General features: G+C 49.4%; 48 protein-coding genes, 6 tRNA genes and 2 pseudogenes (1 of these 56 cut by a window edge). 28 read left to right on the top strand and 28 right to left on the bottom strand.

The genetic code is table 11. The features are described 5' to 3' along the window. The 11 genes from pdxJ to nadC all read left to right on the top strand — a co-directional run. On the top strand, positions 1 to 180 hold the end of the coding sequence (pdxJ, locus tag LPB67_RS09125; protein WP_262836808.1) for a pyridoxine 5'-phosphate synthase. It extends 579 nt beyond the left edge of the window; only the last 180 of its 759 coding nucleotides appear in the window; its start codon lies beyond the left edge, outside the window; it ends in the stop codon at positions 178 to 180. A 10-nt stretch (positions 181 to 190) separates the two neighbouring features. Continuing rightward, positions 191 to 595, top strand: coding sequence for a holo-ACP synthase (gene acpS, locus LPB67_RS09120; protein WP_262836807.1), 405 nt, complete (start codon positions 191 to 193; stop codon positions 593 to 595). After that, the gene (uvrC, locus tag LPB67_RS09115) at positions 588 to 2465 is read left to right on the top strand and encodes an excinuclease ABC subunit UvrC (protein WP_262836806.1); all 1878 of its coding nucleotides are present in this window, start codon (positions 588 to 590) and stop codon (positions 2463 to 2465) included. Before acpS ends, uvrC begins: the two co-directional genes overlap by 8 nt. Positions 2466 to 2515: 50 nt before the next feature. Next, positions 2516 to 3100, top strand: a complete 585-nt coding sequence (gene pgsA, locus LPB67_RS09110) for a CDP-diacylglycerol--glycerol-3-phosphate 3-phosphatidyltransferase (RefSeq protein WP_262836805.1) — start codon at positions 2516 to 2518, stop codon at positions 3098 to 3100. A gap of 41 nt (positions 3101 to 3141) precedes the next feature. Further along, a tRNA-Gly gene (locus LPB67_RS09105) sits at positions 3142 to 3217 on the top strand. Between the two features lie 30 nt (positions 3218 to 3247). Further along, positions 3248 to 3323: transfer RNA gene (locus LPB67_RS09100), tRNA-Gly, on the top strand. 32 nt (positions 3324 to 3355) lie between these two features. Beyond that, a tRNA-Gly gene (locus LPB67_RS09095) sits at positions 3356 to 3431 on the top strand. Between the two features lie 127 nt (positions 3432 to 3558). Then, a tRNA-Cys gene (locus LPB67_RS09090) sits at positions 3559 to 3632 on the top strand. A gap of 68 nt (positions 3633 to 3700) precedes the next feature. After that, positions 3701 to 3793: transfer RNA gene (locus LPB67_RS09085), tRNA-Leu, on the top strand. Between the two features lie 93 nt (positions 3794 to 3886). After that, a complete protein-coding gene (gene nadA / locus LPB67_RS09080) occupies positions 3887 to 5026 on the top strand; it encodes a quinolinate synthase NadA (protein WP_262836804.1) in 1140 nt (379 codons plus the stop codon). Continuing rightward, the gene (gene nadC, locus LPB67_RS09075) at positions 5023 to 5886 is read left to right on the top strand and encodes a carboxylating nicotinate-nucleotide diphosphorylase (RefSeq protein ID WP_262836803.1); all 864 of its coding nucleotides are present in this window, start codon (positions 5023 to 5025) and stop codon (positions 5884 to 5886) included. Before nadA ends, nadC begins: the two co-directional genes overlap by 4 nt. Before the next feature lie 82 nt (positions 5887 to 5968). On the opposite strand, the gene LPB67_RS09070 is transcribed toward nadC, so the two are convergent. The 4 genes from LPB67_RS09070 to LPB67_RS09055 are packed head-to-tail and all read right to left on the bottom strand — an operon-like array spanning position 5969 to position 9221. After that, positions 5969 to 6691 carry an arginyltransferase gene (locus LPB67_RS09070; protein WP_262836802.1) on the bottom strand — a complete coding sequence of 241 codons (723 nt, stop codon included), beginning with the start codon at positions 6689 to 6691 and terminating at the stop codon, positions 5969 to 5971. Continuing rightward, positions 6688 to 7407, bottom strand: coding sequence for a leucyl/phenylalanyl-tRNA--protein transferase (gene aat / locus LPB67_RS09065; RefSeq protein WP_262836801.1), 720 nt, complete (start codon positions 7405 to 7407; stop codon positions 6688 to 6690). Before aat ends, LPB67_RS09070 begins: the two co-directional genes overlap by 4 nt. Next, complete coding sequence (locus LPB67_RS09060; protein WP_262836800.1) at positions 7404 to 8609, bottom strand: YbfB/YjiJ family MFS transporter; 1206 nt, start codon at positions 8607 to 8609, stop codon at positions 7404 to 7406. Before LPB67_RS09060 ends, aat begins: the two co-directional genes overlap by 4 nt. 45 nt (positions 8610 to 8654) lie before the next feature. Further along, positions 8655 to 9221 carry an NUDIX hydrolase gene (locus LPB67_RS09055; RefSeq protein ID WP_262836799.1) on the bottom strand — a complete coding sequence of 189 codons (567 nt, stop codon included), beginning with the start codon at positions 9219 to 9221 and terminating at the stop codon, positions 8655 to 8657. Positions 9222 to 9462: 241 nt separating this feature from the next. On the opposite strand from LPB67_RS09055, the gene LPB67_RS09050 reads away from it, so the two are divergent. The 8 genes and pseudogenes from LPB67_RS09050 to tnpC all read left to right on the top strand — a co-directional run. Beyond that, positions 9463 to 9539, top strand: a tRNA-Met gene (locus LPB67_RS09050). Positions 9540 to 9900: 361 nt separating this feature from the next. Then, positions 9901 to 10740 (top strand): SMC-Scp complex subunit ScpB, encoded by an 840-nt coding sequence (gene scpB, locus LPB67_RS09045; protein WP_262836798.1) that lies wholly within the window; start codon positions 9901 to 9903, stop codon positions 10738 to 10740. Next, positions 10727 to 12319 carry a pseudouridine synthase gene (locus LPB67_RS09040; RefSeq protein WP_262836797.1) on the top strand — a complete coding sequence of 531 codons (1593 nt, stop codon included), beginning with the start codon at positions 10727 to 10729 and terminating at the stop codon, positions 12317 to 12319. The genes scpB and LPB67_RS09040 overlap by 14 nt, the downstream gene beginning before the upstream one ends. Positions 12320 to 12761: 442 nt before the next feature. Continuing rightward, positions 12762 to 14225, top strand: coding sequence for a hypothetical protein (locus LPB67_RS09035; protein ID WP_262836796.1), 1464 nt, complete (start codon positions 12762 to 12764; stop codon positions 14223 to 14225). A 4-nt stretch (positions 14226 to 14229) separates the two neighbouring features. Beyond that, positions 14230 to 14985 (top strand): isoprenyl transferase, encoded by a 756-nt coding sequence (locus LPB67_RS09030; protein WP_262836795.1) that lies wholly within the window; start codon positions 14230 to 14232, stop codon positions 14983 to 14985. Positions 14986 to 15442: 457 nt separating this feature from the next. Further along, positions 15443 to 15790, top strand: a complete 348-nt coding sequence (locus LPB67_RS09025) for a transposase (protein ID WP_262836793.1) — start codon at positions 15443 to 15445, stop codon at positions 15788 to 15790. A gap of 63 nt (positions 15791 to 15853) precedes the next feature. Next, a pseudogene (gene tnpB, locus LPB67_RS19190) lies at positions 15854 to 16072 on the top strand (IS66 family insertion sequence element accessory protein TnpB); the annotation flags it as partial. A gap of 156 nt (positions 16073 to 16228) precedes the next feature. Beyond that, a pseudogene (tnpC, locus tag LPB67_RS09020) lies at positions 16229 to 17641 on the top strand (IS66 family transposase); the annotation flags it as partial. 488 nt (positions 17642 to 18129) lie between these two features. On the opposite strand, the gene wecC reads toward tnpC, so the two are convergent. The 23 genes from wecC to LPB67_RS08905 form a co-directional block, all read right to left on the bottom strand. Beyond that, complete coding sequence (gene wecC, locus LPB67_RS09015) at positions 18130 to 19356, bottom strand: UDP-N-acetyl-D-mannosamine dehydrogenase (protein ID WP_262836792.1); 1227 nt, start codon at positions 19354 to 19356, stop codon at positions 18130 to 18132. Continuing rightward, positions 19357 to 20502 carry a non-hydrolyzing UDP-N-acetylglucosamine 2-epimerase gene (gene wecB, locus LPB67_RS09010; RefSeq protein WP_262836791.1) on the bottom strand — a complete coding sequence of 382 codons (1146 nt, stop codon included), beginning with the start codon at positions 20500 to 20502 and terminating at the stop codon, positions 19357 to 19359. It lies immediately after the preceding gene. Next, a complete protein-coding gene (locus LPB67_RS09005; protein WP_262836790.1) occupies positions 20499 to 21728 on the bottom strand; it encodes a glycosyltransferase family 4 protein in 1230 nt (409 codons plus the stop codon). The genes wecB and LPB67_RS09005 overlap by 4 nt, the downstream gene beginning before the upstream one ends. Position 21729: 1 nt before the next feature. Further along, positions 21730 to 23385, bottom strand: coding sequence for a heparinase II/III family protein (locus LPB67_RS09000; RefSeq protein ID WP_262836789.1), 1656 nt, complete (start codon positions 23383 to 23385; stop codon positions 21730 to 21732). Further along, positions 23382 to 25514, bottom strand: coding sequence for a bi-domain-containing oxidoreductase (locus tag LPB67_RS08995; protein WP_262836788.1), 2133 nt, complete (start codon positions 25512 to 25514; stop codon positions 23382 to 23384). Before LPB67_RS08995 ends, LPB67_RS09000 begins: the two co-directional genes overlap by 4 nt. Next, positions 25511 to 26293, bottom strand: a complete 783-nt coding sequence (locus tag LPB67_RS08990) for an AglZ/HisF2 family acetamidino modification protein (protein WP_262836787.1) — start codon at positions 26291 to 26293, stop codon at positions 25511 to 25513. Before LPB67_RS08990 ends, LPB67_RS08995 begins: the two co-directional genes overlap by 4 nt. A 1-nt stretch (position 26294) precedes the next feature. Then, positions 26295 to 26909 carry an imidazole glycerol phosphate synthase subunit HisH gene (gene hisH / locus LPB67_RS08985; protein WP_262836786.1) on the bottom strand — a complete coding sequence of 205 codons (615 nt, stop codon included), beginning with the start codon at positions 26907 to 26909 and terminating at the stop codon, positions 26295 to 26297. Then, the gene (locus LPB67_RS08980) at positions 26906 to 28036 is read right to left on the bottom strand and encodes an N-acetyl sugar amidotransferase (RefSeq protein WP_262836785.1); all 1131 of its coding nucleotides are present in this window, start codon (positions 28034 to 28036) and stop codon (positions 26906 to 26908) included. Before LPB67_RS08980 ends, hisH begins: the two co-directional genes overlap by 4 nt. After that, positions 28033 to 28533 (bottom strand): DapH/DapD/GlmU-related protein, encoded by a 501-nt coding sequence (locus LPB67_RS19105; protein WP_316685166.1) that lies wholly within the window; start codon positions 28531 to 28533, stop codon positions 28033 to 28035. Before LPB67_RS19105 ends, LPB67_RS08980 begins: the two co-directional genes overlap by 4 nt. Positions 28534 to 28655: 122 nt before the next feature. Then, positions 28656 to 29825, bottom strand: a complete 1170-nt coding sequence (locus LPB67_RS08970) for a hypothetical protein (RefSeq protein WP_262836784.1) — start codon at positions 29823 to 29825, stop codon at positions 28656 to 28658. Then, positions 29825 to 31183, bottom strand: coding sequence for a hypothetical protein (locus LPB67_RS08965; RefSeq protein ID WP_262836783.1), 1359 nt, complete (start codon positions 31181 to 31183; stop codon positions 29825 to 29827). The genes LPB67_RS08970 and LPB67_RS08965 overlap by 1 nt, the downstream gene beginning before the upstream one ends. A gap of 1 nt (position 31184) precedes the next feature. Beyond that, the gene (locus tag LPB67_RS08960; protein ID WP_262836782.1) at positions 31185 to 32441 is read right to left on the bottom strand and encodes a lipopolysaccharide biosynthesis protein; all 1257 of its coding nucleotides are present in this window, start codon (positions 32439 to 32441) and stop codon (positions 31185 to 31187) included. Between the two features lie 78 nt (positions 32442 to 32519). Beyond that, positions 32520 to 33293 carry an oxidoreductase gene (locus tag LPB67_RS08955; protein WP_262836781.1) on the bottom strand — a complete coding sequence of 258 codons (774 nt, stop codon included), beginning with the start codon at positions 33291 to 33293 and terminating at the stop codon, positions 32520 to 32522. Between the two features lie 58 nt (positions 33294 to 33351). Continuing rightward, complete coding sequence (locus LPB67_RS08950; RefSeq protein WP_262836780.1) at positions 33352 to 34716, bottom strand: glutamate-1-semialdehyde 2,1-aminomutase; 1365 nt, start codon at positions 34714 to 34716, stop codon at positions 33352 to 33354. 14 nt (positions 34717 to 34730) lie between these two features. Then, a complete protein-coding gene (locus tag LPB67_RS08945) occupies positions 34731 to 35477 on the bottom strand; it encodes a cytidylyltransferase domain-containing protein (RefSeq protein WP_262836779.1) in 747 nt (248 codons plus the stop codon). Continuing rightward, positions 35464 to 36522, bottom strand: coding sequence for a nucleotidyltransferase family protein (locus LPB67_RS08940; protein ID WP_262836778.1), 1059 nt, complete (start codon positions 36520 to 36522; stop codon positions 35464 to 35466). Before LPB67_RS08940 ends, LPB67_RS08945 begins: the two co-directional genes overlap by 14 nt. Before the next feature lie 197 nt (positions 36523 to 36719). After that, complete coding sequence (locus LPB67_RS08935; RefSeq protein WP_262836777.1) at positions 36720 to 37382, bottom strand: acetyltransferase; 663 nt, start codon at positions 37380 to 37382, stop codon at positions 36720 to 36722. After that, the gene (gene neuB, locus LPB67_RS08930; protein ID WP_262836776.1) at positions 37379 to 38458 is read right to left on the bottom strand and encodes an N-acetylneuraminate synthase; all 1080 of its coding nucleotides are present in this window, start codon (positions 38456 to 38458) and stop codon (positions 37379 to 37381) included. Before neuB ends, LPB67_RS08935 begins: the two co-directional genes overlap by 4 nt. Then, complete coding sequence (locus LPB67_RS08925) at positions 38455 to 39141, bottom strand: PIG-L deacetylase family protein (protein ID WP_262836775.1); 687 nt, start codon at positions 39139 to 39141, stop codon at positions 38455 to 38457. Before LPB67_RS08925 ends, neuB begins: the two co-directional genes overlap by 4 nt. Beyond that, positions 39128 to 40297, bottom strand: coding sequence for a UDP-N-acetylglucosamine 2-epimerase (neuC, locus tag LPB67_RS08920; protein WP_262836774.1), 1170 nt, complete (start codon positions 40295 to 40297; stop codon positions 39128 to 39130). Before neuC ends, LPB67_RS08925 begins: the two co-directional genes overlap by 14 nt. Before the next feature lie 2 nt (positions 40298 to 40299). After that, positions 40300 to 41100, bottom strand: a complete 801-nt coding sequence (locus LPB67_RS08915; RefSeq protein ID WP_262836773.1) for a GNAT family N-acetyltransferase — start codon at positions 41098 to 41100, stop codon at positions 40300 to 40302. A gap of 10 nt (positions 41101 to 41110) precedes the next feature. Continuing rightward, the gene (locus tag LPB67_RS08910; RefSeq protein ID WP_262836772.1) at positions 41111 to 42274 is read right to left on the bottom strand and encodes a LegC family aminotransferase; all 1164 of its coding nucleotides are present in this window, start codon (positions 42272 to 42274) and stop codon (positions 41111 to 41113) included. A gap of 7 nt (positions 42275 to 42281) precedes the next feature. Further along, the gene (locus LPB67_RS08905) at positions 42282 to 43379 is read right to left on the bottom strand and encodes an NAD-dependent 4,6-dehydratase LegB (protein WP_316685163.1); all 1098 of its coding nucleotides are present in this window, start codon (positions 43377 to 43379) and stop codon (positions 42282 to 42284) included. A 616-nt stretch (positions 43380 to 43995) separates the two neighbouring features. On the opposite strand from LPB67_RS08905, the gene LPB67_RS08900 reads away from it, so the two are divergent. The 3 genes from LPB67_RS08900 to LPB67_RS08890 all read left to right on the top strand — a co-directional run bounded on the left by LPB67_RS08900 (position 43996) and on the right by LPB67_RS08890 (position 48792). Further along, positions 43996 to 45129: an MraY family glycosyltransferase gene (locus LPB67_RS08900; RefSeq protein WP_262836771.1), complete on the top strand. Its 1134-nt coding sequence runs from the start codon at positions 43996 to 43998 to the stop codon at positions 45127 to 45129. 190 nt (positions 45130 to 45319) lie between these two features. Then, positions 45320 to 47593 (top strand): polysaccharide biosynthesis/export family protein, encoded by a 2274-nt coding sequence (locus LPB67_RS08895; RefSeq protein WP_262836769.1) that lies wholly within the window; start codon positions 45320 to 45322, stop codon positions 47591 to 47593. Next, positions 47593 to 48792, top strand: a complete 1200-nt coding sequence (locus tag LPB67_RS08890) for a GumC family protein (RefSeq protein ID WP_262836768.1) — start codon at positions 47593 to 47595, stop codon at positions 48790 to 48792. Before LPB67_RS08895 ends, LPB67_RS08890 begins: the two co-directional genes overlap by 1 nt. Here LPB67_RS08890 and LPB67_RS08885 read toward each other — a convergent pair. Further along, positions 48731 to 49042, bottom strand: a complete 312-nt coding sequence (locus LPB67_RS08885) for a hypothetical protein (protein ID WP_262836767.1) — start codon at positions 49040 to 49042, stop codon at positions 48731 to 48733. The genes LPB67_RS08890 and LPB67_RS08885 overlap by 62 nt on opposite strands. A gap of 36 nt (positions 49043 to 49078) precedes the next feature. Here LPB67_RS08885 and rimP point away from each other — a divergent pair, with 36 nt between their 5' ends. From rimP to typA, 6 genes are all read left to right on the top strand, one after another. After that, a complete protein-coding gene (gene rimP / locus LPB67_RS08880) occupies positions 49079 to 49564 on the top strand; it encodes a ribosome maturation factor RimP (RefSeq protein ID WP_262836766.1) in 486 nt (161 codons plus the stop codon). After that, entirely contained in the window at positions 49561 to 51120 is a 1560-nt protein-coding gene (nusA, locus tag LPB67_RS08875; RefSeq protein ID WP_262836765.1) for a transcription termination factor NusA, read from the top strand. The genes rimP and nusA overlap by 4 nt, the downstream gene beginning before the upstream one ends. Positions 51121 to 51178: 58 nt before the next feature. Then, positions 51179 to 54031: a translation initiation factor IF-2 gene (gene infB, locus LPB67_RS08870; RefSeq protein ID WP_262836764.1), complete on the top strand. Its 2853-nt coding sequence runs from the start codon at positions 51179 to 51181 to the stop codon at positions 54029 to 54031. 136 nt (positions 54032 to 54167) lie between these two features. Beyond that, positions 54168 to 54557, top strand: a complete 390-nt coding sequence (rbfA, locus tag LPB67_RS08865) for a 30S ribosome-binding factor RbfA (RefSeq protein WP_262836763.1) — start codon at positions 54168 to 54170, stop codon at positions 54555 to 54557. A gap of 72 nt (positions 54558 to 54629) precedes the next feature. Continuing rightward, positions 54630 to 55568, top strand: coding sequence for a tRNA pseudouridine(55) synthase TruB (gene truB, locus LPB67_RS08860; protein ID WP_262836762.1), 939 nt, complete (start codon positions 54630 to 54632; stop codon positions 55566 to 55568). 172 nt (positions 55569 to 55740) lie between these two features. Beyond that, positions 55741 to 57579: a translational GTPase TypA gene (gene typA / locus LPB67_RS08855; RefSeq protein WP_262836761.1), complete on the top strand. Its 1839-nt coding sequence runs from the start codon at positions 55741 to 55743 to the stop codon at positions 57577 to 57579. Positions 57580 to 57671: the final 92 nt, after the last annotated feature.

The raw sequence follows: 57671 nt of genomic DNA, 5'->3' as shown, positions 1-57671 counted from the left end.
AAAGTCAATGCAGGACATGGTTTGCATTACACCAATGTCCAGGCAATTGCTGCGATCCCTGACATCACGGAACTCAATATTGGACATGCCATTGTCGCGCAGGCAGTTTTCGTAGGTTGGAAAAAGGCAGTCAGTGACATGAAGGCGATCATGACGCAGGCCAGGCTGCATCCTCTTTGATCGGGTAAAAATGATTTACGGTATCGGTACCGATATTCTCCAAATTTCACGTGTTGAAGCTGCATTGCTAAGACATGGCGATCGCTTTGCCGAAAAAATTCTCGGTCCTGAAGAGCTGAATAAATATCTCACCCGTAAAGCAAAAGTAGAAGTGCGGGGATTGCGCTTTTTGGCGACTCGTTTTGCCGCAAAAGAAGCGTTTTCCAAAGCGATCGGCCTTGGCATGCGTATGCCGATGAGCTGGCGGGCTGCACAAATACTGAATGCGTCTGGCGGTCAGCCTGTGGTAGTGCCCAATGGGGTATTGGCAGAATGGATGAACGCACAAGGATTAACAGCGCGAGTCTCGATTACGGATGAAGCCGATTATGCTGTTGCTTTCGTGATCGTCGAAAAAAATATCCAGCATGTCTGATCAGACGCCGCAATCGCCGGAAATTCCGCATGCCGACACACGTAGTATTGTGCTCGATACTGTTGCAAAACTTCCCAATCTTCCCGGCGTTTATCGCTATTTTGACGTACAGGACCAGGTGCTGTACGTGGGTAAGGCGCGCGACCTCAAAAAGCGCGTCTCCAGCTATTTTCAAAAGACCTTAAGCAGTCCGCGCATTGCCATGATGGTCGAGAAAATCGCCAGATTGGAAACTACAGTAACGCGCAGCGAAGCAGAAGCCTTGATCCTGGAAAATAACCTGATCAAGACATTGCGTCCGCGTTACAACATTTTGTTTCGCGACGATAAATCTTATCCGTATCTAAAAATCACGAATCAAACATCGCCGCGCATGGCCTATTACCGTGGCGCAGTCGATAAGAAACATCAGTATTTTGGACCGTTTCCTTCGGGGTGGGCAGTCAAGGAATCGATGCAGATTTTGCAGAAAGTGTTCTTGCTGCGCAGTTGTGAGGACAGTGTTTTTGCGAACCGTACACGCCCCTGTTTGCTGCATCAGATCCATCGCTGTAGCGCACCTTGTGTCGGTATCATTTCGCATGAAGACTATATGGCGGACGTGGAAAATGCCTCCAAATTCTTACGCGGACGTCAATCCGAAGTGATGCAAACGCTGGAGGCAAAGATGCTGGCTTACGCGCAAGATTTAAAATTTGAACAAGCTGCCTCGGTGCGCAATCAAATGTCCGCTTTGTCAAAAGTCTTGCATCAGCAAAGCATGGAGACAACCGGCGATGCGGATATCGACATCATTGCCGTGATCGTCGAAGGCGGACGCGCTTGCGTGAACCTGGCGATGGTGCGCGGCGGCCGGCATCTTGGCGACCGGGCTTATTTTCCTACGCATGTCGATGATGCGCAACTGGCGATGGAAGACTCGATCGAGGTGGAAGTGCTGTCGGCATTTTTAGCGCAGCATTATGTTGATCAGTTTATTCCTGCTACTTTAATTTTAAATGTTGAATTGAATGCCCCGGATTTGATGTTGGCACTGGCGGCACAATGCGGACATCGCATACATTTGTCGTTTCAGCCGCAGGAGCAGCGTCGTGCCTGGCTGGAAATGGCGATCAAAGGCGCGCAATTGGCATTGGCTCGTATGTTGTCTGAACAGGGTTCGCAGCAAGCCAGAACCCGGGCTTTGGTGAATGTGCTTGAATTAGAAGTCGAAGACATCGAGACCCTGCGTATTGAATGTTTCGATATCAGTCATACCCAAGGTGAGGCGACCCAAGCTTCCTGTGTCGTCTTTCATCATCATGCGATGCAGAACGGCGAATACCGTCGCTACAATATCAACGACATTACGCCGGGCGACGACTACGCCGCGATGCGTCAGGTACTGATGCGACGTTACGAGAAAGTCGCGAATGGCGATGGCGTGATGCCGGACGTCGTATTAATTGACGGCGGTAAAGGGCAGGTCGAAATGGCGCGTCAGGTTTTCGTTGAACTGGCGCTTGATATCAGCTTAATTGTCGGTGTCGCCAAAGGCGAGGGGCGCAAGGTGGGTTTGGAAACCTTGGTCTTCGTCGATGGCAGAACAGAAAAAGAACTGGGCAAAGAATCTGCCGCTCTGATGCTGATCGCGCAAATCCGCGATGAAGCGCATCGTTTTGCGATTACCGGGATGCGTGCCAAACGGGCGAAAGCAAGGCAAACCTCGCAACTGGAAGAAATCGAAGGCGTAGGGCCAAAGCGTCGCCAGCGTTTGCTGGTGCGATTTGGCGGGCTCAAGGGTGTTGCCGATGCGAGTGTGGAAGATTTGGCTAGCGTCGAAGGCATTTCCCGCCAATTGGCAGAAGAAATTTACAAGCGATTGCGTTAGGCCAATATAATACAAAAATTAATAGGTAAAACACCTTACGCAAATCACACATGCCCTTTAACATTCCCATCTTGCTTACCTGGTTGCGCGTGGCACTTATCCCGCTCGTGGTCGGCGTGTTTTATTTACCTGATTCATGGCTAAGTTCTTTTGACCGGGGTCTGGCGTCAACCCTGGTGTTCATCGTCGCCGCCGTCACCGACTGGTTTGATGGCTTCCTGGCGCGTCGCTGGAACCAAACTTCGGCCTTCGGTGCATTCCTTGATCCGGTTGCGGATAAATTGATGGTTGCGGGAGCATTATTGGTACTGGTGCAGCTGGACAGAGTCAATGCCGTAATTGCCTTTGTGATCATTGGCCGTGAAATTACGATCTCTGCATTGCGCGAATGGATGGCACAAATCGGCGCGTCAAAATCCGTCGCAGTGAGCTCTTTAGGCAAGATCAAAACGACGGCGCAAATGGTCGCCATACCGATGCTGCTTTATTACGATATGTTATTTGGCGTTATTGATACTGCTTATTGGGGTGCTTGGTTGCTGCTAATTGCAGCGGTTCTGACCGTGTGGTCTATGTTCTATTATTTGCGCCGCGCTTGGCCTTTGATCAAAGAGACCACGGACAAAATGACTTGACAGAGTAATTGGCTGATATATAATGTGCGCCTGTCATTGATGCGGGAGTAGCTCAGTTGGTAGAGCGCAACCTTGCCAAGGTTGAGGTCGAGAGTTCGAGACTCTTCTCCCGCTCCATTAATGATAGCCGACGTAAGTAAAAATTCTGCGGGAGTAGCTCAGTTGGTAGAGCGCAACCTTGCCAAGGTTGAGGTCGAGAGTTCGAGACTCTTCTCCCGCTCCAGATTTTTTCTATGCATATAGTTTGTTTCGAATGCGGGAGTAGCTCAGTTGGTAGAGCGCAACCTTGCCAAGGTTGAGGTCGAGAGTTCGAGACTCTTCTCCCGCTCCAGAATTTGAAGGGAAGCCCGGCTTCCCTTTTTTATTCAGCGAGTTAGCCGAAAAAGGGTTTTAGTTTTAAAGTGAAAAAATTGGTTTGGCCTGCAAGGTAAATTGATTTACTTTAAAATCGCAGTTTTGGCGGGATAGCAAAGAGGTTATGCAGCGGCCTGCAAAGCCGTTTAGAGCGGTTCGATTCCGCTTCCCGCCTCCATTTATAACGCCTCCGGCGTTTGATAGGCTTTGATGAGTGGCGCATTAGCGCCGTTCTTTAAGTAGCGTGCCCGAGTGGTGAAATTGGTAGACACATCGGACTTAAAATCCGCCGCTTCGTTAATAGCGGGCGTGCCGGTTCAATTCCGGCCTCGGGCACCAATTGCTATGAAAAAATATATTTAACCCGCACTTCTGGTCACAGGAGCGCGGGTTTTTTTATGCTGTTACACTAAGTTTTTGATCTTGCTGAGAATGCATATGGAAGCAACTAAAGTCATTGAATTTGAACGTCCGCAAATGGACTCCGGCACTAGCTGTACTGCTGCTGCATGGGCGCGTGTCCCTGACGCTCCGAGTATGGTGGAAAAGGAAGGCTTGAAGGCACGTATCAAGCAATTGCTGCATGAAAAGCAAGCGGTATTGGTCGCACATTATTATGTCGATGCGGATTTACAGGACTTGGCTGAAGAGACGGGCGGCTGTGTTTCTGATTCTCTGGAGATGGCGCGTTTCGGACGTGATCATGCTGCCAAAACGCTGATCGTTGCCGGGGTTAAATTTATGGGCGAAACGGCAAAAATTCTCAGCCCGGAAAAAACCATACTGATGCCGGATCTCGATGCAACTTGCTCGCTCGATCTCGGTTGTCCGGCAGAGGAATTTACTGCATTTTGTGATGCCCATCCTGATCGCACCGTCGTGGTATATGCCAATACCAGCGCTGCGGTAAAGGCGCGTGCCGACTGGATGGTGACATCGAGTATTGGCTTGGATATCGTCGCGCATCTGCATGCGCAAGGTAAAAAAATTCTATGGGCGCCGGATAAACATCTGGGTTCCTATATCCAGAAGCAAACGGGAGCGGACATGCTGTTGTGGCAGGGCTCGTGCCTTGTCCACGACGAGTTTAAAGGCATAGAGCTGGACCTGCTGAAAGCCGAGCATCCGAATGCCAAAGTGCTAGTGCATCCGGAATCTCCTGCTGCCGTGGTGGCGTTGGCAGATATGGTCGGCTCGACTTCGCAAATGATTCATGCTGCTAAAACCATGAATGCGACAGAATTTATTGTGGCGACCGATAACGGCATTTTGCACAAGATGCAGATGGCAGCGCCCGGTAAAAAATTTATCGTGGCACCAACCGCCGGCAATAGCGCTACCTGCAAGAGTTGTGCGCATTGCCCGTGGATGGCGATGAATGGTTTGCGCAATTTATTGCAGGTGCTGGAACAGGGGAATAATGAAATCAAAGTCGATCCCTCGGTGAGCGTCAAAGCGAAACGATGCATTGATCGCATGCTGGATTTTGCTGCGGCAAAAAAAGCGAATGTACGTCCAGGCGCTGATCTGGCGAAAGAGCAAAAACTGTTTTCAGGCATAGGTCCGGCATGAGTAATTTAAAAAATGTTTTCGCACCATTTGATGCGGATTTATTAGCGGCTTTTGAGCGCAATATTGCAGATGCCATTGCGGAAGATGTGGGTGCCTGTGATGTTACCGGTTTGCTGGTACCGGAGGAGCAGTTGGTGCAGGCGCAGGTGCTGGTGCGCGAGGAAGCAGTGTTATGCGGTGCGCCATGGTTCGATGCGGTGATGGCAGCGCTGGATGGCAGAATCAAAGTCGAGTGGATGTGGGAAGAAGGTGCGCTGATGGCGGCGAATAGTCTGGTATGCAAGATCGAAGCCCCGGCTCGTGCTTTGCTGACGGCCGAGCGCAGCGCACTGAACTTCTTGCAATTATTGTCTGGCGTAGCGACGGCAACGCGCCAGTACGTGAACTTGATCGCTGACACGAGTGCCGCGATTCTCGACACGAGAAAAACCTTACCCGGTTTGCGTCTTGCACAAAAATATGCAGTACGAGTCGGGGGTGGTAAAAATCAGCGTCTGGCTTTGTATGACGGTATCCTTATCAAAGAGAATCATATTGCTGCGGCTGGCGGCATTGAGGCGGCAATGCAGGCGGCACACGCCTTGCAAGCCGATGTCAGCATACAGATAGAGGTCGAGAGCCTGGAACAGCTACAGGCGGCTTTGCGCGCAGGCGCCGCGTCTATCCTGCTGGATAATTTCAGTACCGAGATGATGCGTGCCGCGGTGGATTTGAATGCCGGCCGTGCCTTGCTGGAAGCCTCGGGTGGCGTAAACAAGAGTTCAGTCAGAGCAATTGCCGAGACCGGAGTCGATCGTATTTCGATTGGCAGTCTGACCAAAGATATCAAAGCGACCGATTATTCCCTGCGGATCATCTGATTTTTACTGTACTTCTCTCATTTTTCTTTTGAAAAATAGCTTTATAGGTGTTGTGGAATTTGATTATGGAATTGTTTGCTATTTAAAGCGCTTGCCAATGCCCTTGCAATAGTCCGTCTAGCGGTTTGAAGTTGGTCTTATACGCCATCTTCGGGCTGGCAGCGATCCAGTAACCAAGATACAAATACGGCAGGCGCAGTTCGCGGCACTGCCTGATTTGCCAGAGTACGTTAAAGGTGCCATACGACGCTGCATACTCGTCAGGGTCGTAAAAGGTATACACCGAGGACAAGCCATCGCCGAGGATGTCGATGATGCTGACCATGCGCAGGATATCCTGTTCATCGCGGAATTCGACCAGACGAGTATTCACACGGCTTTGCAGTAAAAACTGCGCGTATTGATCGCGACTGTCGTGGTCCATGCCGCCGCCGGCATGACGTTGATTCTGATAGCGGTGATACAGTTCGTAATGTTCATGCGAATACGTGAGCGAGGCGACGCGCGCGACCAGATTGCCATGCCTGCCTTGCGCACGGCGCTGACTGCGGTTGGCCTTGAATTCATTGACTCTCACCCGTACCGGCGTACATGCCTGGCAGGTATCGCAATGCGGTCGGTAAATAAAAATACCGCTACGGCGAAAACCGTTTTTGATTAATTCTGAATACGTATCCGCATTGATCAGGTGGGCAGGCGTCGCCACTTGCGAACGTGCCTGCAGGCCATCCAGATAGCTGCATGGATAGGGCGCAGTCGCATAAAACTGTATGCTGGAAAATGGTAATTCGTTGAGCTGAGTCACTGCTTATTCACCCAAGTAATCGGCATCCAATTCAGTATAGGCGGCAAGTCGATCGCCTGTTGCAAGTGCGCGATGAAAGCGCTACGGCTGATCGGCTTGGCGCCCAGGGACGCCAGATGCGCGGTCTGCTGCTGGCAGTCTATCATTTCCACACCGTTTTCACGCAAGAAAAATACCAGATGCGCGAGCGCGATTTTAGACGCATCGCTGGCTTTGGCAAACATTGATTCCCCATAAAACATGCGGCCTATGCACACCCCATACGCGCCGCCGACCAGTTCGCCATCGAACCAGACTTCAGACGAGTGCGCATAACCCGCTGTATGCAATGTACAGTAGCCGGCCACGATCTCATCCGATATCCAGGTACCCGCGCTATCGCGGCGTGGTGCGGCACAGGCGCGTATAACTTGCTCAAACGCGCTATCGAAACGGCATTCCCAGCGAGGATCTTTGCCGGTTTTTTTGAGGGTCTTTTTCAAGCTATCCGATAATTTGAAATCCGCGATTTTTAAAACCATGCGCGGATCGGTCGACCACCATAAGATTGGCTGACCTTCAGAGAACCAGGGGAAAATCCCGTGACTATAGGCGTCCAGCAAGCGTTCCGCAGATAAATCGCCGCCCGCCGCCAGCAATCCCGCCGCGCCGTCTTTTTCTAATAATGCCGTTTCGACATCGGGAAAAGGCGTGTTTGCCTCCAGCCATGGGATCATGGATCGACCTGACGATTGCTTAGCGGTTGGCGAAGTTCGTGATTTTCTAAAGTCTTCAAGGCAATGAGCAGTCCGGCGCCGACGGTCATGGCGCCGGCTGCCAGATACAGCCCTGACGCATAGCCGCCTTGATGGGCCGCGAACCAGGCCGTGATCGCCGGGGCGATGATTTGCGCTACACCGTAATAGATCGTCATTTTACCCATCATCTTGGCGGGTCGGGTTGGGTAATAGCGGCCTGCCATGGTCAGGACCAGGCTTACCATGCCGATGAAGGTGCCGCCGAATAACAGCGCGCCGACGATGGCAGCGGTCAGGCCGCCGATTGCGACGGGTAATAAGATGCCGGCAATTTGCAATAGGGCTGCCAGCAATAAGGCATTCAAATCACCAGTCCGGCGTGCCACCAGATCCCAGATAATGCAGGCGGGTGCGGCGGCAATGCCGATTGCAAAAAAAACTAAAGTGCCTTTGCCGGATAGTCCCGGCAAGCGATCGACAATGGCCACAATAAAAGTCGCGCTGACCACATAACCAACGCCGGCACAAAAATACATCGCCATAAAAATTTTTAAAAACAAGGCGCTGGGCGGTTGATCTTGCATTGCTTTGCCGCTGGTGGTCAGGCTACTGCTGTCCGGCGCAGGCAGCCAGCGCAGTGCGGGTATCAGCAAGATACTTCCTATCGCGGAAAAGACCAGCCATTGCTCACGCCAGTCTAATGACTGACTCATCAGCGCAACTGTGGCCGCGCAACCCGCTATGCCCAAACCTAAGCCGGCAAAATGGATGCCTAATTCGCTGCGATGATTGTGCCGGATCAGCCAGTTCAATATGAGTCCGGTACCAAGCAACATCGCGGCAGCGCTGCATAGGCCGGCGATATAGCGGGAAATGATCCAGACAAGAAGATTGCTGCTTAAAGCCATCATGATGGTGCTGAGCACGGCAAGTACCATGCCGATGCGGTATAGGCGGTCTTTTAAATGTAAATCGCTAATCTGAGAAGCGATCAATGCACCGCTCAGATAGCCCGCGTAATTAAATGCAGCTAACCAGCCTGCTGCAGCAATGCCGAGGCCAGCCTGTTGCTGCATGATAGGTAATAAGGGGGTGTAGGCGAAGCGGGCAACGCCGACCGCCAGAATCAAGCTGAAGATGCCTGCACTCAATACTTTAATGCGTTCAGCTTGTGGATTCATCGGATGTTTCTCATCGTCTGTTTGGGTTGACCAAGCCAACATGAGCTAGCTGCGCAGGGGCTTGAAAATGTCGTGCTCGTGCACGCTGTATGTGCCGCCTTGCTTGACCGCGGCTAAATCTTTAAAGAAAAATTGTAAGGTATGGCTGACGGTAGGGAAGGCGATGTCGTCCCAGGGGATGTCTTTTTCTGTAAATAGCTGCACCTCCAGACTCTCGGTGCCGGCCCGATAATCGGTGTCGAGTAAAGTAGCACGATAGAATAAATGGACTTGATGAACGTGCGGTACATTCAGGATGGAAAATAATTCATGCAGGGCGATATGGGCACCGGCTTCTTCTATGGTTTCTCTTTGTGCGGCCTGGCTGGTGGTTTCATTGTTTTCCATGAATCCGGCTGGCAAGGTCCAGTAACCGTAACGCGGTTCGATCGCGCGTTTGCATAACAGAATCTGAACTTCGCCGTCTTTGTCCCAGACAGGGATGGAGCCGACCACCATTTTCGGATTTTGGTAATGAATGGTGCCGCAGCTTGGACAGACATGACGCTCACGGGTGTCGTCGGCAGGGATTTCGATCACAACAGGCGATGCACATTCAGAGCAAAATTTCATGGTACGGACAATGGAATTGGGTCAAAGGAATCAAAAAAATACATGGGATAGGATGTAGTTCAGACCTAAGTGTATCACTGCAAACGAAGATGCAATTTTTGCCGGCTTGCGGCCAAATCCAGACTTGCCGGAAATGCGCAGAAAATGACGAGTACACGCGTGCAACATCGACGATATCCGGGTAAATCTGAGAAAATCATTGCGCAAAGCAGCAAAGTCGGATATAGTCTTATTTCTCAGACGCGGGGTGGAGCAGTCTGGCAGCTCGTCGGGCTCATAACCCGAAGGTCGTAGGTTCAAATCCTGCCCCCGCAACCAGAATTACAATAAAAAAGCCACGTATTAACGTGGCTTTTTTATTAGCCTGATGATTATTCTTTGATTTGAGTCGAAATTCTGGACTACAATCCAGTGTCGAAGCTACTAAAGTGGTTTCATCAGTTTTTCAGTAATCAGGTGCGCAACGACGCTTGGTTTGATGATGGAATACACGTAGCGAAATGAAAGCATAGCCAATCAGTCCTTTTGGTTAATGTCAAACAGTAATTGTTCGCCTAGATGGCATGAGTCACCTTAATTTGAGTGACACAAATTACAGAACAGGTTTTGGCTGAAGAAGTTCTTTCAGTGCCGTTCTATGCTTCATCAGATCAACCAATCAATGTGCTAAAGAGTTTGCATGAATACTGCTGAGGCCAAGCGAGTCCTCGAAACTGCCTTGCTATGCGCGCACGAGCCGCTGACCGTTAATACGATGAAAAAACTGTTTCAGGACAGTGATGAATCCAGTGAGGTAGTCGGCGCGGATACGATTAAATCGATGCTCGAAGATTTGCGCATGGACTGGTCGGACAAAGGTATAGAGCTGGTAGGGCTGTCCACTGGCTGGCGTTTTCAGAGCCGGCCGGAAATGCGCGCTTATATTGACCGCTTAAATCCTGAGAAGCCGCCGAAGTATTCAAGAGCAACCTTAGAAACGCTGGCGATTATTGCTTATCGCCAACCTGTAACGCGTGGTGATATCGAAGAGATTCGTGGCGTTACGGTGGCATCCCAGATGATCAAAACTTTGGAAGACCGGGGCTGGATAGAAACGATAGGCCATAGGGATGTACCTGGTCGCCCATCGCTGTTTGCAACCACCAAACAGTTTCTGGATGATCTCGGCTTGTCTTCGCTGGATCAATTACCGCCTTTGCAGCAAGTCACAAAAGACAGCGTGGCGGAAGAAGGTGCGCAAGAATTGGATGCGCTGGGTGCGAATATGTTTGCCGGGCAAGAGACCTTGCTGCAGCAGGATGCAATCATAGATATATTGCCAGAAGGCGCAGTGCCTTTGGCGGAATCTGCCTCGGCAGAAGTTGAGATGGACAAGGAATTACTAAGTACGGCCAGTAACGATACGCAAGAATCCGATGTGATCGTTGATGTGCCAGACCAAGAGTTGGCATCGGAGTTCGATGTAGATGCTTCGGCATTGAGTCAGTCAAATTTAGAACAGAATAATGAACACAAATAATCCAGACGATATTAAGTCCAGCGTTGCCGGAGAAGCTTCGGGTAATGATGAGTCCTCACCAAAGACCGCCAAACGTGGCGTCAGAGGGCCGCGTAATTTGCGTCGCTCGCGACCGAAATCGGATGTTGCCGAACCGGCTGACGCATCTGCTGCGAATGCAGCGTCTGGTGCAGTAGATACAGCCGTTGCTGAACGAAAAAATACCGGTGACGGCATGACACGTAAACCGCGTCCGCCGCGTGTTCAGGGTGAGCGCGGTGATCAGCCGCGCCGCCCGGATGCCAGGGCGCAAAGTCCACGTGGGCCAAGAGATGAACAGGCAGGTAATCGTCCGGCGCACGCGGGTAAAGGGCGACATCCAAGCCAGGCGCGCGGAGCCCGACAGGGTGCCAAGCCAGTGGCAAATAATGCAGATGATGTATTTTCGTTCGTGACTTCCGAGGCGTTTGATGCGGATACCGATGCGGCTAATAAGGTCAAAGGGCGCATAGCCAAGCCGGTTCGCCGCGATCTAACTGCAGATGATGATGCGCCAAAATTGCACAAAGTATTGGCTGAAGCAGGTCTGGGTTCCCGCCGTGACATGGAAGATTTGATTGTCGCCGGTCGGGTTTCGGTGAATGGTGAGCCGGCCCATATCGGCCAGCGCATCTTGCCTACAGATACCGTGCGTATCAATGGCAAGCCGATACAAAGAAAAATAAGCAAGAAACCGCCGCGCGTCTTGATTTATCACAAACCGGCTGGTGAAATTGTCAGCACCAGCGATCCTGAAGGCCGCCAATCCGTATTTGCGAGTTTGCCGCAAATGAAAGTCGGTAAGTGGCTGGCAGTCGGCCGTCTTGATTACAACACGGAAGGCCTGTTGTTATTCACGACGTCCGGTGACCTGGCGAACCGCCTGATGCACCCGCGCTATGGTATCGAACGTGAATATGCCGTGCGTACACTCGGTGAGCTGGAAGAAGGGATGCGTCAGAAACTATTGGCAGGCGTTGAGTTGGAAGATGGTCTCGCGCAGTTTTCAAAAATTGTCGATGGTGGTGGTGAAGGCGTCAATAAATGGTATCGCGTGGTGATTGGCGAAGGCCGTAACCGCGAGGTACGCCGTATGTTTGAAGCAGTTGGCTTAACCGTGTCGCGCCTGATTCGCACACGTTACGGTGCGATGACGCTGCCGTCCGGCCTGAAGCGTGGTCGTTGGGATGAATTGGAAGAGGATGCGGTGCGCAGCCTGCTGAAACTCAGTGGCCTGGAGAAAGTCGGTGGCGACAAGCCAGCCGGCAAAGATACTGCGCCTCATCCTAATGGCAACAGAGCGCCCGGTCGGCCAGTCAATCCGTTCGATAAGCCAGCAGGGCGATTTAACGCGCCTCGTACCGAGTTCGGTGCGCCGCGCAGTACGAATGGCGATGCACAGGGTAAAAAACGCCCTCGTCAGCCCGATCCTATGCAAACAGCGCTCGGTTTTCCGGATGCCGGACGTCCAAGGCGCAATAATAATGGCGGCACTGCTCGCGGCAGTGGCCAGGCGATCGGTCAGGGAATTGCTGCACGCCGCCGCTCCAAGGGCGGGTAACGAAGCTTTTCTCATCAATTTTGATGTAACTCTTCAGCATAAAATGAATGGCGATGGATAAAATGACTTAATGGCAAATGCGGTTAAGTCATTTTTTATTTGTATCCTTTGCGGTACTACCTGTGGTATTTTCATTGATGCACTTGGGCAACATAAGAGATATATTGATTATTTTGCATGTTTCGTGGATGATTCTTTGAAAGAATTGCATAAATAAACTATTTTTCTCGGCGTTTAGTTTAGTATTCTAGAAATGATGTCTTAAATGCAAAATAAAAGAATCGGCATAAATCATCTTTTGACTCAGCTTGTTTCCAGAGGAAGATGAGAAGCATTGTTTGATTGAGCATTCTTGACCAGGCAATTCCGCATTTACTGCGTTTGATATATAAATTTTTTTTCATTTATGCCACTTTTAAGAAAACAGTTTGTAGCACTGATTATGTTGTCTCCCATTTTGCAATGCGCATACGCCGATGATTATGTGGATCCGCATGCTCCGAAAACCTATAACACACCAGTGGAAGTACGTTTCGGTTTTGAAAAAATCAAACTTCCCAATAATGAAACGATGGGAATGATAGGCGGGAGTTATTTGTTGCAGGCAATGCCCAGTCTGTATATCGGGCCTGCTGCCTATGGCGCAGTGACGGGGCAGCGCGGTGGTTTTTTTACCGGTGGCGGTGAGATTGCGATACGCAGGCCGCTCCTTTCGGGACTTGATGTTGAAGGTGGCTTGTATGTTGGTGGCGGTGGCGGCGGATCGGCTTCTGTCGGCGGCGGCTTGATGTTACGCCCGCACCTCGACTTGATGTGGAAATTTAATCAGATCCGCGCAGGTGTTTCTGCATCGCAAGTCCGTTTCCCGAATGGCCATATCCGCAGCAAACAACTGGGGGTAAGCGTATCCATGGAGAGTGACTTTATGTTTGCCTCGCAGCTCGCGCAAGGCAGCACTGTTTCTACGAGTGAGCGTGGTGGCGTGGGCTTCGACCATATTGCGGCAATTATCGGTAATTACAATCCGGTATCCGGCGTCAAAGATTTAAATGGAAAACCGTATTCTGGCTCGCTGGGGTATGCCGGTTTTCGCGCAGATCAGTTCGTTTCTGAGTCGGTTTATTGGGGTGTTGAGAGCGGAGCTGCAGTCAAAGGCGGTGCCGACGGCTATGCCGAAGTGCTCGGATTACTCGGTGCAGAATATCCGGTAATCAAGGATGACTTTAAAATAGGTTCGCGTGTGGCCCTTGGCATGGGCGGTGGTGGCCGCGTTCCGGTTGGCGGCGGCGCGTTAGTCAAAGCCGGTTTATATGCGAAAGCGCAGGTGAGTCGCAATATGTATGTGGCGCTCGAAGGCGGTGCAGTTCGTGCGCTGAATGGCGACTTTAAATCGAATTACGCCAATATCCAGCTTGGCTTAGACCTAGATGTCCGCTCTGATCGTAGTATTTCACGCATGGTGCAAGGCATGGAATGGGCGGCATCCGCACAGCATTATCTGCATGCGGCCCGCTATAATGGCGGCAACCATAGCCTGGATTTAATGGGTTTTAAAATTGATCGCTATATCACTACCGATACCTACATGTCTGCCCAGGCGCATAGCGCATTTACCGGAAATGCCGGCGGTTTTTCGGTAGGCTTGCTTGGATTGGGTGCCCGCACTGCAACATTGGCAACCGGATTGTTCGCTGGTGCAGAGATGTTGATTGGCGCCGCTGGTGGCGGCGGTGTGGATGCCAAGGGCGGCGCTACTGCGCAGGCAATGGTATATGGCGGTATCGATCTATATGGGAAATCACGTCTGAAGTTGGGTGTCGGACGTGTGCGTTCTGCTAAAGGTGCTTTGAACTCGAATGCAGTAGATGTGACCTTGAGTTTCCCTTTTGGTGTGCCTGGCAAATAAAAAAATGAATAGTATTAGCAAAACAAAAAATGTAAAGAGTGATGATGGAAATGCAGCGGTTCCAAAACATATCGCCATCATCATGGACGGCAACGGTCGCTGGGCAACCAAGCGGTTTTTACCAAGATTTGCCGGACACGCAAAAGGCGTAAAAACGGTCAATAAAGTTGTCGAAGCCTGCGTTAACCGTGGTATTGAATACCTGACTTTATTTGCTTTCAGCTCTGAAAACTGGCGTCGGCCGCAAGAAGAAGTCTCCTTATTAATGCAGCTCTTCAGAAAAGTTCTGGTCGGTGAAATCAGGAAGATGGGTGAGAATAATATCCGGCTGAAAGTGATTGGCGACCTGAGCAAGTTCGATAAGGATTTGCAGGAACTGGTCAGAGTTGCAGAATCGGAAACCGCCGCCAATACCGGCCTGACCCTGACAATTTGTGCAAACTACGGCGGACATTGGGACATTGTAAATGCCTGCAATAAGCTGATCGCGAAAGGGATAGGGCAAGACGAGATCACCGAAGACATGCTATCGGCGCATTTGTCGATGGCCTATGCGCCTGAACCGGATATGTTAATCCGTACCGGCGGCGAGGCCAGGGTATCCAATTTCCTGTTGTGGCAGCTCGCGTATTCTGAATTCTATTTCACAGATACATTCTGGCCTGACTTCGGCGTAGAAGCGCTGGATGACGCGATCGCATCTTTCCAAAAAAGAGAGCGCCGTTTCGGACGCACCAGTGAACAAGTACGGGCTTGCTGAATTTTGTTTGATGGAATGCTTGTTAAAATAGATACTAGATCTTCAACGTCGGATATTTGAGGTCGAAAGTGCCGTGAAACTCACCAAAGTCCATGCTCCACGACCACGTGCAACTTTGTCGTTCAGTTTGGGTGCTACAAGCTTAACCGATCTAAATTTGATTCCCCATTCCAGAAGTCGCTCCTGAAATTTCGTAGCGAAAAATTCACGACCACGGTCTGCTTGGATGCGTTGAAAGGCAAGTGGTATTTCTTCGATACATCATCCAAAAAATCCAACCTGTTGCTTGCTGGTTCTGTGTTTATATAAACGCAATATCATATGCCACTGCCATTGATAATGAAAATACATTGATAAATGTTAATCGTGATCTGTAAGCACCCGGTGAAGTCATCTTGAAGTTAAGTGCGTAAGCGTAGATGATCGTGTCCACTTATTAAGTGGACACTTGTACATTATGGACGATGGAATCAATACGCCAAGACGGCGTCGGCGGCACAGTGCCGAATTCAAGGCTCAGGCCTGCAAACAACCGGGAGTTTCAATTGCTGCCACGGCTTTGCGTTACCAGTTGAACGCCAATCAGGTTCGTATTTGGATCAGGGCTCATGAACAATTGGCGATACGGTCAACGCAAATTACACCAGTCAACCCTATTCCTGAATTCATTCCAATTCAGCTACCCGCACCGACCACAGCCTCCGTGACACCGGACATCGTGATTGAAATCAAACGAGGAGCCGCTAATGTCACTGTACGCCAGCTGCTGCCGCAGAGTGTGCCAGTTGGTTGCAGAACTGGCTAAGATGATTCGGATAGATTCCATCTGGCTGGCAACCGAACCGATTGATATGCGCGTCGGCATCATGCCTATCTGTTTACCAACAAGCGTTCGACGCGTATCAAAGTTTTGGTCTACGATGGATTTGGCATATGGCTGGCGAGTCGTCGCTTGAACAAAGGTCGCTTTGCGTGGGGCGGTAATGGAGTCGATATAGTAGGACTTAATCCCGAGCAATTAAGGGTATTAGTGACCGGTCTGCCATGGGAGAACTTGGGTCACGGTCACTCGATTTCGGTGCTGTAGTACCGAGGCTACCAAGTTGTAAACTCCTGTAAACGTCTTTGATCAAATCACCTCTGCTCTGGCACAGTGCCAGACATGAACTTTGCTACCGCCATCGACGATTACACTAAAGAACAACTGGTCCAGTTGCTGATTCATCAGTAGGCAATGAACGCCAAACTGACTCATGAATTGGTCATTCTCAAACGCCAGAAATTTGCAGCGACCAGCGAAGCCTATACCGGCGAACAACAGCATGAACTGTTTGAAACTCTCGACATTGACTTAACAGCCGTCACTGCCGAAATTGAGCAACTGGCACTAACACATCCCGTACCAGCAGAGCCAACCAAGCAGCAACCCAAACGCGTCCGGCTGCCGGCACAACTGCCACGCACTGATATTCATCACGAACCAGATTCAACGTTATGCCGGTGCGGTTGCCAAATGAAGCGAATCGGTGAGGACGTATCCGAGAAACTCGATTACCAACCGGGCGTGTTCACGGTCGAACGCCATGTGCGTGGTAAGTGGGTCTGCAATCAATGCGAAACATTGGTACAAGCGCCGGTACCTGCACAAATCATCGACAAGGGCATCCCAACCTCAGGATTGTTGGCTCAGGTGCTTGTCGCATAAATATGCCGATCACTTGCCGCTGTACCGCCAAAGCGGCATCTTTGAACGGGCAGGATTAGCCATTCCCGATTCCACACTATCCGAATGGGTGGGCCGTTGCGGTGTTGCGCTACAACCGTTGGTGGATGCATTGAAACAAGAATTGTTGACCCAACCGGTGCTGCATGCTGATGAGACGCCGCTTCCCATGCTTAAGCCCGGAAATGGTAAGACGCACCGGGCCTACTTGTGGAGTTATTGCAGCACGCCGTTAAGTAGCATGAAGGCGGTGATATTCGACTTTGCAGAAAGTCGGGGTGTAAGCATGCAGAACAATTCCTGGACCGATGGCGAGGTACCCTCGTCTGCGATGACTTTCCAGGCTATAAGACGCTGTTCAAATCCGGAATCACGGAGGCCGGATGTATGGCGCACGCCCGACGCAAATTCCATGAACTGTGGGCAAACCACAGCAGCCAGATTGCAGGAGGTGTGCTGGATTTATATGCCCGACTCTACGATATGGAACGGGAAGCAAGCTTGCTCGACCCGGCGCAACGCTTAGCCATTCGTCAAATGCAAGCCAAGCTAGTTGCAGACGCCTTACATCAATGGTTACTGGTTCAACGCCAGCGGGTGCCCAGCGGCGGTGCAACCTTCAAGGCAATCGAATACAGTTTGAATCGCTGGTCGGCGCTGACACATTACCTCAACGATCCTCAGGTACCGATCGATAACAATTGGGTTGAAAACCAGATTCGTCCCGTTGCATTGGGACGAAAAAATTGGATGTTCGCCGGCAGCCTGCGCGCAGGTAAACTTGCTGCAGCCATCATGAGTCTCATTCATTCAGCCAGGCTCAACGGTCACGATCCTTACGGGTACATGAAGGACGTGCTGGAAAGACTACCTTTGCAACCATTCAGCTGCATCGGTGAACTACTTCCACACAACTGGAAGCCTGTTCAATAATCTTGATCATCCAAATAAGAACCGGTCAATCTGTGATGACCGGATGCTTACCGTGATCTTGCAGGCGTCCACTTACAATATTGCTAGGCATTGAGTTGCCATACCATGAGTTGCTCTCTAAATGCCTTTCTGCGATTCAAGTATGTTTTTTAATTTGTTCTATTATCTTGTATCTTGTGGATAGTTGCCGTCGGAAACGATAAGACATGTAAACGTACTAGCTCGTTCTTGATTCGCCGATACCCGAGCTTGCACTTTCCAAGGTTGACAATCATTTGTTCGTTAATTGCCTGAATTTTCCGGTTGGACGCGATCTTGGGTCGTCGATTTTCTTATTACGACTCGCTTAGGACGTTTTCTTAGCGGTGTCAATCAAGAGATGCCGCAACGTAGCTAAACAACACCCGCGTTACCGATTTTTCCATACAGTTGAATCCATCGAAATTGTTTGCAAATTTCATTGTTTATCGCCTCATGTCGCCGCCATGTCAAATTTTATTAAAAACACCACAAAAATCGAGTGGATTCACCTCTTTTAGTAATTTCTTGGCCGATTCTTCACCAAATTGACGGTGTTTAACAAGCAAAACAAAGACATCGGCAGACTTAAGTGAATCTTCAAGCGAGACGAGTGTGAAGTTTTCGTGAGTCTCAATATTGGGTTCTACCGCGATCACATCGTAATCTTGACTTTGAAGAGCTTCGGCGATGTACAATGCGGGCGACTCACGCAGATCGTCGATATCAGGTTTAAAAGCCAGCCCCAAACAAGCGATCTTTGGCTTACGGCCTGTACGGGCGGTCGCATCGGCAACTGCGATCTTGATCTGATCGATCACCCACGTAGTTTTGTGATTGTTGACCTCACGTGCAGAACGGATCAAACGAGCATTCTCAGGATCCCGCGCCACGATAAACCAAGGATCAACCGCGATGCAATGCCCGCCTACACCTGCTCCGGGTTGCAGTATATTCACGCGAGGATGCCGGTTTGCCAACTGGATCAAATTCCACACATTAATACCTTCTTTAGCGCAAATGATGGAGAGTTCATTTGCGAACGCAATATTTACATCGCGGAAACTGTTCTCGGTGAGTTTGCACATCTCTGCAGTCGGAGCATTTGTCTCGAGTACGGCACCCCGCACAAATGTCCGATAAAAATCACTCACAGCCTTAGTTGCATCAGATGTCATTCCTCCGACAACCCGATCATTCTCAACCAGTTCAGTCATGATCTTGCCAGGTAGAACTCGTTCAGGGCAGTACGCCATATAAATCTTAGAAACGTCCACACCAGCATCACTAAGAACTGTTTCCATTTGCTGCGTCGTGCCTACTGGAGAAGTAGACTCCAAAATAACCAGATCGCCAGCCTTAACAAATCCCGCAATACTGCGAGTAGCTGCAAGTACATAGTCAATATTTGGCTGCGGGATCCCTTCACCCTCGTGGAATGGGGTGGGAACACAAATCATATAGACGTCGCCAGACTGAGGCGTAGTACAAGCTTTTAAGCGCTGTGCAGCAACCGCGGAGCGGACAAAGGCATCAAGGTCGGGTTCAACGATGTGAATACGGCCTTGGTTGATCGTTTCAACAACGTGAGCATTTAAATCCACACCAACTACATTGTAACCATTGCTGGCCAACAAGGCTGCCGTTGGCAAGCCGATATAACCCAAGCCGACAACACATACAGTTTTCTTATACATTTAAATAGTCCTCAATACTTCAATGATTCGATTACAGGCGTTCCCATCACCATAAGGGTTATGCGCTCGCGCCATCGCTTTGTAGCTCTCTTCTTTATCTAACAACTCGCAAACGTTTTCAACAATTCTTTGACGGTTTGCCCCAACTAATCGAACCGTGCCAGCGTTAACGGCCTCTGGTCTCTCTGTTACATCTCGCATAACGAGAACTGGCTTTCCTAGACTAGGAGCCTCTTCTTGAATGCCACCGCTATCAGTCAACACAATATGGCAATGCTTGAGCAAATACACGAATGGCTCGTAGTCGAGAGGGGCGATCAGATGTACATTCAACAGCTCTGCCAGAATAGCGTTTACCGGTTGCTGCACGTTCGGATTCAAGTGAACTGGGTACACAAAATGCACTTCCGGATAGCGATTTGCCAGTTCCTTCAATGCCTCACAAATCTGCAGAAAGCCATCGCCAAAGTTCTCCCGACGATGCCCGGTGATGAGTATAAAACGAGTGTCTTGCCAAGCAAATGGCAACCTTGCGCTCAAGAAATCACAAATAGCTTGACGCCTCCCAGCATCTTCGTCGATACGTGCAAGCATCCACAGCAGGGCATCAATCACCGTATTGCCGGTAACGGCAATGTTGTAGTCCGGCACCCGTTCATCCAGCAGATTTTGTCGGCTGAATGATGTTGGAGCAAAGTGCCACCGTGTTACCTTGCTCGCCACTTGACGATTGAATTCTTCCGGAAAGGGGGCATAGAGATCATGCGTGCGCAAACCCGCCTCTACATGGCCAACTGATACGCCGGCGTAAAACCCAGCCATCGCCGCCGCCAACGTCGTGGTGGTATCGCCGTGCACCAACACCACATCGGGTGAATGTTCTTTATATACACCTCGCATCGCGAGGAGTACCGAACTCGTCACATCAAACAAATCTTGTCCCTGTTTCATCAAGTTCAGATCAATATCTGGCGTGATCTCAAATACGCGTAAAACCTGATCTAGCATTTGTCGATGTTGGGCGGTCACACACACAACGGTCTCAAAGTCCTCGGGGTAAGCCTTAAGCAGGTGGTAAAGTGGCGCCATCTTGATGGCCTCGGGTCTCGTACCGAAGACAAGCATAATTTTTTTCTTGTGTTTCATCTGCGTACCAAATGTTTCAGAGTTTTAAGCATCGCCCTAGCCAAGGACGTTCGATCATAGTGCTTTGCTGCAATTAGTCCGTTTTGCCTATAAAGATCAAACCGATTAGGGTCGGTGCGCAAACGCATCAAACTGTCCACCAACTTAGAAGCGTTTTCAGACTCAAACACCTCCCCCACACCTTCACGGCGCACGATCTCGGCTGATTCGCCCTGCACACCATGCAGAACCGGTATTCCCATACCCATGCATTCGAAGAGCTTGGACGGGATCACAGAACCAAACAACTCGGTCTTGCGTAAGTGGATTATCGAAACATCCAACAGCGACCAGTAGCGCGCCACTTCAGTCTTCGGCACAGAATCTAGGAATAGCACATTGCGCAGCCCACGCACCTCGCTGTTCGCGATCAGTTCGGCTTTTTTGGCGCCATGCCCAAGGAAAATCAAGCGCACATTCGCCGCTTCCGGCATTCCCTGTAAAGTCTCGGCGGCATCTAGAAGAGTTTCCAACCCGTGAGCCATGCCATGCGTGCCGATATAACCAGCAACAAAGCAGCCCCCCAACCCCAGTCGCTGTGTAAGCTCAACGTCCTTGGGTTGCGGAGTGAAATTGGTCAGATCAACGCCATTGGTCACCACTTCAATCTTGGCGCCATCAATCCCGCGTCGAATCAAGGTTTCTTTGAATGAGTGGGTCACCGCCACTATCCTGCTGGCATGGCGGTAAAGGAACATCTCAATGCGCTCGAGCAACCGAATTGCCAACGACTCCTTCATTGCCCCAACAGCCTTAATCGACTCGGGCCAGATGTCTCGCAGCTCAAACACCCAGGGCCGTCGCTTCAGAACTCCAGTCATCCAGGCTGCGCAAGCTGTAAAGAATTGTGGCGAGGTGCCAATCACTACATCTACCTTGCGGACAAACAGAGCTGCGAAAGTCGCAGTGATCATGAAGCTCACATAATCAAGGATCCGCTTGATAAATCCTTCGTTCGCGGTGATGTAGGACCATACACGAATAACCTCAATACCACCTACGGTTTCTCTTTGCCAAAGTGCATTTCTATAACCGTCGAACACCTCCCCCTTGGGGAAATTTGGCGCGCATGTGATGACGGTGACCTTGGCACCTTGCGCTACCCACTCGCGGCAATGTTCAAAGGTGCGACTGGCCGGCGCATTGACTTCCGGCGGAAAGTTATCGGTCAAAAAGAGAATGTGCACATTAACTCCATTCAAGATTGATGCAAGCACTACCATTTTTGAAAGCAAGCACTATACAACTGGTAGTCTGAACCATCCCAAATTCAGGCGCATATTGCGCCGACTCCAACCGAGCCGTACCAGCGATCACATCGAGATTTAATAACTGGCCTTGTGGCAATTGCAGTTTCAATTTAGCCTCCGTCTGATCTACTATTCTTGCTGCTGGATGCAGCAGATAACGTGCCTCGGCTGATTCGAAGCGGCCGCTGACGTGGTCACGAATCAGCAACGAATGATTCGTGAAACGCCACTCGCGGCGATGGACGGGCTGCCCCGGTAACCACCGGTAACCATCATGTGAACAAGCGACTGTAACCATCTCGTCCGTTTGATTCAATTCCAGATCACGCGGGTAGGCGCGGCGCGCGACGCGAAAACCACTCCAGACTTCGGACGAGTCCTTACCATCAACGACAACTGTGCTATGGGCAGCGGTACCACGTTCGCGCAAGCGCTCGGGCCCCAATCCATAACAAGATGTGCCACCGTTGACGATCAACCGCTGACCAAAAATGGAAAGTTCGAAGGAAAGCGTGTCTGCGTGCGCATGACCAGGAAGGTAATCCGGCCCCACTGGCGCCACATCCAGCAGTGCAACAATATCTGGGCTGGCAAGTCGGATATAACCACTGTCGCGGTAATTAGTGACCACAATCTGAGACAGCGGCAATACAGCAGGGCCGCTGACTGCAATACCGAGCCGTCCTGCGTAGGAGGTCAGCTCGGCCGGCATTGGTGCTATACCGGCGGCGGCATCATTGAAGAAGCTGATCTCGCCGTCCGGGTGACTCATACCGACCAGCCAGCCGAGCATGCTTGTTGCTATCTCATGCCAGCGCCGGACCGTATTTACAGCAACCCTCTCCGGGAACGCGTCAACGATATTGAGCAGATCCAACATGTCTTCAAGGAAAATTGCGTGATACATCGGGCTGCGCTCAAAATTGCCACCATCGGCCAGCACCTGCTCCGGCAATTCCCTTTCAATGATATCCAACCCATTGGCCAGCCATTTCTTAGCCTCCGCCCCTTCGAAGGCCAACCCGGCAAATACCAGCGCCTTCGCGTTGGCGAACAGGTGGTTTCCCATCAAATGCCACTCGAGTCGTTTGCTCAGCCATCGCGTTTGCATAGCAAGACTCTGCACACAGGTCTGCGGCAAAGCATTGCCGGCAAGCTGCCATTTGATCCAGTTCACGATGCGCAGCGAGCTCGGATAAGGTTCCCAACCGGTGCCTTGTCCAGGCAGATTTTTCCCAACCCAGTCCTGAAGCAACGCCAAGTGCCAGTCGTAGCGGCTGGCCGCACCTTCAGCATTTAGGTCGTCAAAATAGTGCAGGTTATAGCGCCACAGTTTTTCCCTCGCAGGGTCATCCCAGCCGATTTGGGTCAGGTCACCTTCATCATTAAGAAACCTGAACTGTCCAAACCCACTCATGCTTACACTGCGGCAAGCCGGCAGCACCCAGCGACCAGCCGGCCCTGCTAGCGGCGGCGCAGCTGCTTCCACGATGCGCGGCCGTGCAAAGCGGAACCACAGCCGCCCAAAAAACTGAACCGGCCGCAGGAAACGCAATGTATGCCAGTACAGGCTAGCACGGGCAATTATGTTCAACGACCGCCCCCGGCAATTTCTAGCGTTACGCGGCTGACCTCGATGACCTCGTCCAGTGGAATTGGTGATGGCTTGCCAGACGCGATGGCGTCGACGAAGGCTTGCGCGCAAGCCTTCTGCCCCTTGTCCTGACGCCAAAGGTTCATCTTGTTGAAGCCTGGACAACCAAAGCCGGTCAGCTTGCGGAAATTGTCGAGTTGTAGCACGCGGCCGCCTGCAAAAATTTCCAATCTCTCCTTGGGGAAGGTCTTGCTGCCGTTGGCAAAGTAATGCACTGTCCCGATCGATCCGTCAGCGAAACGTAGCTGCAGTGTTACCGTGTCCCGCGTCACGCTGTCCATATCCGTTCGCTCCCAGCCAATAATCGGGGTGCCGGCCAGAAAGCGCAACAGGTCAATAAAGTGACAGGCTTCGCCAATGACGCGCCCGCCTCCAATAGTGGGATCTTGGGTCCAGTGCTCGACTGGAATAGCGCCGGCGTTGACTGTCATGACGAAAGCTTTGGACCCAGACAAACCAGCCAGCAATTGCTTGATGCGCTGGACCTGGGGCGCAAAACGGCGATTAAAGCCGATCATCACTATTGGCACATTCGCCCCTTGAGCTTCGCGCAAGGCACAGGCGGCTTCGATTTCAGTCAGCTCAGCCAAGGTCAGACACAGCGGCTTTTCGACAAATACATGCTTACCTGCCTTTAGCGCCTGCAGGACGTAACCGGCATGACTGTCATGGCGAGTCGTGATCACCACGGCTTGCGTATCAGCATCGGCGAACAACCGGTTGGTATCGGTCGTCGTTTCTTCAAAGCCAAACTTACGTGCGGCGTGCAGGCCGCTGACGCCGGCGCTGGAAGCTACGCTACGCAGCCGTACCCCAGCTTTCTTGAAGGCGGGCATCAACACGGCGGTCGCATAGTTGCCCGAGCCAATCACGCTGACGCCGAGCTTACCCACTGCCGGGCTAGCGGCCGGCGGTTGCATCGTCGGCACCGCTACCGTGCGCGAGGCGGTATCAATAGCTAAACCCGGATAGCGCAACAGAATGCCTAACGAAGGTGCAGCGCCACCGACCAGTGCATACACCCGCTCCGCCTCTGTGATGTCGAAGCGATGTGAAATCAGCGGTTTCACGTCTAGACGTCCATCAGCCATCATATCCAGCACAGCTTCGAAATTGCGCTGCTCTGTCCAGCGGACAAAACCGATCGGATAGTCATTACCTTTCTCTTCGTAGTTAGCGTCGTAGCGGCCGGGACCGTAAGAACATGAAACTTGAAAAGTCAATTCCTTTTCGAAAAAATCAGCGCGAGACAGTTCCAGGCCAGTGACCCCTACCAGCACGATGCGACCGCGCTTGCGACACATCAGCGCCGCTTGGTGCATCGGCTCGCTGCTTTTAGTAGATGCTGTAACAATTACGGCATCTACGCCGCGCCCACGCGAGTAACGCTCGGCGGCGGCAACTGGATTCTGGCCAGACGCCAAATCCACCACCTCGGCGCCAAACTGCCGCGCCATAGCTAACTTATCCTTGTCAAAATCCAGGCCGAGTACTCGGCAGCCATGAGCACGCAGCAGTTGCACCGTGACCAGGCCGATTAGGCCAAGACCAGTGACTACTATGGTCTCGCCCAAGGTCGGTTGCACAAGTCGGATGCCCTGCAGAGCGATTGCGCCGAGCACTGTGAATGCGGCCTCTTCATCGGTCACGCTTTCGGGCACTTTGGCACACAGATTCACGGGTACGCTGACCACTTCCGCATGCTTGCCATTACTGATCACGCGCTCGCCGGTCGCGAAACCCAGCACACTTGGGCCAACTTGGGCCACGCGACCAACATTGCAGTATCCCAGCGGAAGCGGTTGATCGAGTTTGTTGAATACCGTCTCAAGGGTAGGTATCAGGCCGTCGGTCCTGATCTTGTCGAGCACCATGCGCACTTTGTCGGGCTGCTGACGAGCTTTTTCTATCCATCCAGCTTTGCCGAATTCAACCAGCATACGTTCGGTGCCAGCCGACACCAATGTTTGGGAGGTGGCAATCAATAACTGACCGCGCTTGAGCGCCGGCACAGGCAGTTCTGCAACCTCGGTGTTTCCAGTTTTCAGGCTTTGTAATATTTGTTTCATTGGGAGAGAGGTTCCAGTAAGCACAGAGCATCTTTTTCACTGCGGGTCGGATAATTTATAAGTACGGCCCGATATTTGCCTTTGAATACGAAAAGACTACCGGCGGCAACTCCGATGATGCCGTAGCGAAGGATTAGCTCACGCAGATCGGAAAGAGATCCTGCGCCACCGAGTACGGTTAGCGGTAACGTAGTGGCGTTCCTCACAAGTTCGATTAACTCAGTGTCGTACCCCTTCATCTGACCGTCATGGTCGACTGAATTCAGTACGATTTCGCCAGCCCCCATTTCTTGCACACGTTTCGCGAAAACTATTGGGTCTAGGCCAGTTCGATGGCTAGCGTTCAAGGTCACGACTTCGGGTTTCCTAAAAAGCCCAGTTTTCTTAACATCGATAACGACCACGACACTCTGACTACCCACGCGCTCGGCAGCATATGAAATCAATTCCGGGTTGTCCACCGCTCCAGAAGCAATTGCGACCTTCTCAACCCCAAGGCCGATGATCCGTTCGAATTGCTCCACGTTTTTAACGCCTCCACCATAGCAAAGAGGCATCCGGCATTCGAGCGCCAAGTTGGCAATCAGTTTATAGTCAGGTTCTCGGTTGTGGCGACTAGCGTCAATGTCGATTACCATCAACTCATCGACTTCTTTGTCATTGAAGATCCGGACAGCATTCAGTGGGTCGCCCACATATTTGGGGTTATCGAAACCGACCGTTTTGACGAGGCCGCCCTTGTGCACTAAAAGACAAGGAGTTATTCTTGGTCGTAGCATGTCAGAGCCCTGCAAAATTTTTCAAAAGTTGTATGCCCCAGCCATGGCTCTTTTCAGGATGAAACTGAACGCCGATTACATTGCCGCGTTGAACTCCACTGATGAAGCGATCGCCATAAATGGTGGTACTCAGCATGTCGGAGGTATCCTTGGGTTCAAAATAATATGAATGCAGAAAATAGAAACGCGCACCCTCGTCAAAATCACGGAATAGTCCGTCGCGGCGTATCGGCTCGACATCGTTCCAGCCCATATGGGGAAGATGGGTGCGATTCTGAAAGCGAGATTCATCGAAAAGTTTGACACTGGCATCGAACCACGCCAAACCATCTACCTTTCCCTCGTCACTATTCATGGCCATCATTTGCATGCCGACGCAAATGCCAAGCACTGGCTTTTTCTCACGCAGCACCAGATCATCCAGCGTTTCGCGCATGCCGGAGTTATTTAGCTTCGTCATGGCCCAGTCGAAGGCCCCGACTCCGGGTAGGATGATGTGTGAGGCAGTGGCAAGATCATCAGCCGTCTTTGCAAGCGTGACAGGTATGTCCAAGCGCTTGTAGATGTTAGCGAAAGCCTGAACATTTCCCAGTCCGTAATCGACAATCGAAATCACCGCTTGCCTCCAAGTTCAAGACCGAGCGTGCGCATTATTCTGGCACCTACGGTGTAGAACATTTCTTGCGAACGGTAATCCCTATAAGTCTTGTTGGGTGCATCGAGGTAAGTTTGCAGTTCATCAGTCGTGATGCCAAGCTTATTGGCAACGTATTCGAATTCCTGGCGCACGGTGGCGTCATCCAACGCTGGTTGCTTCAGTTGTTTCAATGCTTCCTCACGTGTCATTTGCCCCGTTACGATCAGACTAGAGAACTGCACCTTGCGGGTGTCGAATCCAAATTTCTTAGGAAGCCAGTAGCCTTCATAGAAACGCGTGAAACGCGACTCAAAATGTTTCTGAGGATAAGGTTGCCAACCAAATTTCTCAGTCAGCAGTTTCATTGCGCCAGCCTTATCATAGGGCACAAAATTCAATGGACGCACTACGCGGATACCTTTCACATAAGGTAGCCAGACTTTATGACGCAAGATTGAGGTAGTCGGATAATTATTCAATGGCCGAGTACCAAAGCGGCGATGAATGTCCTTCAGTTGAATCGAGTCCGACTGGTAGTACATCCACTCGATCGGGTTACGGATACATTCGGTCGAATAATTGGCTCCTGTCAGAATGTACTTGATGTTATTCTGTTCCGCGAACTTGTACATGGTCGCAAAGAAAGCATGGTCCTGTGGAGTATCGATGTGTGGCACGCCTGATTTAAAAAAGGCCAACTGCAAATCGCGCATCTCCTCCCAGTTGATCACTTCGGTATACAGGTCCAAGTCTAACTTATCGATCAGGCGCTCAATATTATTGACTGCCTCCTGAGAATTCCAGCCAGCATCGACGTGAAACACCAGCGGGCGCAGGCCGAACTCGGTAGCGATGTAAGTCAGGTAGGAACTGTCAATACCGCCACTCATGCCGATGAGACAATCGAAGTCTTTACCATTGCCGTTTGCCTTGATTTTTTCTACCAGTGCAAGCAACTCTTGCTCGCCGCGTTCATCGGTGTGCCAATTCGGCTGCACTTGTGTTTCATACGTGCGACAATGATCGCATACTCCCTCGGCATCAAAAGTGATGGCCGAGTCAGTTGTATCCATCACGCATTTCGAACAGATTTTCAGCGTTGTCATGCTCCGCTTTTCCTCTCTATAGTTTCCAGAAATTTCTCGACGTCGTTGAAGTGGGGGCCCAGTTGATGTAAATCTTCATCGGGCAGAGTCCACCATTGTGTGGCAATAAGTCGTTCTACTGTGAGTTCATCGAAACGGTAACGGATCAACCGTGCCGGGTTACCGGCGACAATACCGTAAGGTGGTACCGATTTTGTTACCACTGCACCAGCACCGACCACAGCGCCGCAACCGATTTCTACGCCTGGCAGGACAATGGCCGAACGACCGATCCAGACGTCGTGACCAATCACAACTCGCTTGATTGAATCGCGTTTATGGGTTGAAAACTTTGCCTTGACGCTATCACGACCCTGATAGAACACCGGCGACATACCGACCCATTCCATTGGGTGGCGGCCGCCGCCCAGCACCACGTCATTAGCGATTGAGGTGAAGCTGCCAATGTCGGCGCAATTGATATCGCAGTCGTAGCCGCAAAAGCTATGCCGTTGCATGTTCGAACTGTAGAAGATCGTCCCTGATTCGATTTTTGAAGTTGGGTCGATAATCGAATCCTTCACAGCCGTTAGCCGGGACCTCTTCAGTATCTTTGCAAGTAATCGAGTAATGGTTTGGATCATACGATAGCTGAATTACTTGATAGTTCTCTGTGTACTCTAAATGCCGATTCACATTTAGGTACATAACGGAAGAACAGGAAAAGATTCAAAAAAAAGAAGAAATCCAGCAGCGTTGGAAACAAGATTGGCTCAGACATCGCCCGCATCATCAATAATCCGATAAAAGTAGCAAAGATTAGTTTTGCTGACCAGGCCTTATCCGTAAAAAAGACGATCAATGGACTGAACAACGCAAGCAAAGTGATTGGTAAACCAAATAGGGCATGTGTGCGGACAAACGAAATATGGGGATTGCTTGCATACTGCAATTCAATTACGGTACCTGTGTAATCAGCACCAATCAACAAGGTCCAAAGATTAATTTTTTCGAGATACTGCCCCCAGATTTCCAGTCGATTTTGATCTACCAAACCCGCTCCAAGTTTAGTATACAAGTTCATCGCCTCTTCTATTTGATCGTAATTCCCCACTACGGCGATAGCTAAACCTAGCAGGAAAACAGTCAAGAAAACCTTGTATCGTCGACTCGACGCATGGGATAACGACAGATTAAACAGTAAGGTGAACATTACGAGTAAGCCGGCCACAACCAACGAACCCCGACCATAACCAAAAAAAGCCACGATAGCAGTGATAATCGGTGACAACACCGGTAATTTCTGTAACACCACATAATTGCATAGACTCAGACTTACCTGCATCACAATCAGATAAGCCGGAATGCCGTTTGCACTGGAACCCTCTATCACTTCGCCAAGCGGCTCGGGCATGTCCCAATAAACATACAATGCATACGCAATTCCTGTAACAGCTACTGTATATATGATGCGAAATGAAATCAGGAACACTTGGGGAGGGTATCGACTTGCTGCTTTTGCCGCAAAAAAAATTGCTATTGTGGAAAAGAAATAGAAAAATGGCGATAAACCGTGAGAATATTTTGTCATTCCAGGCAGAAAAAAAATGCAGACGACAAGAAACCACGAAAGATCTTTGTTCCGGAAAGTTGAAAATTGGAAACAGATACATGCATAAACAGCACAAATTACGGCACCGCCTATCAATAATACTGGTTTTTGTAACACAAAAGTCATCAATATAAAGGTCATCAGTAACGTAATACTAAATACTGAACGCTTGTTTGCAGGAACATTGAGTGCATTCATCAATTACCTCCATTCATATGCAAGCACGGCGTCACCTTTGTTATTGCAGGCACTGCTTCACTCTTGCAAGCGGTTAAAGCTAATTTGCGTAACAGAGCAACCAACTGATCTAGATGCAACATTTCTTCGTTATCGTCGAACCATAGCTCGGGATACATCATCTCGCCGCGTAGCAATATCTTCCTTCCTTTGAATGCCGGATCAATCTGACAGGTTGAATTGAACGAGGCAAATATCACATTTGGCAAGTTATTGACTTGCTCCAGTGACGGTAGCAGTTTGAAACCTCTAGGTACAACAGGTGTATGGTTATTCGGATGCGGACGAAAGTACAAACCTATCTCGGGATTGTTTTCAAATTCGTCTCCCAATAATTTGGTTATCCTATCTTCATTCAAGACCAAATACTTTTCTCCAATACCTCGCGACGATTGAGCGCTAAGTAGAACGAAGCAAATTGAGTACCTCATCAGAGACTCAGATGATGCATCGCTTGTTGCCACCGCTGGGGCTTTTTCGTTCAATTTACGCAGCACAAAATTGCAAGGGTGCGTCATGAAGTAATATTCTTTTTGCCTTTGGGTAAGTATGTGAAATTCAGCATAGGCGTGCACAGGCAAATACTTGCCTACGCCATGCGCACTGTTGACAACGTGCACATGGCGTCGGGCTAACGTACGTGCGAAGTCAAGGCTGCCAATGTCAAATTCATCAGATAACTGCACATTCCTGACTCCCAGTGCAGCGACCTCAAGTGCGTGCAATATCTGCGCCCGTGACTCCATGCGTTGTAATGATTCCACATCTCGCCTCAGTACAAAATTCAGTAGATCTCTAAAACAGTAGGAATGACCCGCCAACTTAAATAAGTAACCCTTCTTTCTAAGAAAATTAAGATAGCGTAATTGACGCCTGAAACTGATCGGGAAAGGATAAACGGCTCGAATCACCGAGGATTGCGTAATATCGAAAACAAGTTCGATGTCATCAACATAGGCCTTACGATAATTCTGGATATGGTTTGAACGTATACGTCGGTCGGCAAACCGGCCAAGTAAGCGAAACGACCAATGCGCAAATACTTTTAGCAAAACAACTCCTGCCTGCTTCCAGCTCAATTTCTGCGCATAGACATTTTCGACTTGGGGGGCAACTAGGCAATCGCCAGCTAAATATGTATCGATATCCGACATCAGGTAACTGGCTTCGGACTGGTAGAAGGCTGCAGCGTAGCGATAAGACCAGTTAACGCGACGATGGAGACGATATTTACTCTCACTGAAACGTCTGCAGGCAGTTATCAGTCGTTGTACAAAGACAGTAGTTTGGCGTACCAAAGGCATTTCAGGGAAACTCATATCAACTCCTGATTCCTAGAGCCCAAGGCATAGGAACTGCTTTCGAGGCGACGATCCAAACCATCAGTAATAGTAAACTATTGATCAACACAAATGATACGCCAGCACCCGCAAGGCCAAATCGAGCGGTCAATAAGTAAGAAAGCAGGCTGCCAACTATCGCTACAGAACCTGTCACGACAGATAATGTTCCAGTTTTCTCCGCGTAGAACATGTAATTGACAACGCTGTAGTACATACCCTGAATCACAAATCCAGCCACCATCCAGGGGATTAGATTATGCGCCATATCGAAATGAGGACCAATCAACTGATCAAACAAGAGATCAGCGATAATTACTACCATTAGGCCAACAAAAATGAGTATCGCGAATAACTGATAAGTACGACGAACCACCATGTGCTTAACCTCGACGTTTCCATTAGAGAGTTGCGCAAAAAGCCATGGAGCAAGTGCTTTGTTAAGAGGCTCGGTCAGTGCGAGTATGGACATGCCAACCTGCATGGCGACCATATAAATACCTAGACTTTCTGCACCGAGTAATGAGGACACCACTATCCGATCCACATAAGAAATTGCCATGCCCGCGGCAACATGCGGCAACATGGGTAAGCCGAACACCAGCAGGCTGCGGATTGCATTGCCTTCAATCTGATTGCCGATGTGCCCTCGACGAATGCAATGATAAAATCCCCATGCTGCACTGGCAGCAATTGCAACTGTATAAGACCAGATGCGCGACTCAGCATTGGCAGACACCCAGAATATCAGCCCTATGCATACTGACAATTCAATCATGCTTTGTAGCAGCCGTGCCCCAAAATAATGCCAGGGATTTCCAGAAAACTGAGAAATCGTAAGGAATAGTAAATTCAAATTAAGGAATAGCGCAGCGATAACGGCCAGCAATCCAAATCCAATCGATAAACCAAGGAATTTCGCCAATAGAGGAAAGGAAATTGCGAGCAAAACAAAGATAATCACATGCATACCCGCCAATGTTGCGATGGAGCTGAACACCAATTTTCCGAACTCTGTTGGTTTAGACTTGAAGAAACGAGCCGCCACGAACCCGTGCGCACTCAGTCCAGCAAAATTACCCAGCAAACCGGTCAACACTAAAAAAGAAGTTGCTTCGCCAAATTGCTGAGGCGTCAAGTAACGGGTCAAGATCGGCAGCAACAGAAAAGGTGTTGCACCTACAATTGCATACGCCGCCGCATAGATGAGAAAAGATCGCTTCGTAGTTTGAGTCAATTTATATTATGGAGAAAGTAATCGCAGACAGGTCATTTATGCCATTGTGTGGCAATTTAAATGCAAGTTGCTGGTAATTCAAAGCACGAATCCGTCATCGACGATAATGTTTTGACCATTGACGAATCGAGACTGTTCAGACAGGAGGAACACCAGAGCACCACTTATGTCCGATTGATCAAGCATCCCCTTGCTCATACAATGCGATTGATAAGCCTTAAGAAAGGATTCAGGCTGCCCGGCGAGCACTCCGCCCGGACTAATCGCGTTAACCCGGATATTCGTTCCTTTGAAATATTTCGCCATATAACTAGTAAGATGTATTAGCGCAGACTTAATCGCTGCGTATTCTACTGGCATGGTCATCGACGTACCTTCGTATATTTCGAACCGAGGCGCGATGACGCCATAAATCGAGGAAATGTTGATGATGTTGCCTTCCCCCTGTTTTTTGAAGTAAGTAGCTAGTTGCTGACTCATCAAAAAATACCCGCCCAAATTCAGTCCAAGATTCTCACAAAAATCAGCGTATTCAACATCGAAAAACGATCGCCCATAGTTTCTGTTTCGAGGGTAGGCGTTATTGACAAGAGCGTCGATACGTCCATAACGTCGATTTAGCTGTTCAATCATCGTAATGATTGAGTCTTTCGACGTAATGTCTAATTGTATAAAGTCAATCGACGTAGTCTCCAGTTGTTGACTGAGCTTTTCTTTTGTCCGCTCACCAAACTCTTGATTGACATCTGCAATGATTGCTATGCCCCCTTGGGCGATTACCGCCTTAACCAGTTCTTGACCTATTTGTCCAGCACCGCCCGTAATGACAACGACTTTGTCAGTTAATAACATATCTCAACTATTAGAAAATTTATTAGAAAATTTAAAACGCTTTGATGCAGGTAGCCAATCAATTGTATTTCCTGAATACCGGTTTGATCGCAGGACCAGCAAGATATTTATCCATACCCTCATTTACCGCTCGGGCACATATATGCATTGCATGATCAAGCGCAACACGAGTTCGCTCTAGTTCGTCGTTGCCATGTCGGTAAGAGAAAGCCAGCCAAGGCATCAAAATACCTTGCTTGATCATTTCTTGCGCAAACAAGGTTCTAAGCTCGAACCATGGAGTTCCATCATCCTTGACTGTGGCGTAGTAAGGATTTGCCGCCGGCCCTGCTGCCGAAAAATGGTTCGACAAGCCGTGTGCGGCAGATACCTGATTAATTGCTTTGGACAGTGCTTCACCATAAGACCACAGATGTGGGATGACCTTATTTTCCTCAAGAAAATTCATAGTAGCCAAGAAGGCCGCAAGTCCTGACATTTCAGCACCATGTGTGGTGGATAGGAGAAACAGACGTTCTTTTCCTGGTTTGTCGATCGAACCAAGCTCCATAATCTCACGTCGTCCCGCTACAGCTGCGACGGAGAAACCATTGGCCATAGCCTTACCGAAAGTACACAAATCGGGCTTGACCCCGTAGGTGTGTTGCGCACCTTTCATATCCCAACGGAAACCCGTAATAGTTTCGTCCAGGATAAAAACAATGCCGTGAGTATTGCAGACATCTTCCACTTCCTGCAAAAAATTTCGCGGCTTGCCGTTACCCATGGGGGGGGCGATTGTCGCAGGACATTCCATTGATGCTGGCTCAAGAATTACGCAAGCGATCTTGTCAGGATATTCAGCAATCAAAGTCTTGAGGGAGTCAATATCGTTGTACCCGAAAGTCTTGGTTTGATTGATCGTTTCCTGAGGAATACCCTTAGTAATTGGAGTGGATCCAATAAACCAGTCGTCATAGGAGAAAAATGGATGCTGAGCACAGCGGGCGATCAGGGTACGTCCGGTATAGGCACGAGCCAGCTTGACTGCGGCAGAAGTCGCGGTCGACCCGTTCTTCGTGAATTTCACCATATCGACCGAATCGATCATGGAAACAAGACGTTCTGCGGCTTCAAGTTCAATCATGGAGGCACGCGTTAAACTGTTACCAGCCTCCAGCCCTCGAATTGCAGCTGCGTTGATCGATGGTTCGGCATAACCAATTGAGACCGCTCGTAATGCCATGCCATAGTCTAAAAATTGCTGACCTTCAGGAGTCCAAACATAAGAACCTTTCCCGCGCTCTAGAATTTGTGGAGCGTTAGACGGATACTGATCATCTCCTCGTGAGTATGTGTGCGCGCCTCCTGGAATCACCTTATTCAATCTGGCGGAAGGTGTTGTCGCATATAAAATTTCAGAATTCTCTTTGGTATCAGACACGGTAGAAACTCCATTCATTTGGCAGACTTATTTTCTTTGACATCAAACAGGTGCATATTTTTTATAATTGTTTCTACGAACAAAAAATCAATAATCTCGTCAATTTCAATTGACTTCCACCTTGGAACTTTGAAGCCAAGCGTTCGCGCGTGGTAAAAATTCCGTTCTCTCCTTAATACTTCTGTGTCACTGATGTAAAGAGAACCTTCCAAGAAAAATAACTCTTCAAGCTCCTGCCTTCTTTTAAGAGATTGAAAATTTGGCGCTTGGAATGGCTGAATAAGTTCATTTTTCGACAATCTCACATCATATTCGGGGTGGGTTCCCTCCACATTCGAGATCCCTACAATGGAATCCGCAATTTCTCTGGATGCAACCAATCTTTGCAGGGCTTGGGAAATATCTTCTGCCGTTGTCAACGGAGAAGTGGGCTCCAATAGCACCGTATAGTCAAATTTTTCATTCTTAGCCTCCAGCCAATCAATTGCATGAAGTATGGCATCAATAGATTTTGCGGAATCTGACGAAAATTTCGCTGGTCGCAGAAAGGGCGCTGCAGCGCCATGTGCCTTAGCGATTTCTTGAATTTCTTGATCGTCCGTGGTTACCAACACCTTGTCTATGAAGCAACAACCAACCGCCGACTCAATCGGCCATGCAACAAGTGGTTTGCCGGCAAGAATTTTCTTATTCTTACCCGGAAGGCCTTTTGAGCCTCCCCTAGCAGGGATGATTGCGAGTACAGTTTTATTTTCTATCATCAAAAATACCCAAATATTCCTTGTTAGCACGCTCGTAGTCAGATATCCGCCCGATATCTAGCCAATATCCGTTAATCTGATGAGCTCGCGCTTTGTGACCAATCTGTATCCCTGCCTCAAAGAGGGATGGCATATCAAAAAATTGGTTAGAGGGTACAAGATCCAGCATTGTCGGCGATAGCACATAAATGCCCGCACTAACGATATAGCTATGCAGGGGTTTTTCTTCGATTGAATGGATAAAACTGTCCCTGACGTTGACGACGCCAAAAGGAACCTGCATTTCATAGTGTCGAACACCCATAGTCGCCGCTACATTGGATGCGGAATGCTGATCTACCATGTGGCCAAAATCTTCCTTGGTAAGAAGATCTGCATTAGTCACTACAATTGGATGATTTGGGCGTCGTGGCAAAAGGCTCAGTGCTCCAGCAGTTCCCAATCGCTGTTCTTCGCGAAGATAAGATATTTCTACTCCGAATTCGTGTCCGTCGCCAAAGTACTCTTCGATTTGTTCGGCTTTATAATTGACAGCAAGGTAAAAATTATGAAACCCCTGATCTGCATAACTACGGATGATAGTTTCCAGCAGGGGGCGCGATCCCACCTTCAGCATCGGTTTGGGAGTGTCGCGTGTAAGTTCCTGAAGTCTGGAGCCAAGGCCACCTGCCATAATGACCACCCAGTTATCACGTGGCGTAGCTTTGAGATAATCGTTGATAAGTGCTAACCCTACCACCACGCGATTTTCTGTGATTACCGGCAATTGATGCAGCCCAGTACGCCGCATCGAAGATAATATCGCCAAGGGGCTATCCTTTTCCAGGACAGTCTTCGGTGATTGGTTCATCACTCTGGCAACCCTGTCGCTCATGCTTAGGCCGCTAAGTAGTGCCCGGCGAGCATCACCATCTGAAATTGTGCCTAGCAAGCGCCCATTTTCGTCTACGACTACGGCCATTTGAGCTCCGGTACGATCAATAGCCTCGAGTGCCTCGCGAAGCGTAATGTTAGGTCCAATAAGGGAAGCTTGCCAACTATTCATGTATTGTTTGTCAAAGGATGTGCTGGAACGCCAATGGGTTTTCAGGGTCGAGACTATAGCACATCACGATCTTGGCAATTGCCATCATGGTGTGAATAAGCAGTAAATTGGACTAACCAAATAAATAAAATTAAAATAATAAGTTTGTGCTGAGTTCCGATATAAAAAATTGGTTTCGTGGTTCTGATATTGATCGTCTAATCTGTTAATTTCAGACGCATAGCTGTACCGAGGAGCACGCTGCCTGGTTTGACGTTCCGTACGCAGGTCACACCAGCTCCCACTATGGCATCGCTTCCAATTGAAATGCCTTGAATAACTGTCGCCCCTGCACCGATATAAGCATGCTCGGCAACGTTAATACCACCGCACAGTGTTACTCCCGGTGCTATATGCACATGAGCCCCAATTCTGCAATCGTGATCTACGCTGGCGCGGGTATTGACTATGGTATTCATTCCGATTACGCACTCTGATTGCAACACGGCGCCGGCCATCACCTGTACACCGTCTGACAAATGAGTATCTTCGGAAATCCAAGCAAAGGGATGTACTAACGGAGGAAATGAAAAACCTTTTTCTCGCCATAACTCATACAGTCTCCGACGAGTATTTTGCCGTGGCATTTGCCCAACTCCGTTAATTAATCCATATACTTGCGGATCTAAACATTCGAGTGCCTCATCACCACCTAAAACAGGTATGCCTCGCCATAAACGTGCTCCTTCTGCTGAAAGTTGTGGATCACAAATACCTACGACAGGGTGCCCACATGCCTGTAAAAGCGCATGCAATACCTTGGCATGGCCGCCGCCACCGAGGATTATCAATCGCAGAATATCTGAATGCAACGCAGTCATGTCTCGATTATCTCGCCCGCCGTGTAACTGCGCTGGGCCAATTTACCAACCATTTCCCACAGCGCTGACGCTGGTAATCCATGTCCACAGCGGGCGGTTTCCAAGTCCTCGCGACAAATTGTGGCGCCAACTGAAATATCGCGGCTAGCAATAACCTGCTGACGCCCAGCTTGACGCGTGTCCCATTCACTGATTTGAGGTGCCTTGCTACCATCACCAATGGCTTCAGACAGAGCCCGTATCTCACGGATCATTTGTTTCAACTCCGCAGGTTCAAGAGACGCTTGATGATCAGGGCCAGGCAGGTTACGGTCCAGCGTAAAATGCTTCTCGATCAAGCGAGCGCCACGCGCTACAGCTGCGATAGGGATAAGAATGCCTTCGGTATGATCGGAATAACCCACATCGAGACCAAAAGCATTCGCCAATGTGTCCATTGCCTTCAAGTTAACCTCCGCCAACGGAGTTGGATACTGTGAAGTGCAATGCAGCAGAGTTACATGCCCGTGCAAACTGCTTCTCCAGTCTGGACGACTCCAGCCGCGCCAAACTTCTTCCAAGCTCTTTGGCTCAGTGCTGTTATTGAGAGCATGCGCAATTACCGCTAAACCTTGCTCCACTTCTGAAAGCGTTGCCATTCCAGTTGATATCACCAGAGGTTTTCTGGTGCGTGCGAATTTCCACAAGAGAGGAGCATTTGTTAATTCTCCTGATGGAACTTTAAACAGAGGTATTTCAAGCTTAACTAAAAATTCCAGACTATCTGCGTCAAACGCTGTTGAAAGGAATTCGAGTCCTTTATGGCGAGCATGCGTCTGCAGTTCTATGTGCCATTCGCGTGCTAGTTCCAGCTTCCGAAGCATTTCCATTTGACTTTCGGTTGCGTCAGTACTGACCTTCTGATACGCAGCCTTGGGTGCTGTCTTTGCCGCCAATTTGGTAGCATTGAAGGTTTGGAATTTCACCGCATCAGCGCCTGCTTCCGCGGCAGCATCCACTAGCGCAAACGCTAAATCGCGCTGACCATTATGGTTGACTCCAGCTTCAGCAATCACATATACAGATTGAGGACTCATCGGATTTCCTTAAGAATCATGAAAGCTTCAGCCGCACGCACTCCGGATTGACTACCGCGCAACATCGCCTGTGCGCGTAGACATTCCTCGCTACGCGGGAAGGGGAATTCACCCATTTCGCTTTTGAACAGATTCATAACTTCGATCTTGCGATCAAGCCATGGAGTTCCATCGACAAATAGATTGGGACGGAATCCAGTGTCGTCAGGTCTTAAGCCAAATTCGGTCTCAGAGAGAGTTTCGTAGGCGTAAACCCTCCGGATACTTGGGTAACGGAAATTTTTACAACATGCTGCTGCAGCATCGAAAACCACAGCATGATCACTGTGCACATCGTTGCGGTAGGGCAGGTAGACTGTCTCTGGTCGAATCGCACCTACAACCTTCGCCACCGCACCTACCATCTCGCTCATAGAAAGCGTATCCAACTGCGTGGTCGGTAAACTGGCATGATGCACATTGAAAAAGCCGTAAGCGCGAGCTACCTGCTCGATTTCGGTATTTCGGCTTGCAATGCGCTCAGCGCTGAAACCTTGTTCCGGATGCATGGTAGTCATGATTAACCAGTGCACGGCTGCACCCTCTGCTATGTGACGCAAAAGGGTCATGCCACAACCCAGCGTTTCATCATCAGGATGTGGGGCAATGCACAGAACGACGTGTTGTTGGTCAATGGTCGGCATGTAATGGATCTTCAGGTTTACGCAGAAATTCGTCGAACGGCAGCGTTTTTAGCAAATCAACAGCAGCGTCGGCACTGTGGCCGTCACCATAGGGATTGCGCAATGTACGCAGCATTTCGGTGAAGGTTGGTGAAAGGGCAATTTCAAGTGCTGCACGTATGTTACTTAGCTCACCGCCGGAGAATAGAACGTTTTCACCACATAAACGGCCGCGCTGACGCTCGCCAATGTTGATAGCTGGAATCTTCAGCGTGGCCGCCTCCAGAATGCCGGCAGAAGAATTGCCTGCGATGAGCGCAACATGCTGGAAAAGATTAATGAATTGAGGCCGCGACAGGTTGCGGTAACAGGTTACTTGATCATGTAAGGCTAGCTGGTCCAACAATTGATTTAACTTGAAGTTGCCAGGATCCGTGTTAGGTGAGCCAAGGCAAACGTGGAACCCCTTTTCGACAAGCGCTTGGGTCGCATTAGTCAGATACTCATGTGAAACATGTTTCTCGGAGTCGATCGGGTGGAAAATCAAAAGAGCCAATGGCGCTTGATACGCATGCGGCTTGGCAGCCATCGCTCCAAGCACATGTGCCAAAGGTAACGCCGGCTCAACAACAAATTTATCTAGTGCAACACTACCAATCACAAAGATTCGGTTTGCGCTTTCACCCAATCGCAACAACCGCTCGCGGTGCTCTGAAATGCTGACAAAATGCGTCGAAGCCAATTTAGATGTGGCGTGACGCACTGGATTGTCGACATGTCCATCTGCCGCGTGATCGCCACCGAAGAAATGTGCAGTCGGAATACCGAGAAAACTACCCAGCATGGCTCCAACAAGTACATCTTCCCGGTCACCGGCGAAAATTATCAGGTCCGGCTCATAAGCCTTAATGATATCAATCGATGCACCTAGCAAAATAGATGCTGTTTTTAACCTGGCGGAAGAACTATCGGCGCTGATTAACGTTTCCACCTCTGCCAATATGGGCAGTCCATCTTTTTTGATATCTTGAATCGTAAAACCGAAAGAAGGTGACAAATGAGCGCCGGATACCAACAAACGAAACTCTACTTGTGAATCAGAATGCAGACGCTGATACACCCGACTCATCAGATCGTACTCTGATCGGATTGATGTTAAGGCGAGAATTTTACGCATCTTCAAAAGACGTCGGAAAGAGCCATCTGGCGCATAATCATTTCCGAATTGAATGGCATTCGCAGTGATCGCCCACCAAACTGGTAATCGAACACCCAGTAGGATCGAAAAGCATCCGCTGTAGCTGGCACCAGCACATTGATCTTGCAGTCTTCGGGGAGACGCTCAAGCTCGTTAATACTAAAGAAATACATGAGATCTATGCTATCACCGAACTTCTTGTATGCTAGCCCATTATCCCAGTGGTAATCACCACCCGGGCGCGATAGCCGCCAGCAGCGACTAATTTCATCATTTAGGTTCAAACGCCAACTCTTCTTGGAAAAAAAATCTGTCTCTTTTGCTTTTTCAAGTAATTCACTTTTTTTGAGTGAAGCCACGAAATCGGGCGCAGGTATATTCCATTGGAGTCTTTTTTTACGGCCAGGCGTTGCCAGGGCATTGGGAAAACCCATGACGAAATCGATACCGAGTTCAAGTCCGCGCTGATAGGTCAAGTCTCCCAGTTGAGCAAATAAACCAGCTTTACGTTGCAATTCCGTTACCATGGTTGTAATCGATAGATAGGAGTTGATCCGTTGCTCTTGCAGAGATAAGGGCATAGGGATCATTGCGTAGTGACCGACTAGTATGTCACCATCGTAGCACAACGACACGACGGGATCACCGTGTGGATTATCTAGATATGCCCAGCGCCATAATGCCTCTGAAATCGGCTTGCCGAAGCAATCCAGAAATAAGGCCGCGATTGCATTTTCATGCGATTGCAGCTCGGTTTTACTATTAAGGCTTATCAATTTCATGTTTATTTACTTACGTTAAAAACTCTGAGGTGCTAGTTGCGGGCACGCTACTAGGTAAATTTACCACCCGCTCTTCCAACCATTCAGCGTTAGATAGGTCGCCTCGGCGGCAGTGAGTAAAACAGGGTAAACGATTCATGAGCTGCCAAATGGGGCGCGTCATTACACTGGCGTCGTTAGTTGCTTTGAGTAAAGCAACTCGCTGTTCAAAGCTGTCACAAATAATGGCATTGAGCCAATAATTCGAGCGACAGTGTTCAGGCTCACGGAAGAAATGCAGAGGACTGCCTTCGAGTTGTTCGGCATAGCGTAGGGCTAACTGTCGCTTTGCTGCGACGAAGGATTCGATCTGTTCCAATTGCGCACAACCCAATGCTGCATTTAGATTGGGTAGTCGATAGTTGTAACCCACTTCATCATGGAAAAACTCATAAGGGTGAGGCTTCTTAGCTGTGGTTGTGAGGTGTTTGGCTCGCTCACCGAACACGTCGTCGGTAAGTACCATACCCCCACCACCAGTAGTAATAATTTTGTTTCCGTTGAAGCTGAGTGTGCCCATCCCACCAAAGGTGCCAGTGTGGCGTCCTTTGTAAAAACTACCAAGGGATTCGGCTGCATCTTCGATCAGCATGAGCCTCCAGCGAGAACACACATCAACCAAACCATCCAGTTCGGCCGGGTGGCCGAAAGTATGCATTGGTATGCAAGCCCGGATCACCTTGCCCTCTATGCGCGTCCGGCAAAATCCGTCATCACCAATTTGCGCGTGTTCACCCAACCATGCGTCAAGAGCTGTTGGCGACAAACTCATCGTATGGCGATCAACATCAATGAATAGCGGTTCAGCCATGCAATAAGTGATTGCATTGCAAGTGGCGACGAAAGTCAGCGGTTGAGTTATGACTAATTCGCCTGGCTGCACACCGGCTAGGCGCAACGCCACATGCAGTGCTGCCGTACCATTGACTGTGGCCACTGCCCGGGGGCTGCCGGTATAGGTGGCCATATTGGCTTCGAAACGGTTGACGAAGGCCCCGACACTTGAAACAAAAGTTGAATCGATAGTTTCAGTTACATATTCTCGTTCTCGCCCATTAAAAACTGGCGCATGAAGCGGGATAAATTCGTTTGTACGATATTGCTCTCTGATAAAGCGTATTAAGGCATCAAACATATCGAACTCAAACGTTGTAAATATTAGTTTTGTATTTGGTAAGATTTTCGGGTTGAGTGAACCACTCTACTGTCGCCCGCAATCCGTCGCGAATATTGTATTCCGGTGCAAAGCCAGTCAATTCGCGAATTTTGCTGTTATCGCACCATAGCCGGAATACTTCCGATTTGCCGGGGCGTAATCGTTGTTCATCGATCAGAAATTCCACATCGCTTTGCATTAGTTCGCGGATCAGCTTCAACGTATCACCAACGGTGATTTCGTAATTGGATCCGATGTTAACGATTTCACCGATTGCTTTATTGCAACGTGCCAATGCCAAAAAGCCGCGGCAAGTGTCGGTGACATAGTTGAAGTCGCGAGTTGGTGTAATGTCTCCTAGTTTGATCTGTTTCATGCCGCTGGCAATCTGGCTAATGATCGTCGGAATTACCGCTCGTGCGGATTGGCGAGGCCCATATGTGTTGAAGGGGCGAGCTATTGTTACAGGCAGATCAAAAGCATTGTGGAAACTCATAGCCATCGCATCGGCACCGATTTTAGAAGCGCTGTAAGGTGATTGCGGCTGCAGTGGGTGCTTTTCGTCAATCGGCACGTACTGCGCAGTACCGTAGACTTCACTGGTGGAGGTATGAATAACTCGTTTCACTCCATTCTCAAGAGCGGCCTGGCAGATATTAAGGGTGCCTTTGATATTGGTATCCACGTAACTATCAGGGGCAAGATAGGAGTAAGGGATAGCAATTAAAGCTGCCAAATGAAATACTGTATCCACATCTTTTGTAATGTGCTTACAGTAATGGGGATCCCGAATATCACCATTTAGGACTTCTACGTCTTTACGGCAATCTATATCCTCTAACCATCCCCAATAATTAAACGAGTTGTACTGAGATAACGCTTTTACGTTATAACCTTCCCTGACCAGCATTTCGGTTAGATGAGAGCCAATAAACCCGTCTGCTCCAGTGACCAAAATATTCTTCATTTTTTCTGTACCAGTTCTTTTTAAGGCGTAATTCGGCGACTTACGAATTTCGATACCTTCGAATTCATGTTTCAACGATTTGATTTCAACTTTCAGCGTTTCGTATTCTTCTTCCATACTTGCGCGCGAGAAATCGACTGATCAGCACCACTTTCCCTATCTCCAGGGTGAGATGTAAGCGTACACAAATTTGCTTTTGGAACAGTTGAAGTTTTACATATTTACTCAGTCTTTTGCCATCAGCGCTTTAAAGCAATAACTCAGTTCTTCAACACGCACTTTCAATCTTTTCACGAATTCTCGTTGAATGAAATTCGAGTTTTTCCGCAAGAAAAACACAACCCAAAAATGAGTAATTCCTCACATTTTAATTTGGTGATTTGTCATGAACTTGACATGATTTTGTTTGCGGCGCTACCTAAAAATGCTACGGCATGTTCAGTTAGATAGTGTGGCAAATAAATTTATACAAGAATCGAAGCAATTCTATCCGTTACCTTGCAGCTTTGTCCACATTTCGCGAAAAATATTTCCCCAAAAAAAGGATGGATTGAATCTCATTGACGAGTATTTGATGTAACTATGCATTTATTGGGCATGTGGCATTGCAGAAAAATGTAAAATAGGCTACTTCGCATTTTTTTGAGATAGTCTATGGACAGATTTTAATTTTTTTTGTCGGTACCTTTTAGTGATTTAAATACGTTGAACGTTAAATATTTGAAAGTTTTTCATGATTGAAGTGTTGTCGGTGTCCTTGGCGGCTTCTTGGTTTATTTGTTTTGGATTGATTCTGTTTAAGCATGCTCATCAGCATATATCCTCTGACCATGTGGGGTCGGGGCCGCAGAAGATGCATCACGGTGCCACGCCACGTATAGGAGGCTTACCTATATTTGTTGGTTTGTTGGCTGGAATGACAATCATGTATTTTGGCGAGTGGAATTTAAACAGCTTGCCGTTTATTGTCACTGTCTTACCAGTGTGGTTGGCTGGAATGACGGAAGATTTAACCAAGAAAGTTAGTCCGCTAAAACGCCTGCTAGCGGCTTTTTTCGCTGCATTATTGGGTATGTGGTTACTCGATGCCAAGTTAGTACGACTTGGTTTGCCCCTTCTGGATCATTTGGTAGCAAGCTATATTGTATTGAATGCCTTGTTGATTATGTTGGCAGTAGGCGGCATTACCCATGCGATGAATATCATCGACGGTTTTAATGGCTTGGCTGGTTTTGTTGTTGTGATGATTTTGTCGGCGTTGGCGTATGTGAGTTATCAGGTTCACGACACATTTTTGCTTGGGCAATGTATCGCAATGATAGGTGCGACTATCGGATTTTTGTTTTGGAATTATCCTCGCGGTAGCATTTTTGCAGGAGATGGCGGTGCTTATTTATGGGGAATTGTGGTCGCCGAGATTTGTGTGATGCTGGTGTATCGTAATCCGGCTGTGTCGCCCTGGTTCCCTTTATTACTCGTTATCTACCCGGTATGGGAAACGGTTTTTTCTATTTATCGCCGTAAAGTTATCCGTGGTTTACCGGCCGGCTTGCCCGATGCGATTCACTTGCACTCTCTGGTTTACAAGCGTTTGGTGCGCTATATGATCGGTTCTAAAAAAGCGGAACATATGATCAGACGTAATTCACTCACTGCCCCATACCTGTGGGGATTGACTGCGTTTTCGATTGTTCCGGCAATTTTATTCTGGTCCAGTACGCCGATGATCTTGTTCTTTACGGGCTTGTTTATTTTGAGTTATTGCATTTTTTATGCAATGATTGTGCGTTTTAAAATTAAGCGCTGGATGACGGTTGGTGGTGATGCGTCCGATTCTGATGAATCCAAAATGGAATCCAGTGTTTAATAAGACAAGATAGATGCTGGCTGTATCTGGGGTGGAAAGCCCCGGTATTTTGAACTGAAATAAACCCGATAAATTATTAAAGTACTTACCTATGCATCGAATAATGAAGAGTACGTTTCCCATTTTTGCTGTTCTTGTTGCAAATACCGTTTTTGCGCAGCAAACTAATTTTCAAAACACTCAAGATTTAATGACCGGCGGTGAGTATTCAGCGAACTCATTGGGAGTCAGCAAAGCTCCGCGCATTACTAATCAATCGCTCAACCAGAATAATGCTGCCGGTAATGTTGGTGATGGTACTAACGCCGCATTCAACTCCCGATCAGCCGCAGAAGACGCTAATTATTTTGTGAAAAATAAAAAGCAGGAAAAAAGCGAATTCCAGAATTTCGTCGAGTATGCAACTGGCAAACAGTTGCCCTTATTTGGCGAGGAGTTCTTTTCTCGTGCGCCATCTAGCTTTGCTCCGTTGCAAGATACGCCGATTCCTTCGGATTATGTACTGGGTGCCGGTGACGAGGTGTTGATCCGCGCCTGGGGTAGTGTCGATATTGACTATCGTGCGACCGTTGATCGTAACGGCCTGATTAATATCCCGACGATAGGCACCATCTCCATGGCGGGTGTAAAGGCCGGTGAGGCCGATGCAGTCATCAAATCTTCTATTGGGAAGCTCTATCGTGATGTCGCTGTCAGCGTCAGCTTTGGCCGCTTGCGCGCGATTACTGTCTATGTCGTGGGACAGGCGAAGAAACCGGGTTCTTATACGGTATCCGGTTTTTCAACTTTGGTGACGGCATTGCTGGTCAGTGGCGGACCGAATTTGACTGGTTCCATGCGTAATGTCCAGGTGAAGCGACAAGGGAAGGTTGTCGGTAGTCTCGACTTGTATTCATTCATTGCCAAGGGCGACAAGAGTAATGACGTGAAACTGCAAGATGGCGACACGATCTATATTCCAGCGGCAACAGGATATGTTGCATTAACCGGTAAAGTGAATGCGCCGGCGATTTACGAGTTGAAGTCTGCAAACGAGTCTGTTGCGAGCATTCTTGACCTTGCTGGCGGTATGCCGGTAATCGCAGATCCACGCCGCGCATTTTTAGAGCGCATTGATCCAAACAAGTCTCAGCCGCGTACGGTGGAGGAGTTTGCTTTGAACCAGACTGGTCTGGCCAAGGCGCTCAAGAATGGTGATTTGTTGACTGTTACATCGATCACGCCGGATTTTTCTAATGCCGTGACTTTACGCGGCAATGTCAATCAGGCGTTGCGAGTGCCATTCAGACCGGGTATGCGTGTCCGTGATCTGATTCCGAATCGCGAAGCTTTGATTACGCGGGCATCCGTGCAGCGTCAGAATGACGCCTTAATTCAGAGGAATGAGGACGTTAATAGTGACGAAAATAATGTCAAAAATGTTTTTGGCGACAATAAAAAGCAAGTCAAGGAAAATACATCTTCAATAGCTTCCCGCATCGGCAATCTGATTGATGATGTGAACTGGGATTATGCGGTAGTTGAGCGTGTTGATCGTGCAACTTTGAATGTAAGTCTGGTACCGTTTAATCTCGGGCGTGCCATGGATAACCCAGATAGTGAAGATAATCTGCGTTTGCAGGCAGGTGATGCGATTACGGTTTTTTCGCAAAACGATATTCAGGTTCCGGTCGCAAAACGTAAAGTCTTTGCACGCATTGAGGGTGAAGTAAATGCGCCGGGCGTGTACCAGATGGGGTCTGGGGAAACCGTTCAGTCGCTGATTGCGAAGGCGGGTGGTACGACCGCGAATGCCTATTTGTATGGCACCGAGTTTTACCGCGAGAAGGTGCGTCAGGAACAGCAGGCGAATCTGGAAAAGGCAGTACGTCGTCTGGAGACGCAAATCCGTACTGAAAATGCGAAGGCTGCGGCAAATCAATCAGGCGTTGTCGATGCCCAAACAACGGCTTTAAAACTCAAGGCGGAACAAGAGGCCAGCGCTCAGGTGTTGGCAAAAATGCGTGAATTAAAGGCGACCGGACGCATTTCATTTGGTCTCGCAGCGAACGACGACAATTTTAACAAATTGCCCGCACTTAAATTGGAAAATGGCGATCAGTTAGTCATACCTAGTCGTCCTGATTTTGTGCATGTATTTGGCGCCGTGAGCCAGGAGGCATCGATTATCTGGCACAAAGGGATGACGGTTGAGAAATACCTGGCTGATGCAGGACCGACTTCCGAAGCCGATATTGATGGCATATTCGTTTTGCGGGCAAATGGGACGGTGCTCTCTTCAGTGGGACGTGGATGGTTCTCCAGCATTAATTCTGCCGAAGTGATGCCTGGTGATAGTATCGTGGTTCCCGAGCGTTTAAATAAAGAAACCGCTTACAAGGCATTCACGAACGGCTTGAAAGACTGGGCGCAAATTCTCTCCGGATTTGGCTTGGGTGCGGCTGCGATTAAGACTTTGAAATAATGAGTATGACTACATTGAATCAAGAGCAGCCGGCTCAAACGAATGAAGATGACGATGGCATCAGTCTGATGGATGTCTTGCTCACTTTGGCGAAGCATAAGAGAAAATTTTTGCTGTATCCGGTGGGATTTGGCGTTGCAGGCTTATTAATCAGTCTGGTGATGCCAAATGTTTATAAAGCGAATACCAAAATCTTACCACCGCAGCAAAGTCAGTCGACCGCATCAGCCATGCTGAGTCAGCTTGGTGGCTTGGCAGGTGGTGCCGGTGCTGCGTTGGGATTGAAAAGTCCGAATGATTTGTACATAGGCATGCTTAAAAGCCGGGCAATTTCAGATAAATTGATTCAGCGCTTCGACTTGCAAAAACGCTACGAAGCTAAATTTTTAGAAAATGCCAGGAAAGAATTTGACGCGAATTCAGTGATAGCGTCCGGTAAGGACAATATTATCTCTATCGAATTCGAAGACAAGGACCCCAAGCTTGCCGCCGCCATTACCAATGCCTATGTGGAGGAATTGGTGGCTCTGACCGGTAAATTTGCATTGACCGAAGCCTCGCAACGCCGGGTGTTTTTTGAAAAACAATTGGAGTTAACCAAAGATAAGATGATTTCGGCAGAAATATCGCTGGCAAACGGCCTGGATAGTAAGGGAATGCTGAGTGTTGATGCTCAAAGCAAAGCTGTTCTGGAAACCGTTGCCAGATTGCGGGCAGGGATATCTGCCAAGGAAATTCAGCTTAAAGCGATGCAGGCATTTGTGACGCCGGGTAATAACGAATACAAGCGCGCCAATCAAGAGTTGCTTGGTATGCAGCAGGAGTTGATCAAGCTGGAAAAAGGCTCCCAAAGCGCAACGGCAACCTCTGAACCTGCAGTTAAACCAAAAGATGGCGGTGACAGCAGTGTCCAAACTTTGCGCGATGTGAAATATTACCAGATGCTGTATGAACTGCTTGCCAAGCAATATGAGGTTGCCCGTCTTGACGAGGCGAAGGATATCCCCTTGATTCAGGTGTTGGATAAGGCAATCGAGCCCGAACGCAAATTCAAGCCCCAGCGCGCCCTGATAACGATTGCAGCCGCTTTCTTCGGCTTGATACTGGCCTTTGTCGCAGCCTTTGTATCTGAGGCGCTCAATCGCCCAAAGACGCCGGAAGAGCAGGAAAAATGGCGTTTACTAAAATCTTATCTGTGACTTGCTTTCCCTTGCCAGTTCGTTGATCGACAAAAACCGCATGCAAAAGCATGCGGTTTTGTTTTGAATTGACGGATTTTTGTGCCACGGATCTGGTCGTTTTGCCAGATTCTTCATTGCGATTAGGTAAATATTCGTTTATAATCTGGTAGTTAGCAGAGGATGCCTTATTGATTTGAAATCTGGGCGCTAAAATAAAGATGGGCAGTAGCCCATTTTTTTTTGTTTTATTGCCTAGTGTTAATTTCATTCTATACATAATGGCTTGCGTTGATCGGAGAATAGTTTGGTTTTGTTGGAGTTAATTGAGAAAACCGTTAATGGCACTGGATACGATCTGGTGGATTTTGAGCGGGCAGAGCGTGGCTTGTTCAGGATCTACATCGATTATTTGCCGGCAGATCTGGAGAAAGGCAATATCACAGTCGAAGATTGTGAGAAGGTCAGTCATCAGTTGTCGCACGTATTGACGGTTGAAAATGTGGCTTATGAGCGCTTGGAGATTTCTTCCCCTGGTCTTGACAGGCCACTCAAGAAATTAGCCGATTTTGTCCGCTTTGCAGGCGAGAAGGCGACGATCAAGTTGCGCTTGCCTATGGCGGGTGCGGCAAATCGTAAAACATTTGAAGGCGTATTGCATGAGCCTGAAGGCGATACGTTGAAGTTGGAATTTGAAGGTAAAGACGGTGCGGCAATGCTGGAGTTTACGCTCGCCGATGTGGATAAGGCACGTTTGGTGCCGCAAGTGGATTTTAGGAGTCGCAAAGCATGAGTCGCGAAGTTTTATTATTGGTTGATGTGCTGGCGCGTGAAAAAAACGTCGATGAAGATATCGTTTTTGGTGCGCTGGAGCATGCTTTGGCCCAGGCCACAAAGAAGCGCTATGAAGGCGAAGTTGATATTCGCGTAGAAATTGATCGCGATACCGGTGAGTACAAATCCTATCGCCGCTGGCGCGTAGTCCCGGATGATGCCGGTTTGCAATTGCCAGATCAGGAGATCCTGCATTTTGAGGCAGTTGAGCAATATCCGGACATCGAAGTCGATGAATACATTGAAGATCCGATTGAATCTGTTGAATTAGGCCGCCGTTTTGCGCAGGATACCAAGCAAGTGGTCTTGCAACGTATCCGTGATGCAGAACGTGAGCAAATTCTCGCGGATTTCCTGGAGCGTGGCGATTCCCTGGTAACCGGCACCATCAAGCGCATGGAACGCGGCGAAGCCGTGGTTGAATCCGGCAAGATCGAAGCCCGCTTGCCGCGCGATCAGATGATTCCCAAAGAGAATTTGCGTGTCGGTGACCGCGTTCGCGCTTACATTTTGCGGATTGACCGCAATGCGCGCGGACCGCAGGTGATCTTGTCCCGCACTGCGCCAGAATTCATCATGAAGCTGTTCGAGCTGGAAGTGCCGGAAATTGAACAGGGTTCTCTGGTCATTAAATCGGCGGCACGTGACCCAGGCGTACGCGCCAAGATCGCTGTCCACACTAGCGACAAACGCATCGATCCTATCGGTACTTGTGTCGGCATGCGCGGTTCGCGCGTGCAGGCAGTGACGGGTGAATTGGGCGGCGAGCGTGTCGATATCGTGTTGTGGTCCGAGGACCCGGCGCAATTCGTGATTGGTGCCTTGGCTCCTGCGAATGTGTCTTCTATCATGGTGGATGAAGAAAAACATGGCATGGATGTCGTCGTGGATGAAGAGAATCTGGCGATTGCAATTGGCCGTAGCGGTCAGAATGTACGTCTGGCAGCCGAACTGACTGGCTGGCAAATCAACATCATGACTGCGGAAGAATCTGCGAATAAAGCAGAGCAGGAAACTGCCGGTATCCGTGCTTTATTCATGGAAAAGCTCGATGTGGATCAGGAAGTCGCCGACATCCTGGTGGACGAAGGTTTTTCCAGCCTGGAAGAAATCGCTTACGTACCGATCAGCGAAATGCTGGAAATTGAAGCCTTCGATGAAGATACTGTCAATGAGCTGCGTAATCGTGCCAGAGATGCTTTGCTGACTGAGGCGATTGCTTCAGAAGAGGGCGTTGAGGGTGTAGAGGATGCGCTGATCAATCTCGAAGGCATGACCCGTGTGATCGCCGGCAAACTAGGTCTGGCTGGCATTAAAACACTGGATGCTTTTGCCGGGCTGGCGTATGACGAGTTTGGAGCGATTTTGGCCTTGTCTGCCGAACGTGCGCGCCAATTGATTAAAGATGCATTTGAAGATGTGACTGATGATGAGATGAAGCTCATCGACGCTAAATATGATGATCATGCGAAAGCTTTATTGGCCGCAGCGTGGAAACTCGTAGAAGCAAAATAATTCCGAGTTAATGATCATTAAAGCGTTTTATCAGGCGCACATAGAAAAAGAGGACTGAATGGCGAGTAACAATGTAGCCCAATTTGCTACCGAGCTGAAGATGTCAGCAGATTTGCTGCTCACGCAATTGCGTGCCGCAGGCGTCAGCAAAAGCTCGACGTCCGATGCGCTGTCAAAAGAAGATAAAGACCGATTGCTGGAACACCTGCGTCGCTCTCATGGCGTAGCTGCGGACGCAGATAAGAAAAAAATCACGCTGACCCGCAAAGAAACAACTGAAATCAAACAGGCAGATGCCACTGGCAAATCTCGTACGATTCAGGTCGAAGTGCGCAAGAAACGTACTTTCGTGAAGCGTGACGAGGCCGCAACTGAAGAGCCGGTTCGTGCAGCAGCATCTGTTGTCGTCGATCCGGCAGAAATCGCCCTTCATGAAGAAGAAGCGCGTAAAGAGGCGGAATTGATTGCCCAGCAAGAAGCCGAACTGATCAAGAAACAAGAGCACTTGGCGAAGCTGGAAGCGGAAAAAGAAGCCCAGGCACAAGCTCTGCGTGAAGCGGAGCTGGCTGCAGAAGCGGCAGCCAAAGCAGAAGCGGAAAAGCTCAAGTCGGAACAGGTAAACAAGGTCGTTGTCAAAGCCGCGACTGAGACGGCGGCTGCGTCTTCTTCTGAAGAGGATAAAAAGCGTGTACACGCTGACGACACCAAGAAGAAAGCCGTTGCCGATGCTAAAGAAGCGGCGGAACGTGCTGCCGTAACCGAGGTTGCCAGGAAAAAAGTGGCCGATGAAGTTGCGCAAATCAAAGAAATGATGAGCGCCGCCCGCCGGCCAGTGAAAGCGCCTGAGCCTGTGGTCGCGCCAAAAGTTGCCGAAGGCACTTTACATAAGCCTACAGATAAAAAAATCGGCGAGAAAAAAACAGCGACAGATAAAAAAGACGAGAAGAAGCCAGCAGTTGTGGCCGATAAGAAATCGATCAAATCCGCTAACGTTTCTTCGACCTGGCAAGAAGATGCTAAAAAACGCGGTACCGGTATCAAAACGCGTGGCGACACTTCCGGTGGCCGTGATGGCTGGAAGGGCGGCCCTAAAGGTCGTCGTTCCCATCAGAACGACGATCGTGAAACTAATTTCCAGGCACCTGTTGAAGCTATCGTCAAAGACGTTTTCGTTCCAGAGACACTGACTGTCGCCGAATTGGCGCACAAGATGTCAGTCAAGGCATCTGAAGTGATTAAACACCTGATGAAATTGGGTCAGATGTGCACGATCAATCAGGTTCTTGATCAGGAAACAGCCATGATTCTGGTTGAGGAAATGGGGCACAAGGCTTTTGCTGCGAAACTCGACGATCCGGAAGCGATGCTGACGGATACGGCAGAACATGCAGATTACGAATCCACGCCGCGCGCACCGGTTGTGACGGTCATGGGGCACGTTGATCACGGTAAAACATCGTTACTGGATTACATCCGCCGCGCCAAAGTCGCATCGGGCGAAGCTGGCGGCATTACCCAGCATATCGGCGCTTATCACGTAGAGACGCCGCGCGGCATGATTACTTTCCTGGATACGCCTGGTCACGAAGCCTTTACGGCAATGCGTGCCCGCGGTGCCAAGGCAACGGATATCGTTATTCTGGTGGTGGCAGCGGATGACGGCGTGATGCCGCAAACCAAGGAGGCGATTGCACATGCGAAAGCGGCTGGCGTACCTTTGGTTGTTGCGATTAATAAAATTGATAAACCGGGCGCCAATATGGACCGCGTTAAACAAGAGTTGATCGCCGAAAGCGTTGTGCCGGAAGAGTACGGCGGCGAATCGCCGTTCGTACCTGTGTCAGCTAAAACGGGCGAAGGCATTGATGCCTTGCTTGAGCAAGTCTTGCTGCAGGCAGAAGTATTGGAGTTGAAAGCGCCGGTCGATGCACCTGCCAAAGGTTTGGTCGTCGAATCGCGCCTGGATAAAGGTCGCGGTACGGTTGCAACGATTTTGGTGCAGTCAGGTACTTTGAAACGCGGCGATGTGGTGTTAGCGGGTTCTTCGTATGGTCGCGTTCGTGCGATGCTGGATGAAAACGGTAAGAGCATTACCGAGGCAGGTCCGTCCATTCCTGTGGAAATTCAGGGTTTGACAGAAGTACCGTCTGCCGGTGAAGAAGTCATGGTCATGACGGATGAACGTAAAGCGCGTGAAATTGCCTTGTTCCGTCAAGGTAAATTCCGTGACGTCAAATTGGCGAAACAGCAAGCGGCCAAACTTGAAAACATGTTTGAAAACATGGGCGAAGGCGAAGTCAAGAATTTGCCTATCATCGTCAAGACCGACGTTCAGGGTTCGCAAGAAGCTTTGGTTCAGTCTTTGCAAAAATTGTCGACCAACGAAGTGCGTGTACAGGTTGTACATGCGGCCGTGGGCGGTATTTCAGAGAACGACGTCAACCTGGCGGTCGCTTCCAAAGCGGTCATTATCGGCTTTAACACCCGTGCCGACGCTTCGGCGCGTAAGCTGGCTGAATCCAATGGCGTGGACATTCGCTACTACAACATCATTTACGATGCAGTAGATGAAGTCAAAGCGGCATTGTCTGGCATGTTGGCTCCGGAAAAACGCGAAACCATCATCGGTATGGTCGAAGTGAAGCAAGTATTCCTGGTCAGCAAAGTCGGCGCTATTGCTGGTTGTCTGGTAATCGACGGCGTGGTCAAGCGTACTTCATCGGTGCGCCTGTTGCGCAATAATGTGGTGACCTGGACTGGCGAACTCGATTCTCTGAAACGCTACAAAGATGATGCGAAAGAAGTGCGTGCCGGTATGGAGTGCGGCCTGTCGCTGAAGAACTACAATGAAATTCAGGTCGGCGATCAATTGGAAATTTTCGAAATCCAGGAAATTGCACGTACTTTGTAATTGAGGTTTTGATCAGGTAGTTATTGAAGTAACGATTGAAGTAATAAGGCGGGGTGGGCATTGATGTTTGCGTAAAGCCAGAGTTTTTTAATTGGCGGTTCGCAGACACAATGTCCACCTTGCGCATTTAGGTTTTATGGCAAAACATAGTAAAAATATTCCCGGACGCGGGCTGCGAGTGGCAGACCAGATTCAACGTGATCTGGCGGAAATTATCTGGTCCGAATTAAAAGACCCGCGCGTCGGCATGATCACGCTGACCGAAATTCAGCTCACGCCGGATTACGCGCATGCAAAAGTGTTTTTCACGACTCTGGCTGACGATCCCGCTGCGATCAAAAATACGCTCGACGGCTTGTCTAAAGCCGCTGGATTCTTACGTAATCAATTAGGTTTGCGTCTGCACATCCATACCTTGCCGCAACTGCATTTTGTGCATGACACTTCGACCATGCGCGGTATCGCCATGTCTAAGTTGATCGACGAAGCCAATGCGACGCGCTCCAAAGACGACGGCGAAGACTAACCTCACATTGGCTAGTTAAGCCGGAACTTGCGACCACAGCGAGTTCTGTTGAAACTCTTCCCATACCTGTCTATGAATAATCCAGTTAAAAAGCGTATCCGCGTTCCTGTGCATGGCGTTTTGTTGCTGGACAAGCCGGTGGGCTTGTCGAGTAATGACGCCCTGATTAAAGCCAAGCGTCTGTTCAATGCGCAAAAAGCGGGACATACCGGTACCCTGGATCCTTTCGCGACAGGGCTGTTGCCTTTGTGTTTTGGCGAGGCGACCAAGTTTTCGCAAGACTTGCTGGAAGCCGATAAAACCTATCAGACCGTGGTGCATCTTGGTGTCAGCACGACGACCGGCGATACAGAAGGCGAGGCACTGGAAAATTTACCGGTCGCGGTAACGGAACAGCAGATTCAAGATGTCTTGATGCAGTTTCGCGGCGACATTCAACAAGTGCCACCGATGTATTCCGCTTTAAAGCGCGATGGCAAGCCTTTGTACGAATATGCCCGCGCCGGTATCACACTTGATCGCGCCGCAAGGGCAGTGACAATTCATTTGCTGGAACTGGTCAAATACGCAGCGCCCTTCCTGACTTTAAATGTGCGTTGTAGCAAGGGCACCTACATCCGCGTATTGGGCGAGGACATCGGTAAGGCACTTGGTTGCGGCGCGCATTTACAAGCCTTGCGCCGCACCCATGTCGGTCATCTGGTGCTGGAAAAATCGATTACCCTGGATGCGCTGGCTGAATTGGATGAGGCATCGCGTTTTTCATTGCTGGCACCGGTCGATGCCTTATTGTCGAGTTTTCCTAAAATTGAATTGACCGATGAACTGGCGAAGCGCTTCCTGCAAGGGCAGCGACTGGCCTTGGGGAAAGAGAATACCGTCCTGCCATCAGGAATCGGACGTGTCAGAGTGTACCGCCAGGCCGACCAGCAACTTCTCGGCTCGGCACAATTGCAGGACTATGCGATACTCGCGCCCGAGCGACTGATCTGCACCAGTTCTGCCGCTTAATTTCGCAGAAGTCTTTCAAACCTGCAATTTAGCTCGGGAAACTGCACGAAATTGTCATCAACGCGTAGTAACTCCTTGAAATAATAGGAGTTTTGCGTATTATCCAAATGTTGTGCAGTACAGCATGCTATAATCTTGGGTTACCCGAATTTCCCTATTCTTTCTCGCTATCATGTCAAATACAAAACGCGCTATCCGCAACATCGCCATCATCGCTCACGTCGATCACGGCAAAACTACCCTGGTTGACCAATTGCTGCGCCAATCCGGTACTTTCCGCGACAATCAGCAAGTTGATAATCGTGTCATGGATTCCAATGACATCGAAAAAGAACGCGGCATTACGATTCTGTCCAAAAACTGCGCAGTGGAATACAAGGGCACGCATATCAACATCGTTGATACCCCGGGCCATGCGGACTTCGGTGGCGAAGTCGAGCGCGTATTGTCCATGGTTGACAGCGTATTGTTGTTGGTGGATGCGCAAGAAGGCCCTATGCCGCAAACTCGTTTCGTGACGCGTAAAGCCTTGGCGCTGGGCTTAAAGCCTATCGTTGTTGTGAATAAGGTAGACCGCGAAAATGCTGACCCTCAGAAGGCCGTGAACGCCACTTTCGAATTGTTTGACAAACTCGGCGCCACCGATGAACAACTGGATTTCCCTATCGTTTATGCATCGGGATTCAAGGGCTATGCAGGTCTGGAAGACACTGTACGCGAAGGCAATATGGAACCGCTGTTCGACGCCATCCTCGAGCACGTTCCTGCGCGTGAAGATGACCCTAACGGTCCGCTGCAACTGCAGATCACCTCGCTGGAATATTCGTCCTACGTCGGCAAGATCGGCGTAGGCCGTATCCTGCGCGGACGCGTCAAGGCTTTGCAAGACGTGGTCTGGATGAACGGTCCTGACGACAAGCCGACCAAGGCGCGTATCAATCAAGTTCTTACCTTCCGCGGTCTGGATCGCGTACAGGTCGACGAAGCGCTGGCTGGCGACATCGTGCTGATCAACGGCATTGAAGAAATCAGTATTGGTTCTACCATCTGCGCGCCGGATGCGCCGGAAGGCTTGCCTATGCTGAAAATCGATGAGCCGACGCTGACCATGAACTTTATGGTTAACAATTCCCCATTGGCCGGTCGTGAAGGTAAATTTGTAACGACACGCCAGATCCGTGATCGTCTGGATCGTGAATTGAAATCCAACATGGCGTTGCGCGTGGTGCAGGCGGAGAACGATGATTCCACTTACGAAGTATCCGGTCGTGGCGAATTGCATCTGACTATCCTGATCGAAAACATGCGTCGTGAAGGTTTCGAATTAGCTGTTTCCCGTCCACGCGTGGTCTTCAAAATGGTCGATGGCGTGCGCCATGAGCCATATGAAAACCTGACTGTCGATGTGGAAGAAGCGAACCAGGGCGGCGTCATGGAAGAACTCGGTCGCCGTCGCGGTGATCTGCAAAACATGGAGCCGGACGGCAAAGGTCGTGTGCGTCTGGAATACCGTATCCCTGCACGCGGTCTGATCGGCTTCCAGGGCGAATTCATGACATTGACACGCGGTACCGGTTTGATGAGTCACGTGTTTGATGAGTACGCTCCGGTCGATAATTCCAAAGGCGAACTAGCCGGTCGTCGTAACGGTGTATTGATTTCCCAGGACGATGGCGCTGCCGTTGCTTATGCGATCTGGAAACTGCAGGACCGTGGCCGTATGTTCGTGGTGCACAACGATCCAGTGTATGAAGGCATGATTATCGGCATTCACTCGCGTGACAATGATCTGGTAGTGAACCCGATCAAAGGTAAGCAATTGACCAACGTACGCTCTTCCGGTACGGATGAAGCGGTGCGCCTGGTGCCGCCGATTCAGATGAGCCTGGAATATGCGGTTGAATTTATTGAAGACGATGAGCTGGTTGAAGTCACACCGAAGAGTATCCGTTTGCGTAAGCGTTATTTGAAAGAACATGAGCGCAAAAAAGCCTCTCGCGACGTAGCGTAATCGCTTTTTAGTTTGGCGCGGTGCTGGTCGATTTAGACTGGTGCCGCACTGAATCAACCCGTTTCGCTCTTGCCTATGCAAGCAGCCAGACG

Origin of the sequence: Undibacterium sp. Jales W-56 (assembly GCF_025548535.1) — a bacterium.
Taxonomy (GTDB): Bacteria; Pseudomonadota; Gammaproteobacteria; order Burkholderiales; family Burkholderiaceae_D; genus Undibacterium.
This window is presented reverse-complemented; position numbering and strand designations above follow the sequence as displayed.

Bases quoted from the DNA above. Each gene is read 5' to 3' on its own strand.
- acpS (WP_262836807.1), top strand. From the start codon at position 191: ATGATTTACGGTATCGGTACCGATATTCTCCAAATTTCACGTGTTGAA.
- uvrC (WP_262836806.1), top strand. From the start codon at position 588: ATGTCTGATCAGACGCCGCAATCGCCGGAAATTCCGCATGCCGACACA.
- pgsA (WP_262836805.1), top strand. From the start codon at position 2,516: ATGCCCTTTAACATTCCCATCTTGCTTACCTGGTTGCGCGTGGCACTT.
- nadA (WP_262836804.1), top strand. From the start codon at position 3,887: ATGCATATGGAAGCAACTAAAGTCATTGAATTTGAACGTCCGCAAATG.
- nadC (WP_262836803.1), top strand. From the start codon at position 5,023: ATGAGTAATTTAAAAAATGTTTTCGCACCATTTGATGCGGATTTATTA.
- aat (WP_262836801.1), bottom strand. From the start codon at position 7,407: ATGATCCCATGGCTGGAGGCAAACACGCCTTTTCCCGATGTCGAAACG.
- LPB67_RS09060 (WP_262836800.1), bottom strand. From the start codon at position 8,609: ATGAATCCACAAGCTGAACGCATTAAAGTATTGAGTGCAGGCATCTTC.
- LPB67_RS09055 (WP_262836799.1), bottom strand. From the start codon at position 9,221: ATGAAATTTTGCTCTGAATGTGCATCGCCTGTTGTGATCGAAATCCCT.
- scpB (WP_262836798.1), top strand. From the start codon at position 9,901: ATGAATACTGCTGAGGCCAAGCGAGTCCTCGAAACTGCCTTGCTATGC.
- LPB67_RS09040 (WP_262836797.1), top strand. From the start codon at position 10,727: ATGAACACAAATAATCCAGACGATATTAAGTCCAGCGTTGCCGGAGAA.
- LPB67_RS09035 (WP_262836796.1), top strand. From the start codon at position 12,762: ATGTTGTCTCCCATTTTGCAATGCGCATACGCCGATGATTATGTGGAT.
- LPB67_RS09030 (WP_262836795.1), top strand. From the start codon at position 14,230: ATGAATAGTATTAGCAAAACAAAAAATGTAAAGAGTGATGATGGAAAT.
- LPB67_RS09025 (WP_262836793.1), top strand. From the start codon at position 15,443: ATGGACGATGGAATCAATACGCCAAGACGGCGTCGGCGGCACAGTGCC.
- wecC (WP_262836792.1), bottom strand. From the start codon at position 19,356: ATGTATAAGAAAACTGTATGTGTTGTCGGCTTGGGTTATATCGGCTTG.
- wecB (WP_262836791.1), bottom strand. From the start codon at position 20,502: ATGAAACACAAGAAAAAAATTATGCTTGTCTTCGGTACGAGACCCGAG.
- LPB67_RS08995 (WP_262836788.1), bottom strand. From the start codon at position 25,514: ATGAAACAAATATTACAAAGCCTGAAAACTGGAAACACCGAGGTTGCA.
- LPB67_RS08990 (WP_262836787.1), bottom strand. From the start codon at position 26,293: ATGCTACGACCAAGAATAACTCCTTGTCTTTTAGTGCACAAGGGCGGC.
- LPB67_RS08980 (WP_262836785.1), bottom strand. From the start codon at position 28,036: ATGACAACGCTGAAAATCTGTTCGAAATGCGTGATGGATACAACTGAC.
- LPB67_RS19105 (WP_316685166.1), bottom strand. From the start codon at position 28,533: ATGCAACGGCATAGCTTTTGCGGCTACGACTGCGATATCAATTGCGCC.
- LPB67_RS08970 (WP_262836784.1), bottom strand. From the start codon at position 29,825: ATGAATGCACTCAATGTTCCTGCAAACAAGCGTTCAGTATTTAGTATT.
- LPB67_RS08965 (WP_262836783.1), bottom strand. From the start codon at position 31,183: ATGAGTTTCCCTGAAATGCCTTTGGTACGCCAAACTACTGTCTTTGTA.
- LPB67_RS08955 (WP_262836781.1), bottom strand. From the start codon at position 33,293: ATGTTATTAACTGACAAAGTCGTTGTCATTACGGGCGGTGCTGGACAA.
- LPB67_RS08945 (WP_262836779.1), bottom strand. From the start codon at position 35,477: ATGATAGAAAATAAAACTGTACTCGCAATCATCCCTGCTAGGGGAGGC.
- LPB67_RS08940 (WP_262836778.1), bottom strand. From the start codon at position 36,522: ATGAATAGTTGGCAAGCTTCCCTTATTGGACCTAACATTACGCTTCGC.
- LPB67_RS08935 (WP_262836777.1), bottom strand. From the start codon at position 37,382: ATGACTGCGTTGCATTCAGATATTCTGCGATTGATAATCCTCGGTGGC.
- neuB (WP_262836776.1), bottom strand. From the start codon at position 38,458: ATGAGTCCTCAATCTGTATATGTGATTGCTGAAGCTGGAGTCAACCAT.
- LPB67_RS08925 (WP_262836775.1), bottom strand. From the start codon at position 39,141: ATGCCGACCATTGACCAACAACACGTCGTTCTGTGCATTGCCCCACAT.
- neuC (WP_262836774.1), bottom strand. From the start codon at position 40,297: ATGCGTAAAATTCTCGCCTTAACATCAATCCGATCAGAGTACGATCTG.
- LPB67_RS08915 (WP_262836773.1), bottom strand. From the start codon at position 41,100: ATGAAATTGATAAGCCTTAATAGTAAAACCGAGCTGCAATCGCATGAA.
- LPB67_RS08910 (WP_262836772.1), bottom strand. From the start codon at position 42,274: ATGTTTGATGCCTTAATACGCTTTATCAGAGAGCAATATCGTACAAAC.
- LPB67_RS08905 (WP_316685163.1), bottom strand. From the start codon at position 43,379: ATGGAAGAAGAATACGAAACGCTGAAAGTTGAAATCAAATCGTTGAAA.
- LPB67_RS08900 (WP_262836771.1), top strand. From the start codon at position 43,996: ATGATTGAAGTGTTGTCGGTGTCCTTGGCGGCTTCTTGGTTTATTTGT.
- LPB67_RS08895 (WP_262836769.1), top strand. From the start codon at position 45,320: ATGACCGGCGGTGAGTATTCAGCGAACTCATTGGGAGTCAGCAAAGCT.
- LPB67_RS08890 (WP_262836768.1), top strand. From the start codon at position 47,593: ATGAGTATGACTACATTGAATCAAGAGCAGCCGGCTCAAACGAATGAA.
- LPB67_RS08885 (WP_262836767.1), bottom strand. From the start codon at position 49,042: ATGAAATTAACACTAGGCAATAAAACAAAAAAAAATGGGCTACTGCCC.
- nusA (WP_262836765.1), top strand. From the start codon at position 49,561: ATGAGTCGCGAAGTTTTATTATTGGTTGATGTGCTGGCGCGTGAAAAA.
- infB (WP_262836764.1), top strand. From the start codon at position 51,179: ATGGCGAGTAACAATGTAGCCCAATTTGCTACCGAGCTGAAGATGTCA.
- rbfA (WP_262836763.1), top strand. From the start codon at position 54,168: ATGGCAAAACATAGTAAAAATATTCCCGGACGCGGGCTGCGAGTGGCA.
- truB (WP_262836762.1), top strand. From the start codon at position 54,630: ATGAATAATCCAGTTAAAAAGCGTATCCGCGTTCCTGTGCATGGCGTT.
- typA (WP_262836761.1), top strand. From the start codon at position 55,741: ATGTCAAATACAAAACGCGCTATCCGCAACATCGCCATCATCGCTCAC.